Origin of the sequence: Agreia sp. Leaf335 (assembly GCF_001423605.1) — a bacterium.
Classification (GTDB): Bacteria; Actinomycetota; Actinomycetes; order Actinomycetales; family Microbacteriaceae; genus Agreia.
In genome coordinates this window covers 55,575-113,245 of record NZ_LMOQ01000004.1, presented here as the reverse complement: position 1 = coordinate 113,245, position 57,671 = coordinate 55,575, and the positions used below count along the sequence as shown (strand labels likewise).

The 57,671-nt window shown below is 64.5% G+C and carries 50 protein-coding genes, 2 tRNA genes and 1 pseudogene (2 of these 53 cut by a window edge); 25 read left to right on the top strand and 28 right to left on the bottom strand.

The window, feature by feature from the left end:
• The 6 genes from ASF79_RS15025 to ASF79_RS15000 all read right to left on the bottom strand — a co-directional run.
• A protein-coding gene (locus tag ASF79_RS15025; RefSeq protein ID WP_055856410.1) for an Ig-like domain-containing protein crosses the window boundary here: on the bottom strand, positions 1–531 show its 5' portion. Its footprint begins 5,532 nt before the window's first position; only the first 531 of its 6,063 coding nucleotides appear in the window; it begins with the start codon at positions 529–531; the stop codon falls past the left edge of the window.
• 176 nt (positions 532–707) lie between these two features.
• Entirely contained in the window at positions 708–6,749 is a 6,042-nt protein-coding gene (locus tag ASF79_RS15020; protein WP_055856406.1) for an Ig-like domain-containing protein, read from the bottom strand.
• A 135-nt stretch (positions 6,750–6,884) separates the two neighbouring features.
• A complete protein-coding gene (locus tag ASF79_RS15015; protein ID WP_055856403.1) occupies positions 6,885–7,877 on the bottom strand; it encodes a PDR/VanB family oxidoreductase in 993 nt (330 codons plus the stop codon).
• A complete protein-coding gene (locus tag ASF79_RS15010) occupies positions 7,874–8,671 on the bottom strand; it encodes an MOSC domain-containing protein (RefSeq protein ID WP_055856399.1) in 798 nt (265 codons plus the stop codon). The genes ASF79_RS15015 and ASF79_RS15010 overlap by 4 nt, the downstream gene beginning before the upstream one ends.
• Before the next feature lie 24 nt (positions 8,672–8,695).
• Complete coding sequence (locus tag ASF79_RS15005; RefSeq protein ID WP_055856395.1) at positions 8,696–10,270, bottom strand: hypothetical protein; 1,575 nt, start codon at positions 10,268–10,270, stop codon at positions 8,696–8,698.
• The gene (locus ASF79_RS15000) at positions 10,252–11,142 is read right to left on the bottom strand and encodes an ABC transporter ATP-binding protein (RefSeq protein WP_235500784.1); all 891 of its coding nucleotides are present in this window, start codon (positions 11,140–11,142) and stop codon (positions 10,252–10,254) included. The genes ASF79_RS15005 and ASF79_RS15000 overlap by 19 nt, the downstream gene beginning before the upstream one ends.
• Before the next feature lie 354 nt (positions 11,143–11,496).
• On the opposite strand from ASF79_RS15000, the gene ASF79_RS14995 reads away from it, so the two are divergent.
• The gene (locus tag ASF79_RS14995; RefSeq protein WP_082495957.1) at positions 11,497–12,834 is read left to right on the top strand and encodes an HNH endonuclease signature motif containing protein; all 1,338 of its coding nucleotides are present in this window, start codon (positions 11,497–11,499) and stop codon (positions 12,832–12,834) included.
• Between the two features lie 115 nt (positions 12,835–12,949).
• On the opposite strand, the gene ASF79_RS14990 is transcribed toward ASF79_RS14995, so the two are convergent.
• Genes ASF79_RS14990 through ASF79_RS14975 form a run of 4 tightly spaced genes read right to left on the bottom strand, consistent with a single transcriptional unit; the run spans position 12,950 to position 15,997 of the window.
• Positions 12,950–13,303, bottom strand: coding sequence for a DUF202 domain-containing protein (locus ASF79_RS14990; protein WP_082495956.1), 354 nt, complete (start codon positions 13,301–13,303; stop codon positions 12,950–12,952).
• The gene (locus ASF79_RS14985) at positions 13,300–13,695 is read right to left on the bottom strand and encodes a YidH family protein (protein WP_055856386.1); all 396 of its coding nucleotides are present in this window, start codon (positions 13,693–13,695) and stop codon (positions 13,300–13,302) included. Before ASF79_RS14985 ends, ASF79_RS14990 begins: the two co-directional genes overlap by 4 nt.
• A complete protein-coding gene (locus ASF79_RS14980; protein WP_055856381.1) occupies positions 13,685–14,902 on the bottom strand; it encodes a low temperature requirement protein A in 1,218 nt (405 codons plus the stop codon). The genes ASF79_RS14985 and ASF79_RS14980 overlap by 11 nt, the downstream gene beginning before the upstream one ends.
• Before the next feature lie 42 nt (positions 14,903–14,944).
• On the bottom strand, positions 14,945–15,997 hold the full coding sequence (locus ASF79_RS14975; RefSeq protein WP_055856377.1) for a medium chain dehydrogenase/reductase family protein: 1,053 nt from the start codon (positions 15,995–15,997) through the stop codon (positions 14,945–14,947).
• Between the two features lie 149 nt (positions 15,998–16,146).
• Here ASF79_RS14975 and ASF79_RS14970 point away from each other — a divergent pair, with 149 nt between their 5' ends.
• Complete coding sequence (locus ASF79_RS14970; RefSeq protein WP_162239094.1) at positions 16,147–16,821, top strand: TetR/AcrR family transcriptional regulator; 675 nt, start codon at positions 16,147–16,149, stop codon at positions 16,819–16,821.
• 67 nt (positions 16,822–16,888) lie between these two features.
• Positions 16,889–18,538 (top strand): FAD-dependent oxidoreductase, encoded by a 1,650-nt coding sequence (locus tag ASF79_RS14965; protein ID WP_055856371.1) that lies wholly within the window; start codon positions 16,889–16,891, stop codon positions 18,536–18,538.
• 19 nt (positions 18,539–18,557) lie between these two features.
• On the opposite strand, the gene ASF79_RS14960 is transcribed toward ASF79_RS14965, so the two are convergent.
• Positions 18,558–18,821: a hypothetical protein gene (locus ASF79_RS14960; protein ID WP_055857227.1), complete on the bottom strand. Its 264-nt coding sequence runs from the start codon at positions 18,819–18,821 to the stop codon at positions 18,558–18,560.
• A gap of 174 nt (positions 18,822–18,995) precedes the next feature.
• Between ASF79_RS14960 and ASF79_RS14955 the strand changes: the two genes are divergently transcribed.
• Both ASF79_RS14955 and ASF79_RS14950 read left to right on the top strand, forming a co-directional pair.
• Entirely contained in the window at positions 18,996–19,865 is an 870-nt protein-coding gene (locus tag ASF79_RS14955; RefSeq protein WP_055856369.1) for an aldo/keto reductase, read from the top strand.
• A gap of 9 nt (positions 19,866–19,874) precedes the next feature.
• Positions 19,875–20,753 carry a hypothetical protein gene (locus ASF79_RS14950; RefSeq protein ID WP_055856367.1) on the top strand — a complete coding sequence of 293 codons (879 nt, stop codon included), beginning with the start codon at positions 19,875–19,877 and terminating at the stop codon, positions 20,751–20,753.
• Between the two features lie 13 nt (positions 20,754–20,766).
• On the opposite strand, the gene dnaB is transcribed toward ASF79_RS14950, so the two are convergent.
• From dnaB to ASF79_RS14915, 7 genes and pseudogenes are all read right to left on the bottom strand, one after another.
• Entirely contained in the window at positions 20,767–22,179 is a 1,413-nt protein-coding gene (gene dnaB, locus ASF79_RS14945; protein ID WP_055782875.1) for a replicative DNA helicase, read from the bottom strand.
• Between the two features lie 413 nt (positions 22,180–22,592).
• Positions 22,593–23,045, bottom strand: a complete 453-nt coding sequence (gene rplI, locus ASF79_RS14940; protein WP_055782878.1) for a 50S ribosomal protein L9 — start codon at positions 23,043–23,045, stop codon at positions 22,593–22,595.
• Positions 23,046–23,054: 9 nt separating this feature from the next.
• Positions 23,055–23,318, bottom strand: a complete 264-nt coding sequence (gene rpsR, locus ASF79_RS14935; RefSeq protein ID WP_022895757.1) for a 30S ribosomal protein S18 — start codon at positions 23,316–23,318, stop codon at positions 23,055–23,057.
• Between the two features lie 41 nt (positions 23,319–23,359).
• Complete coding sequence (locus ASF79_RS14930) at positions 23,360–23,875, bottom strand: single-stranded DNA-binding protein (protein WP_044440970.1); 516 nt, start codon at positions 23,873–23,875, stop codon at positions 23,360–23,362.
• Between the two features lie 144 nt (positions 23,876–24,019).
• Positions 24,020–24,370, bottom strand: a pseudogene (gene rpsF, locus ASF79_RS14925) (30S ribosomal protein S6); the annotation flags it as partial.
• Positions 24,371–24,523: 153 nt separating this feature from the next.
• Positions 24,524–25,357 (bottom strand): siderophore-interacting protein, encoded by an 834-nt coding sequence (locus ASF79_RS14920; RefSeq protein WP_055856365.1) that lies wholly within the window; start codon positions 25,355–25,357, stop codon positions 24,524–24,526.
• 51 nt (positions 25,358–25,408) lie between these two features.
• A complete protein-coding gene (locus tag ASF79_RS14915; RefSeq protein WP_055856362.1) occupies positions 25,409–26,845 on the bottom strand; it encodes a CCA tRNA nucleotidyltransferase in 1,437 nt (478 codons plus the stop codon).
• A 120-nt stretch (positions 26,846–26,965) separates the two neighbouring features.
• Here ASF79_RS14915 and ASF79_RS14910 point away from each other — a divergent pair, with 120 nt between their 5' ends.
• The 6 genes from ASF79_RS14910 to ASF79_RS14885 all read left to right on the top strand — a co-directional run bounded on the left by ASF79_RS14910 (position 26,966) and on the right by ASF79_RS14885 (position 34,670).
• On the top strand, positions 26,966–29,134 hold the full coding sequence (locus tag ASF79_RS14910; protein WP_156366286.1) for a DUF6049 family protein: 2,169 nt from the start codon (positions 26,966–26,968) through the stop codon (positions 29,132–29,134).
• Entirely contained in the window at positions 29,127–30,773 is a 1,647-nt protein-coding gene (murJ, locus tag ASF79_RS14905; RefSeq protein WP_235500783.1) for a murein biosynthesis integral membrane protein MurJ, read from the top strand. Before ASF79_RS14910 ends, murJ begins: the two co-directional genes overlap by 8 nt.
• A gap of 123 nt (positions 30,774–30,896) precedes the next feature.
• A complete protein-coding gene (gene trxB / locus ASF79_RS14900) occupies positions 30,897–31,874 on the top strand; it encodes a thioredoxin-disulfide reductase (RefSeq protein WP_055856353.1) in 978 nt (325 codons plus the stop codon).
• A gap of 28 nt (positions 31,875–31,902) precedes the next feature.
• Positions 31,903–32,229 carry a thioredoxin gene (trxA, locus tag ASF79_RS14895; RefSeq protein WP_055782899.1) on the top strand — a complete coding sequence of 109 codons (327 nt, stop codon included), beginning with the start codon at positions 31,903–31,905 and terminating at the stop codon, positions 32,227–32,229.
• Between the two features lie 156 nt (positions 32,230–32,385).
• A complete protein-coding gene (locus ASF79_RS14890; RefSeq protein WP_055857224.1) occupies positions 32,386–33,705 on the top strand; it encodes an aminotransferase-like domain-containing protein in 1,320 nt (439 codons plus the stop codon).
• 2 nt (positions 33,706–33,707) lie between these two features.
• The gene (locus ASF79_RS14885; protein ID WP_055856348.1) at positions 33,708–34,670 is read left to right on the top strand and encodes a D-alanine--D-alanine ligase family protein; all 963 of its coding nucleotides are present in this window, start codon (positions 33,708–33,710) and stop codon (positions 34,668–34,670) included.
• Between the two features lie 118 nt (positions 34,671–34,788).
• Here ASF79_RS14885 and ASF79_RS14880 read toward each other — a convergent pair whose 3' ends face one another.
• From ASF79_RS14880 to rpmH, 8 genes are all read right to left on the bottom strand, one after another.
• A complete protein-coding gene (locus tag ASF79_RS14880; protein WP_055782904.1) occupies positions 34,789–35,769 on the bottom strand; it encodes a ParB/RepB/Spo0J family partition protein in 981 nt (326 codons plus the stop codon).
• On the bottom strand, positions 35,759–36,685 hold the full coding sequence (locus ASF79_RS14875; RefSeq protein WP_055856345.1) for a ParA family protein: 927 nt from the start codon (positions 36,683–36,685) through the stop codon (positions 35,759–35,761). The genes ASF79_RS14880 and ASF79_RS14875 overlap by 11 nt, the downstream gene beginning before the upstream one ends.
• 2,836 nt (positions 36,686–39,521) lie before the next feature.
• Positions 39,522–40,151, bottom strand: coding sequence for a 16S rRNA (guanine(527)-N(7))-methyltransferase RsmG (rsmG, locus tag ASF79_RS14860; protein ID WP_200933590.1), 630 nt, complete (start codon positions 40,149–40,151; stop codon positions 39,522–39,524).
• A 44-nt stretch (positions 40,152–40,195) separates the two neighbouring features.
• Positions 40,196–40,693 carry a Jag family protein gene (locus tag ASF79_RS14855; protein WP_055783223.1) on the bottom strand — a complete coding sequence of 166 codons (498 nt, stop codon included), beginning with the start codon at positions 40,691–40,693 and terminating at the stop codon, positions 40,196–40,198.
• An 86-nt stretch (positions 40,694–40,779) separates the two neighbouring features.
• Entirely contained in the window at positions 40,780–41,739 is a 960-nt protein-coding gene (gene yidC, locus ASF79_RS14850; RefSeq protein WP_055856331.1) for a membrane protein insertase YidC, read from the bottom strand.
• Between the two features lie 5 nt (positions 41,740–41,744).
• The gene (gene yidD, locus ASF79_RS17205; protein WP_082466439.1) at positions 41,745–42,086 is read right to left on the bottom strand and encodes a membrane protein insertion efficiency factor YidD; all 342 of its coding nucleotides are present in this window, start codon (positions 42,084–42,086) and stop codon (positions 41,745–41,747) included.
• Positions 42,083–42,436 carry a ribonuclease P protein component gene (gene rnpA / locus ASF79_RS14845; RefSeq protein ID WP_082495952.1) on the bottom strand — a complete coding sequence of 118 codons (354 nt, stop codon included), beginning with the start codon at positions 42,434–42,436 and terminating at the stop codon, positions 42,083–42,085. Before rnpA ends, yidD begins: the two co-directional genes overlap by 4 nt.
• Before the next feature lie 19 nt (positions 42,437–42,455).
• Positions 42,456–42,593 (bottom strand): 50S ribosomal protein L34, encoded by a 138-nt coding sequence (rpmH, locus tag ASF79_RS17200; protein WP_010204566.1) that lies wholly within the window; start codon positions 42,591–42,593, stop codon positions 42,456–42,458.
• A 339-nt stretch (positions 42,594–42,932) separates the two neighbouring features.
• On the opposite strand from rpmH, the gene dnaA reads away from it, so the two are divergent.
• The 11 genes from dnaA to ASF79_RS14790 all read left to right on the top strand — a co-directional run bounded on the left by dnaA (position 42,933) and on the right by ASF79_RS14790 (position 54,854).
• Positions 42,933–44,366 (top strand): chromosomal replication initiator protein DnaA, encoded by a 1,434-nt coding sequence (dnaA, locus tag ASF79_RS14840; protein WP_055783226.1) that lies wholly within the window; start codon positions 42,933–42,935, stop codon positions 44,364–44,366.
• A 392-nt stretch (positions 44,367–44,758) separates the two neighbouring features.
• Positions 44,759–45,904 carry a DNA polymerase III subunit beta gene (gene dnaN, locus ASF79_RS14835; RefSeq protein ID WP_055782917.1) on the top strand — a complete coding sequence of 382 codons (1,146 nt, stop codon included), beginning with the start codon at positions 44,759–44,761 and terminating at the stop codon, positions 45,902–45,904.
• A gap of 68 nt (positions 45,905–45,972) precedes the next feature.
• A complete protein-coding gene (gene gnd / locus ASF79_RS14830) occupies positions 45,973–46,863 on the top strand; it encodes a phosphogluconate dehydrogenase (NAD(+)-dependent, decarboxylating) (RefSeq protein ID WP_055782920.1) in 891 nt (296 codons plus the stop codon).
• Between the two features lie 131 nt (positions 46,864–46,994).
• Entirely contained in the window at positions 46,995–48,242 is a 1,248-nt protein-coding gene (gene recF / locus ASF79_RS14825; RefSeq protein ID WP_055856325.1) for a DNA replication/repair protein RecF, read from the top strand.
• Positions 48,239–48,775, top strand: a complete 537-nt coding sequence (locus tag ASF79_RS14820) for a DUF721 domain-containing protein (RefSeq protein WP_055856321.1) — start codon at positions 48,239–48,241, stop codon at positions 48,773–48,775. The genes recF and ASF79_RS14820 overlap by 4 nt, the downstream gene beginning before the upstream one ends.
• A 136-nt stretch (positions 48,776–48,911) precedes the next feature.
• Entirely contained in the window at positions 48,912–50,885 is a 1,974-nt protein-coding gene (gene gyrB, locus ASF79_RS14815; protein WP_055782926.1) for a DNA topoisomerase (ATP-hydrolyzing) subunit B, read from the top strand.
• Between the two features lie 39 nt (positions 50,886–50,924).
• Entirely contained in the window at positions 50,925–53,513 is a 2,589-nt protein-coding gene (gene gyrA, locus ASF79_RS14810; RefSeq protein ID WP_055856319.1) for a DNA gyrase subunit A, read from the top strand.
• Positions 53,506–53,913, top strand: a complete 408-nt coding sequence (locus tag ASF79_RS14805; RefSeq protein WP_055782932.1) for a DUF3566 domain-containing protein — start codon at positions 53,506–53,508, stop codon at positions 53,911–53,913. Before gyrA ends, ASF79_RS14805 begins: the two co-directional genes overlap by 8 nt.
• Positions 53,914–53,989: 76 nt before the next feature.
• Positions 53,990–54,063: transfer RNA gene (locus ASF79_RS14800), tRNA-Ile, on the top strand.
• Between the two features lie 30 nt (positions 54,064–54,093).
• A tRNA-Ala gene (locus ASF79_RS14795) sits at positions 54,094–54,166 on the top strand.
• A 229-nt stretch (positions 54,167–54,395) separates the two neighbouring features.
• Positions 54,396–54,854 carry a hypothetical protein gene (locus ASF79_RS14790; RefSeq protein ID WP_156366285.1) on the top strand — a complete coding sequence of 153 codons (459 nt, stop codon included), beginning with the start codon at positions 54,396–54,398 and terminating at the stop codon, positions 54,852–54,854.
• 104 nt (positions 54,855–54,958) lie between these two features.
• Here the strand turns inward: ASF79_RS14790 and ASF79_RS14785 are convergent, their stop codons facing one another.
• The gene (locus ASF79_RS14785; protein WP_055782939.1) at positions 54,959–55,468 is read right to left on the bottom strand and encodes a hypothetical protein; all 510 of its coding nucleotides are present in this window, start codon (positions 55,466–55,468) and stop codon (positions 54,959–54,961) included.
• A gap of 144 nt (positions 55,469–55,612) precedes the next feature.
• On the opposite strand from ASF79_RS14785, the gene ASF79_RS14780 reads away from it, so the two are divergent.
• Positions 55,613–56,152 carry a peptidylprolyl isomerase gene (locus ASF79_RS14780; RefSeq protein WP_055782942.1) on the top strand — a complete coding sequence of 180 codons (540 nt, stop codon included), beginning with the start codon at positions 55,613–55,615 and terminating at the stop codon, positions 56,150–56,152.
• A gap of 156 nt (positions 56,153–56,308) precedes the next feature.
• A complete protein-coding gene (locus ASF79_RS14775) occupies positions 56,309–57,028 on the top strand; it encodes a rhomboid family intramembrane serine protease (RefSeq protein ID WP_326942880.1) in 720 nt (239 codons plus the stop codon).
• Positions 57,029–57,139: 111 nt separating this feature from the next.
• Here ASF79_RS14775 and ASF79_RS14770 read toward each other — a convergent pair whose 3' ends face one another.
• Positions 57,140–57,397, bottom strand: a complete 258-nt coding sequence (locus ASF79_RS14770; protein WP_044440925.1) for a cell division protein CrgA — start codon at positions 57,395–57,397, stop codon at positions 57,140–57,142.
• 81 nt (positions 57,398–57,478) lie between these two features.
• Here ASF79_RS14770 and ASF79_RS14765 point away from each other — a divergent pair, with 81 nt between their 5' ends.
• Positions 57,479–57,671, top strand: the start of a protein-coding gene (locus ASF79_RS14765; protein WP_082495951.1) for a class E sortase. Its footprint extends 854 nt past the window's final position; 193 of the gene's 1,047 nt are visible here — the first part of the coding sequence; the start codon lies at positions 57,479–57,481; the stop codon falls past the right edge of the window.

Below are 57,671 nucleotides of genomic sequence, written 5' to 3'. Positions count from 1 at the left end.
CGACAAGGCGTGGACCCCGCCATCGACATCCACCGTGGCCTCCGCGCCCGAGCCGAGGGTCAGCAGCGGCTTGTCGGGGTCGGGAAGGAAGTTGGCGACATCGCTGGCGCGAGTGGTGAAGAGGTCGCCGGTCTTGTCGATGACCGCGAGCGTGTTGCCTCCCATGGTCACGGAGGACTCGGCCGGCAGGGCCACGGCATTGCCGAGGGTCACCGACACGGGGTCGATGGGCGCCAGCGATCCGGTGGCGTGGTCGACGGTGATGATCGTCTCGTTGTGCTGCAGGATGTCGAAATCGCTCGACGTCATCTTGAGGCCGCCGTCGAGCAGCTGGGCCTGGTAGTTGAGGTGCCCCACGAGCAGCCCGGAGGGCTTCGTGACCCAGACGCCGCCATCGTTGAGTTCGACGTCGGCCGTGGTGATGCCCTGATAGAGGAACGCCATCGTCGTGACGGCGAGCGAGAACACCGTGACGGTCGCCACCGACGCTGCTGTCGCCTTGCGGCGGCGCAATGCCTCGAACAGCCTCACACGGTCCTCGTCTTCACATTGTCACGACACTCTTCAGACGCCACGTACCTCAGAACCGGTCACCCGGCACCGGGACATTCAAACACGACGACCCCATAGAGAGTAAATGGGGAGAAGTCCCCATGCTGCCCCCCTTCGGAGGGGCGTGACGACCGGATGTCGTCCGGCGGCCCCCTCTAGCGCACCCCGGGTTGGACTCCGTTACAGGTCATGTTGTTCGCCGCCTCCTGGAGGGTGAAGCCGGATCCGGCCGTGTCCTCCGTGTACCAGCCCGGAGTGATGCTGTTGTTGGGCCCGTTCAGCGACTGGGTCAGGGTTCCTTGCGAGGTGCGGGTGACCCACCTGCACGTGATCGTGCCCGGGTAGTCCTCGACAGTGATCTTGATCTTGACGCAGTTGTACACCTCGGTGCACCCGCCGCCATTCGAGATGTAGACGATCTTCTGCGGCTGAGGCTCGGCCCCGCTCGTAGCCGACGCGGAATTGCTGATCTCTTGGCCTTCGCTGTCGACGACGCGCACCGAGATCTTGTGCAGCTCGGAGTAGGCGTTGCCGACCTCGCGGCTCCCCGACGACGTCACGACCTGCTCCTGTTCATTGTCGATCGTGATGTAGGTCGTGATCGGGCGGCCGTTCGTCGCAGGGACGCCCCAACTCAACGTCACGCTCTTCGCGTTGCTCTGCGCACTGGCACCGGGCTGGTTCGGCTTGCCGAAGGGGATCGCCTCGTTCGAGCCCGTCTCGGCACCCGGCTGCACCCCCGTCACCGTCGACGTCGCCCACACGTTCACTGTGTACGTCGTGCCGTTCGCCAGGCCCCCGATGCTGCCTCCACTCGCGATCACTCCGGTCGCCCCGGTCTGGTTGACCCGATAGTGGTACTGAAGTTCGTCGTCCCTGGATCCGTTGCCCGCCGCCGCTCCGAAAGTGATCGATACTGCCTGGTCGGCCGGAACGATGTTCACGCCCGCGGGAGCGCCGGGCGCGATGGCCCCGCGACGCGGCGCTGACGGAACGCTCGGCGCCGAGCTTCCCGCCTTGTTCAGCGCCGACACGCGGAACGTGTAGTCGGTCGTATCGACCGCGACCGTGACGTTCGCGCTCGTCCCCCTGACGCCCGGCAACGTGTTCACCACGCTGCCACTCTTGAGCGTCTCGAGGGTGTAGCTGGCAACCGGGTCGCCGTTCTCGAAGGGCGCGTTCCACGACACCGCGATCTGGGCCTGGCCACCCACGGCCGTCGACGGGGTCGTCGAGGGCGCGCCCGGCGCATCCGGAACGCCCGCGGGAACAACCGCAGCCGAGTAGCTCGACCAGTCACTCGGTTCCGGCGCCCGGTTCACCGCCTGAACTCGCACCTGATACGAGACGCCGTTCTCCAGGCCCTCCCAGACCACGGAGTTGCCCGCGACACCGCTCTTCTGAAGTGCACCGCGTGCCGGAGCGGGCGAGATCTCGAGGTTGTACGACGTCACGGCCGATCCGGGGGTGGATGGCGTGACCCAGTTGACCGTGATGCTCTCATCGCCGAAGACCAGCGTGGGCGGCAACGGGCGGTCGGGGCGGGCATCCGGTCGGGCCGGTGCCGATGCAGGCGACGGATCGGACTCGCCGACCCCGTTCGTCGCGGTGACCGTGAAGGTGTACTCGACATCGTTCGTCAGTCCGTCGAGCGTGCACGTGGTCGAGGCGCACTGCTTCGAGTAGCCCTGGGGAGACGAGACCGTATACGTGGTGATCGGCGATCCGTTGTTCACCGGCGGGGTCCACGACAGAACAACGGTGCGGTCCTGGATGCTCGTGACGCTGGGCGTGGCCGGCGCGTCCGGCTTGCCCTGCACAGTCAGCAGGATGCGACCATCGGCCTGACGAGACGAGTCCCCGGTCGAGTCGGCCACGCGATACCGCACCACCATCGTCCCGACGAAGTCGGCGGCCGGCGTCACGTCTACGCCGCTTCCCCCGGCAGCGGCCTGCCCGTCACCGGTCTCGACGACGGTCTCGACAATGGTGAGGGGATTCTCGGGGTACGGGTTGAAGTCGTTGGCGAGCACGTCGACTGAGCGGGTCTCGCCCTGCTTGGCCTGCGGCACCACATCGTCGGTCGCGCTCGGCAACGGCCTCGTCGAGGTCACCACCGTGACCGTGATCGTTCCCGTGCCCGGCTTGCTCTGCCCGTCGGTGACCTCGATCTGAATCGGCGAGTCGCCCTTGGGCGCGTTGCCCGCGGCCTTCACCTTGAGGGTCTGTTTGTCGGGGACGGCCGAGATGCCCTGAGGGAGTTCTCCGACGACCTTGTACGAGAGGTTCTCCAGGTCGCCCTCGTCGGGGTCGCGCGACAGCGTTCGCAGGTTCAGTTCGGCCTCCGCGCCGCCCGGCTCCACGTTGACAGCACCACCGCTCATCGTCGGCGACACATTCGTGGTCGAGACGACGGTGATCGGGATGACGAGGGTGGACTTCTTTCCCTCGGGATCGTCGGGCCCCGTGCCGTCGGTGACCTCGAAACTCAACGCGTCAGGGCCGTAATATGCGTCGGCCGAGGTGTAGCTCAGCGTCGTGGCATCGGAGACGAGGCTGGCTCCGTTGCCGTGCGACACCGCCACCTTGTCGGCCTGTGTGATGCGGGCGACCTCGCCGTTGCCGGTCACGACGTACTCCGACAGGGGCACGCTGATGGTCTCACCGCTCTTCACGACGATGGGCTTGGTGCCCGCCTTGAGCGCGGGGTGCGCGCCCTCCAGACCAGGCACGAAGACGAACGCCGAGGCCTTCTGACCGTCGACGTCGGTCACGGTGTACGTGACGATCTGCGATTCGGGGGTGAGTGGGATGCGCAGCTCGCCCTCGGCGCGAACGCTCGCCGTACCGCTCGTGACCGACACATCGAGGGCATCGATCGTGCCGTCGGGGTCGTCGTCGTTCTTCTTCACATCGATGTCGGTCGTCGTGCGGCCGACGATATCGGCGACCAGGACGATGTCGTCACGCGCTATCGGGGCCTTGAGCGTCGCATCCGGGCTCACCGTCACGAGCAACTGGCCCACGGCGGTCGCCCCGTACTGGTCGACGATCGTGTACTGCACCGGGTAGTCACCCGGGGTGCTGGGCGCAGTGATGGTCGCACGCCCGCGGTCGATCACGCCGGTCACCCGATCAGGCACCTCGAGGCCGTTCTCGCGGATGGCGATGGGATCGCCGTCGGGGTCGGAATCATTCGCGAGAACGTCGACCGCGACGGTGCGACCGGGCCGCACCTGAACAGTGTCCTTCACGGCGTAGGGCCGCTGGTTTGCGCTCGACGAGGGAACGATGCCGACGAGAATGGTGGCCGACGCCTCGGCGCCCTTGCGATCGCGCACGACGTAGGTGAACACGTCGGTTCCCACGGATGTGGGGTAGGCCTCGTACTCGAGCCATGACTGTCCGACCTCGCTGATGCGGCCCTTGGCGGGCGCGTCGTCCTGACCCACGAGCTGCACGGAGTCACCGTCGGGGTCGATGCCGTCGAGCGGGATCGGGATGCGCACCGTCGTACCCTCGAGAGCACGCACCGTGACGTCGCGCGGCCGAGGCGGCGAGTTGGCGCCCTCGTCGTTGCCGACGATCTGAATGGTCACATAGCCCGCGTCGCGCTGGCCCTGGCTGTCGACGACCTCATACGTGGCATAGACCGTCTTGGCCACAGGGCCCGCCTTGAACCGCAGCGTGTTCTGCGCCACGAACATGTCTCCGTCGGCGGGGTCGACCAGGGGAGCGACGAGCTGCGGCGAAAGAATGATGGTGTCGCCGTTGGGGTGGTAGTCGTTGTCGAGAACAGGGATAGTGGCCACGTCGCCGGCGCGAACCGTGATGGCGTCGTCTTTCGCTTCGGGGGGAAGCAACCTGTCTGGGGCGGGAATCGGGATGATGAAGACCTCGCCCTTGGCCGACTTGGTTCCATTCGTCACGGTGTAGCTGATGCTCGTCGGCTCGGAGATACCCGTGTCGGTGATGCGCAGCACCTGATGTTCGAGCACCTCGACGCTCACACCGAGCCCCTCGGGAACCTGCACCGATTGCACGGCGAGAATGCCGCCGGCGGGGTCGAAATCATTCGCCAGCACGTTGGTCAGCGCCGAGCGACCCTTGGTGAGCAGAGCCACATCTCGCACGGCGATGGGGGGATCGTTGGCGGAGGTCTCGCCGACGACCGTGATGCGCACGATTCCGGGGGCGGTCTTCGGGCCGTCGGTCACGAGGTACTGCGCGTAGTAGTCGCCGGGGGCCGCGGCCGTGAAGTCGAACGTTCCGGTGGTGTAGTCGGGCTCGATCGTGCCACCGGGAATCTCGTTCACCTTGGCGAGACGCAGCGGAACCCCGCTGGGGGAGTAGTCGTTCGCCATCGGCGACACGGTGACCTGTTGGCCGGCGCGGGTCACCACGTGGTCTGCATTGGTGACGGGAACGAGGGTGCCCGATTCGCGCACCTCGAAGGCCACCGTACCCTCTGTGTCGGTGACGCCGTCGGAGACGACGATCGTCACGATCTTGCGACCCGGATCCGGGTCGAGGGCGGTGAAGGTGAGTTCTCCATCGGCCCGGAACTGCACCTGATTGGCGCCGCCGGCCGTGGCGGAGCGCACGAACATGTCGTCGCCGTCTGGATCGATCCAGTCGGGCAGCGGGTTGTAGCTGACCGTCGAAGCGACTTCGGAGAGCACCTTCGGCACGCGCTTTTGAATCGGCGCCTCGTTCGTGCCGGGAGCCTTGACGGTGAGCGTCACCGTCGCATCCGCCGTGCCGCCCCGGCCATCGTCGGCCGTGTATGTGAACGTGCCGGTGCCGGATGCGTCGGGGGCGACGATCACCTGCATGGCCACGCCGCCGAGAATGGGCTGAACCTCGCCGATCGACGGCTGCGCACCGTTCAGCGTCGCGGTCAGCACGTCGCCGTCAGGGTCGGAGTCGTTGTCGAGCACCGGGAGGACGACGGTGCGGCCGGCACGAACACCCAGCTGGTCGTCTTCCGCGATCGGCGGATTGTTCTCATCACTGCGCTCGGGAAGGATGACCTGCAACTCCTCCTCGGTGCTCTCGTCCTCCTCTTCCGTCTCGCTCTCGTCCGGCGGAGGAACGATGTCGTCCCAGTTCTCGACCTTCTTCATGTCCTGGTTGACGAGCCAGACGGCACCCGAGGTCAGATCGTTCAGCACCACGACGTTGCGGTTGACACGAAAGACGAGTTCGGCCTGGGCCGTGAGTCCGTCGACGGTGGTCTCGACGTCTTTGCCGTCGCCGGCGCAATCGCGCAGATAGGCGTTCGAGACGGCCCACGCCGCATAGGCACAGCCGGCCAGATACACGGGCGCCGCGGGCTTGCCGGGCTTGCCGGCGGAGGTGACGGAGGCGGCACCGCCATCGAGGGGCTGGCTGATGAGCGAGGTCGCGGTGCCGATGAGAACGGCGTTCGATTCGGGGCCGGTCTCCTGCAGCACGCCTCCGGTCGAATCGTCGATCTCGACTCTCTTGCCGCCTGGCAGGTACGCGATGCCGTTCGCCGAATCGAAGACCACGGCCGCAGCACCCACCGAGGTCACAGTCAGGACGGCATCCTCCTCGGTCTCGGGCAGCCCTTGGGTGACCGGGTCGAGCGCGGCGCCGTTCTCGTCGAGCGCGATGGTGACGATCTCTCCGGATGACGGCGACAGGGCATGAATCCCTCCGTCGACATCCACCGTGGCCGCGGCACCCGATCCGAGGGTGAGTAGCGGCTCCTCGGGATCAGGAAGAAAATTGGCGACGTCACTGGCACGGGTGCTGAAAAGGTCGCCGGTCTTGTCGTCGACGACCGCCAACGTGTCGCCGCCCATGGTCACGGAGGACTCGGCTGGCAGGGCGACCGCGTTACCCAGGGTCACCGACACCGGGTCGATGGGCGCCAGCGATCCGGTGGCCTTGTCGACCGTGATGACGGTGTCGTCGCGCTGCAGAATATCGAAATCGCTCGACGTCATCTTCAGACCGCCGTCGAGCAGTTGAGCCTGGTAGTTCAGATGCCCCACGAGCAACCCGGAGGGCTTGGTGACCCACACACCACCGTCGTTGAGTTCGACGTCGGCCGTGGTGATGCCCTGATATAGGAACGCCATCGTGGTGACAGCGAGCGAGAACACCGTGACGGTCGCCACCGACGCTGCTGTCGCCTTGCGGCGGCGCAATGCCTCGAACAGCCTCACACGGTCCCCGTCTTCACTTTGTCGCGCCGCATCTACGCCTCTCGAAACCCAGCACGCAGCACGCGGCACCAGATTTCAGACACGACGACCCCCACTGAGAGAGTAAGTGGCACGAAGCCCCCATGCTGCCCCCCATCAGAGGGGTGCGACGACGAGACGCCTGTCGACGGCTCTCGACACGCAGGGCATCACGAAGTGTTCACGTTCGCCCGCGGTCAGCACGACATCACGATGATCGGCCTCGCCGTCGATCAACCTCAGCCGGCAGGTACCGCAGGTTCCGCTTCCGCACGAGCTGTCGACGTCGATGCCGGCGTCTTCGAGGGCGCCGAGCATCGTCTTGTCTGCCGGCACGTCGATGGATGTGCCCGACGGCGCCCACTCTAGCTCGAAGGGCACGCTGATCTCACCGAAGGCCGAGACCCCGGCGAAGTCCTCCATGTGCACCCGGCTGGGGCGCCAGTGCATGGTCAGCGCACGCAGCTCGTTCTGCAGCGGTTCAGGGCCGCACACATAGAGGTGCCGCTCGCCGGGAGCTTCGAGAAGGGGCCACCAGTCGAGCGCCCCGTGCAGCGCGCGATGATGCAGGGTGAAAGGCCGCATCGCGCGGTCGCTTCCTGCGACGGCGAGCAACTCGGCCAACTCGTCGAGGTAGGGCGTGTCTTCGCGTGAACGACTGAGATACACCAGCTCGACATCCGTCACACCGCGGCGGCGCAGCTCGATGAGCATCGCGTGGATAGGTGTGATGCCGATACCCGCCGCGACGAGAAGGTAGGCCGGCGCGTCCGCGAGCTCGAATGCGTTGCGCGGACGAGAGATCGTGAGCGAATCGCCCTCCTCCACCTCGTCAACCATGCTGCGCGAGCCGCCTCGACCGCCGTCGTCGCGGCGCACGGCGATCACATAGCGGCTGCGGTCACGAACGTCCGAGGTCAAGGAGTAGCTCCGAGCTTCGCCCGACGGCGTGTGCACCGTGATGTGGGCGCCCGGCTCTGCCTGCTCCAGCAGCCCGCCGTCTCGACGGCGCAACACGAACTCGCAGACCTCGGCTGTGAGCATCCGGCGGCCCGCCACGACGACCGCCAGGTCGGATGCGGCGTCGGCCGTAGCGTCGGTCGCGGTCATGCCGCCGTCTCCGGCTCTGAGACGGCGCCACCGCGTTCGAGGGTTCCAGCGGAGAGCACCTCGGCGAAGACGCCCATGATCTCGTGCCCGTAGTTCTCGTGCAGCAGGCGCACCACCGGAACGTCGCGTCGCGCCGTCGTGGGATCGACCTCGGTCGCCGCGCAGCGCTCCGTCTCTTCGAGCACGCGCACGGTGACGCCGCTCGGGCCTCCGAGCTGCAGCTGCCGACCGATCCAGTCTCGTTCGACCCACGGCTCGAGGCCATCGATGTAGACGTTCGCCCGAAAGCGCAGCGGGTCGAGTTCGCGGCCGATCCGCGCCTCGAACTCGCGAATGGATGCGCGATTGATGAGCGAGATCGTGTTCATCATGCGAAGCGAGTCCTTCGCGTTGTCGGTGAAGTTGTAGCCGGGTTGCTCGGCGAGCACGGGCAGCTCACCGTCGGGCAGATCGGCCACGCGGGCGTACAGCTCGACCAATTCGGCCCGGCCCTCGGCCGTGCCGAGGTCGGCCACCAGTACCGGATGCCCCTGCACGGCCACGCGCATCACGCGCGTCTCAGGATCGAATCTGGCATCGAGCCCAGCCAGACGATCGGTGTTCAGGAGCACGTAGTACTCGCGCTTCGACAGCGGAACGAAGTTGTCGGGGTCGTACGCACCTGAGGGCTTCGCCAGCGCGAAGAGACGGTCTGCGGGAAATGCCAGCCCCGTCTCGAGCTCGACCCTGTCGAGGGGCTCAGGAGTAAGCCCTTTGACGGGGTAGCGGTAGAGCGACTCGATGGTGCCGGGCATATCTCGACAGTACTTGCCGCGTGCTTACTTGCTGGCCTGGAGCTCGGCGAGCAGATCCGGTCCGCGCTTGTCGAGAATCGATCCTCCCCAGCGCAGGGCGATCACGAGCATGCCTCCGCCGAGTACGATCCCGAGGGCCAGCGAGATCCAGCCGAAGATCGCATTGCCCGTGACGAATCCGATGATGGCCAGAACGATCTCGGGCAGCACGAGCACGGTCAGCCCGCCCCACGTCGCGAAGGTCGCCAGGGTGAGCATGAATCCGCCCCCGGGCTTCGCCTTGAAGGGGCTCTCGCCGGGCGCGGGAACGGGGAACACGAATCGACCCGAGATGACCGAAGACAGCGCGAAGCCCGAGAACAGCAGTCCGAACACCATGCCGAGCAAGCCCGGCAGTACCTGCCACGAGTTCGTGAACCACACGGATGCGATCGTCAGCAGCACCGATACCGGAACCGCGAAGACGGCGAGGGCCACCACGCGGCCGAGCCGGTCGTCGCGCCCCGATACTCCCGTCGACAGGTGCAGCGCGAACGCCGTGTTGTCGTACGAGACGTCGGTGTAGATCGACAGGGCCAGCAGCAGCGCCACGATGGGCCCGAGGGCGTTCAGAACGCCCATGCTGCCCATATTTCCCGAGTAGACGAACAGCAGAACGGGAATCAGCGGAATCACGATGAGCGACTGGGCGTAGCGCGGGTCTCGCAGCCAATACGTGAGCGCACGAGCGGCGACTGCACCCCAGGGGGTGGCCGGGAACACACCGAGGAGGCCCAGCTTGCGGGTTCCCTTCATGGCGGGCGACGATGCGCGGGCAGGGTTTTCGAGTGCGTGACGCAGGCTCGAGCGCCAGACGAGCAGCAGGATGGCGAGGGTCGCGAGACCGATGGCGAATCCGGCCGCCGCCCGGCCGAGATCGCCGGTGACGATGTAGCCGGGAACCGACCAGATAGCACCGAGCGGCGTCCACGCGACGATGTCTGCGATGCCGGGAAGGGCATCCGCAGAGCTGCGCAGCAGCGCCGTGAGGCCGATCATGATCGGGCCGAGCAGGATCAGAGGGATGAAGATCAGGATGCCCTTGGCCTCGCGGAAGCGGCGGCCTGATCCGAGCCCCGAGCTCAATGCGGTGATCGCCCGCGAGCCGGCCACGCACGTGAGAACGCCGATCACGGCGCAGACGATCGCCGTGATGGCACCGAGCGGGTGCTGCCACCACGTGGCCGCTGTGGCCAGTGCGGCGATCGAGGTGACGATTCCGGGAACGCCGAGGACACCGCTGACGAGGAGGCCCAGCACCAGCTGGTTGAGGGGAATGGGAAAGATGGCCAGTCGAGAGGGCTCGACGGTCTGATCCGTTCCGGGGCCGATGAGCGGCAGCACGATCCAACCGAGGATCGTGGCCGCGCCGCCCAGCACCGTGACGGTGCGAGCCAGTTCGGTCGGCGCGAAGCTCAGCGCGATGAGCCCCGCGACCACGCCGAAGAGAACGCCGAGCCCGTAGAGCCCGCCGATCACCACGGCGACGATCTGCCAGGGCTTTCCCTTCAGGCTGTTCGCCAGAATGAGAAAGCGCAGTCTTACGAGAGTCGCAACCATTCCGGCCCCTCTCCTGTGCGGCGACCTCCGACGAGTTCGACGAAACGGTCTTCGAGCGTAGAGCCCTGGCGTACTTCTTCGGTCGTGCCCGAGGCGAGCACACGCCCCTGAGCGATCACGGCGACGTGGTCGCACATGCGCTGAACGAGGTCCATGGCGTGGCTCGACACGATGACCGTGCCGCCCGATTTGACGAAGCCATCGAGGATGTCGCGGATGTTCGCGGCCGACACAGGGTCGACCGACTCGAACGGCTCGTCGAGCACCAGCAGACTCGGCGCGTGCACAAGGGCGCAGGCCAGCGCGATCTTCTTGGTCATACCCGCCGAGTAGTCCACCACGAGCGTGCCGCCGGCCGACTCGAGGTCGAGCAGGTTGAGCAGATCGTGCGTGCGTTCGGCGACCGTCTCGCGGCTCATGCCGCTGAGCAGTCCGGCGTAGGTGACGAGCTGCGTGCCCGTGAGGCGATCGAAGAGTCGAACGCCGTCGGAGAGCACCCCGACGAGGCGCTTGGCCTTGAGCAGGTCGTGCCAGACGTTGACGCCGTGGATGCTGATGTCGCCGGCATCCGGGCGCATCAGGCCCGTCGCCATCGACAGTGTCGTGGTCTTTCCGGCGCCGTTGGGGCCGACGAGCCCGTAGAACGAGCCGGAGGGAACGGTGAGGGCGAGGTTGTCGACGGCGACCTTGTCGCCGAATCGCTTCGTGAGGCCCCGGATCTCGAGTGCCGGACCATGGGCATCCGCGACCGGGGGGAGTATCTGAGCTGCGTCGGGGCTGGTCGGGTTTGTGTGGGTCTGGTTTATGTGGGTCTGGTCTGTGCGGGTCTGGTCTGTGCGGGTTATGGGGGTCTGCGCTGGGTCTGTCTGCACTGGGTCTTCCAAGGACATAGCCGCCTGCTTTCCGTCTTGCCGTTTCTGTCTTGCGATTTCCGTCTTGCGATGGACATTCAGGCCGTTTTCGTCGTGCGATCTCGCGATGCGCGTGCTCGAACCCGGCGCGTGTCACCCACCATAGGGGGAGCGGCAGACAGCATGCATCCCCCGCGCGGGGGACATCAAGCACGCTCCTCGGTGTCGCCCGCGGCCGTATCGAGACGGACGTCTGCTTCGCGAGTATTCCTCCACAGGGCGCATTTCCCTGAAGTTATCCACAGCTATATCACCTGATCAAGCCGTGTTTCTTTGTTTCGAGACGGTGTCGGTGGCTGCTGTTTGACTTCTCGTATGTCACCTATCACCCCGCTCCTGGAGCCCGACCCGTACGTGGTCGCGCTCGAGGAGGTCGCCGCCCTCGACAGGCAGATAGCAGCGCTGTCTGCGGTCAGGGCCGAACGCGTCACCGACGCGAGAAACCACCTACATAGGCAAGCACCGTCTGATCGCTCTACGGGTGGTCCGGTGTGGTCGACGGCCCGGGTCGAGAGGGTCGAGCTCGTCACTGAACTCGCCCAGTTGACTCGTCGCACCGAGTACCGGACCGCCACGCTCGTCGACACCAGCGTCGCGTTGGTCGACTTGCTGCCCGCAACACTGGCTGCCGTCGCTGCGGGCGCGTTGTCGTGGGAGCACGCCGAGGTCATAGCAAAGCATTCCGACGGCCTCGAAGGAGATGCGTTGACCGCCTACGACGCCCGGCTCGCGGCACTGGCGGCGGAGGTGAACCCGAAGCAACTCGACCGCAAAGCGAGAGCCCAGGTCGAGCTCTCCCAACCGTCCACCGCGGTCGAACGCGCCGAGAAAGCAGCGGCCACCCGGCGTATCTATGTCGATCCGGGGGCGGATGGCATGGCCTATCTGACGCTGTTCGCGCCCGCACCAGAGATCCACGCGATCGCCGATCGGGCCGCACGACTCGCTGCCGGGCTCAGGGCAGACGGTGACCCGCGCAGCATGGGACACCTGAAGCTCGATGTCCTGTGCGACCTCATGCTCAACGGTGAAACGTCGATTCCGGGGGCGACCCGGGGTGTTCGGGGGCGCGTTCACGTGATGGTTCCGGCGATGACGCTGCTCGGTGTCGGGGAAGAGGCCGCGATCCTCCGCGGCTACGGTCCGATCGACCCGGCGACCGCGGCGCAGTTGACTGCAGAGGCGACGTCGTGGCGCCGGATCCTGACCGATCCGATCACGGGACGCATTCTCACGGCCGACCCGAGGGATTACCGGCCGACGGCACGGATGATCGACCATGCCCGGTTGGTGCATCCCACGTGCGTGTTTCCGGGGTGCACCGTTCCGTCGGAGCGGTCAGATATCGATCACACCGAAGACCACGCCTTTGGCGGGCATACGACCCCGGAGAACCTGGCGCCGCTGAGTCAGGGGCATCACAAGGTGAAGCACCACACGAGATGGCAGATCGTGCAGAACGGAGACGACACCCTCACCGCCACCTCACCAGCCGGCTACGAGTACGCGGTCCGCCCCGAGGGAAGGATGCAACCCGCACCACGAGCACTCATCGACGCCGCAGCAAGCAACGCGTCCGAAGCAATAGACCCCACCTCGGGAACTGCCCAAACATCGGAACCGAAGGACGACCTCGCCGACTGCCCCTTCTAAGACACCCGGAACCGCCCGCGTAAGAAGCCCCTACCCGCACGCGAGTTCGGCTCGTTCTTGGCGTTTGCGCTCAGCTCGTTCAGCTCGTTCAGCTCAGTCAGCGCAGTCAGCGCAGTCAGCGCAGCATCGCGCCCGCCACCGCGAGCGCGCATCCGAGAACAGAGACGGCACAGACACACACCACGAGCATCGCGAGAGCAGACCAGGGCTGCGGTCGACGGTCCGTTCCCGACATGCGCGATCGAAACGGAGGAAGCATTGAAAAGACCACGATTCCGACGGCGACGGCGCCTGCGATGATCGCCACCGCCACGAAGCCCGATCGCACTGCCGTGAGACCGCAGACCACCGCGACCCCGGCCGTGGCTATCGCGGTGCGCCTCCAGGCCAGAGCGGTGCGTTCCGGTTGCAGCCCCGGGTCGCGCTCCGGCCCATCGGAGGCTCCGCCAGCGCCGCCACGACCGCTCACCGCGCCAGGGCCTCGAACACCGCATACCCGGAGAAGACCAGCGCGAGTACGAGTATCCCCACTCCGACCCCGATGAGAATGCGGGGCGCCGGCAACGGCAGGGCCAACCGCATGGCACGCTCCACGCGGCGCCAGCCGACGAGCGCAGACACCGCGACGAGACCGCCGCCCAGGCAGGCGAGCGCTGCCATGATGTCGACGAAGATCGGCAGGTCCGCGACACCCGCCAGAGTCGTCAGCGCGACACCCCCGGCGACCAGGGCCAGACCTGTGCGCATCCACGCCAGCGCCGTGCGTTCGTTGGCCAACGAGAATCGCGCATCCGGTTCGTCGCCGACGCCGTAGACCGAACGGGGTCTGCGGTCGTCCTCGTCGCTTGTGTCAGGCGCCATGACGCACTCCCTCATCGATGGTGGCCAGAGCGCGTGATCGCTGCTGCAGAACGGTCACCGCGATGATCGCCGCCACGACGAGCGTGATGAGCAGCACGGTGATACCGAACGAGACCGCCGGGGCGAGCAGAGGAATGAGCATCACGGCCCCGGCACCCACGAGACTGCTGGCGGGACGGATGGCGGTGTCCGACCCGAGCAGCGGCCGATAGAGCACCTGCATCGCGACCAAGAACACGGCCACGGGAATGGCGATCGAGTACGCCACGGTCGTGCTGTCGACATGGGCCTCGTGGCTCAGCGACCGCACCCCCACCTCGAGTCCGGCCCCGAGGGCCGCGAGCGCGGCGAAAACGAAGTAGTGCCCGAATCCCCAGATGAAGCTTCGCCGACGGCGCTTCTCGAGACCGTCGCCCGCCGGTTCGAGGTAGTAGACCCACCAGATGCCGAAGAGCAGCGCGAGACCCGACGAGGCCAGCAGCACGAACTCGCCCGAGGCATCCCCGGCGGTGACGATGGCCTGCACGCCGACCGTGGCCGCGAGAACCGACTCGCCCAACAGGATGATCGTGAAGAGTCCGTATCGCTCGGCGATGTGGTGCGGGTGCCAGCGGATGTATCCGCGACGCTCCGCCCACAACGGCACGGCGAGCTCGCACGCGGCGAGAACGGCGAAGGTCGCGATCTGCGCGGCGACGGGCAACTCGGCCGCGATGAACAGGCGCCCGATCCACAGCGCCTGCACGACGCTGATTCCCGCCGCGTAGCGCAGTGCGGTCGCCCTGCCTTCCGGGTCTTGGACAGCGGCGCGCAGCCACTGCGCGACGAGCGCGAGTCGCATGATGAAGTAGCCCACGGTGATGAGCAAGAAGTCGCCGTCGTTGAACGCCGCTGGGACTCCGGCCGCCAAGACGAGCACTCCGCCCATCTGCAGCATGGTCAGGAGGCGATACGGAACGTCGTCGGTGTCATAGGCGGAGGCGAACCAGGTGAAGGTGAGCCAGGCCCACCAGATCGCGAAGAACACCATGAAGAAGTTGGGCAGTTCCTCTGCGGCGTGACCGCCCTCGATGCCGTGCGCCAATTGGGTGACCACGGCCTGCACGGCAGCGACGAAGGTCAGGTCGAAAAGCAACTCGAGCGGGGTGGATGCGCGATGCTTCTCGTCGATGTCACGGTGCCGCATGCGAATCACAGGCAGGGTCATGATCCACAGCCTAGGGGCGGTCATTCTCCAAACGACTACCTCTCAGGGGAGCAGGATGACTTTTCCATTGAGTGTGCGCGATTCAGCGAGCCGCAGGGCCGCGACGGTCTCGCTGAGCGGAAATCGAGCGGCGATGTTAGCCGTGATCGTTCCGTCTCGAAGCAGGGCGAGAACGCGGCCGAGATCCTCTTCGAGGCGCCGACGAAAACGTGCGGGCCGAGCCGTGTGGCCGGCCCACAGATCATAGAACGTGGCGCTCCTGCCGTTGGGCAGCGCGGTCCAGAGGAGTGCCTGAGCGATGGCCTTGATGAAGGGCAGCATCAGGGGACCACCGCCGCTCACGGCCGTGATGATCGAATAGGTCACGAGCTTTCCACCCCGAGCAAGCAGAGAGAACGCGGTTTTCGTCATCTCGCCGCCCACGTTGTCGAAGACTGCGTCGACGCCGTCAGGGGCGAGTTCGCGAACACGCGCGGCCAGCTCTGGATCCGCGTAGTCGATCGGCACGACGCCCGCCTCACGCAGGGCGTCGTGGTGTCGAGGCGACGCAGCCCCGATGATGCGCACGCCGTGCAACCGCGCGAGCTGAATCAGGATGCCGCCGACACCGCCGTTCGCGCCGAACACCAGGATCGTCTGGCCCGGCTTCACCCGCGCGGTGCGGTGCAGCATCTGCCAGGCCGTCACACCGTTGACGACCACCGTCTCGGCCTCCTCCGAACTCACCCCGTCGGGAACCAGCACACTGTCGCGCGCCTCGACGGCCACGTACTCGGACCATGCTCCGGTCTTCGTCATGGTGGCCACACGCTGACCGAGCAGCCCGCTATCGCCCTCGGGACCGACCTCGATGACCCGGCCGACCAGGTCGTAGCCGGGCGTGAACGGGAATGCCGGCTGCCCGAAGTACCGGCCGCGGCGCATCGACTGCTCTGCGAACGAGATTCCCGTGGCCTCGACGGCGACGAGCAGCTGCCCGCGCCGCAGCGCGACCACGGGTTCGGTCACGAACTCGAGCCCCTCTGGTTCCACGAGTCCAGGTAGGACGACGCGTGTCGTCGTCGTGGGCCGAGCCGGTGCAGCGGTGTCGTTCATAGCGTTCTTCTCTCTGACTTGTAAGGGGTATTTGTTTAGTTAATACCCTTCACATTATGTAGCTACTGTTACGGTGTCAAGAGACCTCACAGATTGGATGCACGATGGGCGATCAGACGCAGAGACCCACTCGGCGGCAGGAGCGGCGCGTGCAGACCGTCGACGAGATCAAGACGCTGGCGATGCAGCAGATCCGCGATGGTGGGCCGGATGCGGTGACCCTCAGCGGCATCGTGCGCGAGATGGCGATGTCTCCGGCCGCCCTCTACCGCTACTTCGCCAGCCGTGACGCGCTGCTCGCAGACCTGGTCGTCGACGCCTACAACGACTTCGCCGACTCGGTGCTCGCCTCGGCGGCCGACCGGGCAGATCCGCACCAGCACCTCAGGGACGTGTTGAACGGTGCCCGAAGCTGGGCGCTGGCCAACCCCAACGCCTACCGCCTGATCTTCGAGACGAGCATCGGATCGGGTCAGGAACTCGCGCCAGAGAGAACGATCCCCGCCGCATCCCGAAGCATGACGACGATCGTGGAGGCCATCGCGGCCGTCGCGGGCCCAGAGGACGGCGCCGAGGACAGCACCATCGGCGCGACCACGGATCCTGCGCTCGACGTTGCCCTCGATGCGTGGGCAGAACGGTCGGAACTCTCGCAGTACCCACGGAGGGTTCTTCTCCTGGGCCTGGCAGCCTGGACCCGTCTCCACGGAATCATGAGCCTCGAGCTCGGAGGGCATCTTCCTGCGACGGGTATCGATGCTGGCCTCTTGTATGCCAATGAGATCGAGGCGATCAGGGCTGAGGCGTCGGCGCGACCCGTCTGACACCGTCGACCGATGTCTTCGACGAATCGATGACCACCGGCGGCCGGCGCCGCATTACGGTGGGCGTGTGACGACCGAGCCCAGCGCATCCAACCCTGTACTCACCGAGGCCCAGCTCATCCGGCTCCGCTCCTACGGCGAGCCCGTCGAGGTCGTGGCGGGTGACACGCTGTTCCGAGCCGGAGACCGCAGCTACGACCTCGTGCTGATCGACAGCGGCACGATCGATATCGTTCGCGAGGCCACGCGAGATGCCCCAGAGCTGATCGTCGCCCAGCACGGGCCTGGCCGATTCGTGGGAGAGCTCAATCTGCTCACCGGGCAGACCGTCTTTCTGACAGCACGGGTCACCTCGCCGGGAGTCATGCATCGCATCTCGCCCGAGAACTTCCGCCGCATCATGTCGGAAGACCCGGAGTTGTCGAGCATCCTCCTCCAGTCTTTCCAGGCGCGCAGAGCCATGCTGCGCGGAACGGCATCCCGCAGTATCGAGATCATCGGCAGCACCCTCTCGTCGGCCTCGCTCGCCCTGCGCACCTACGCGGCCCGTCTCGAGCTGGCGCACCACTGGTTCGATGCAGACGGCGCCGCCGGAATCGCACTCATGAAGTCTGCCGACGTGGAGGCATCCGATCTGCCCGTCGTCCTCCTCGGCTCCGAGGTGCTCACCCGGGCCACTCCCGGTCACCTCGCCGAACGGATCGGCCTGTCGTACGCGCGGCCGTCGGGCCAGCAGGTCGATCTCACGGTGATCGGCGCCGGGCCGGCCGGGCTCGCCGCGGCCGTGTACGGCGCATCCGAGGGCCTCGATACGGTGCTTCTGGATGCGACGGGCCCCGGTGGGCAGGCCGCCGCCAGTTCCCGAATCGAGAATTACCTGGGCTTTCCCAACGGCCTGAGCGGCTCGGAGCTCACGGGACTCGCCTCGGTGCAGGCGCTGAAGTTCGGAGCGCGCATCTACAGTCCCTGCACGGTCACCGCCCTCGACCCGACCTCCGAGCGGCTCCGTGTTGTTCTCGAAGATGGCACCGAGATCAATTCCCGCGCCGTCGTCATTGCCACGGGGGCTCACTACAAGGCCCTGCCGCTGCCCCGATGGTCGCACTTCGAGGGTGCCGGCATCTACTACGCCGCAACAGAACTCGAGGCACGCGAGGTCGCCGGCAAGCCCGTCACCGTGGTCGGGGGAGCGAACTCCGCCGGACAGGCCACCCTGTTCCTCGCCGGCCGTGGGAGCACGGTATGTCTGGTCATCCGAGGCACGGACATTCGCAAAGAGATGTCGAGCTACCTCGTCGACCGCCTTCTCGCCGACCCTCGCGTCACCGTGCACACATCGACCGAGGTGACAGCCCTCGACGGTCACGACGCGCTCGAGGCGATCACCCTGACCAATCGCGAGACGGGTGCGACCTCCGAGCAGCCGAGCTCGGGCCTCTTCTGCTTCATCGGAGCGACACCCGCCACCGAGTGGCTCTCGGGTGTCGCCTCAGACGAGAACGGTTTTCTGCTCACCGACTCGCAGCTCGACCCGACCGCTCTCGGCGAGACATTCTCGGCTCTCGGGCGCGTGCCCCTGCCCTTCGAGACCAGCGTGCCCGCACTCTTCGCGGCCGGAGACGTGCGGCACGGGTCGATGAAGAGGGTGGCCGCCGCGGTGGGCGAGGGCGCGAGCGCCGTCGCATCCGTTCACCGTGCGATCGGCGTGCACCCCTAGCCCTGCGTCGAAGGTGTGGTCAGCGCCCGTGCGTCGCCATGATCTGGTCGACGTCGATGCGCTCGAGCAGCGCGTCCCAGTCGAGCTCCCTCGCCGCGGCGGCTACCTCCGGCTCCGCATAGGCCTTGCCATTGCGATGCACCACCACGCCCTTCGGGACGATGCGGTTCAATTCCGCGAGCACGGCGTCGTCGATCGCCTCGCTGTCAAAATCTGCGCCGACCTTCGCGAAGTAGTCGGCCGACACGGTGTACGAGACTGTTGCCACTTCTACTGCGGTCATGGTGACCTCCTTGAACGGTCCAGTGAGTCCAGGCATACGAAAGTGCTTCCAGTCTGTGCCCTCCCGGCCCGCAACGCGTCCTTTTTTCGTCGCGACAGCGTCGATTTCCGCGCGACGCGAACACGGGCTGGCCGGGGCTACCTCGCCATTTGACACGGGCGTAGCGTTGGCTCAATGACATCGACAACGCTTCCCGCCCAGGCATCCGGAACCTTCGACCTCGGCGGAGACCTTCCCGTCACCCGACTCGGGTACGGCACCATGCAGTTGACCGGCGAAGGAGTATGGGGCTGGCCCTCCGATCCCGATGAGGCCGTGCGCGTTCTGCGCCGCGCAGTCGAACTGGGCGTGAACTTCATCGACACGGCCGACTCCTACGGACCCGCCGTCGCCGAACCACTGATCGCCCAGGCACTTCGGCCGTACGCAGACGACCTCGTCATCGCGACGAAGGCAGGTCTCACGCGCTCGGGACCTGGTGACTGGCGCCCCGTCGGCCGCCCGGAGTACCTGCGTCAGCAGGCGGAGATGAGTCTGCGGATCCTCGGCGTCGACCGCATCGACCTCTTTCAGCTGCACCGTATCGACGCGAAGGTTCCGCTGGCCGACCAGATCGGCGAGCTCGCGCTGCTTCAGCAAGAGGGCAAGATCCGTCACATCGGCCTGAGCGAGATCTCCGTCGAAGAGCTGAAATCCGCAACCGAGTTTGCGACCATCGCCTCGGTGCAGAACCTGTACAACCTCGCCAACCGCCAGTCGGAGGAGCTGCTCGACTACGCGACAGAGCAGAACATCGCATTCATCCCGTGGTTCCCGCTGGCGACCGGCGAGCTGGCCAAGGCAGGTGGCGTACTCGACGACATCGCCGCGAAGCACGACGCGACGCCCTCGCAGCTCGCGCTCGCCTGGCTGCTCAAGCGTTCACCCGTGCTGCTGCCGATTCCCGGCACCTCGTCGGTCGATCACCTCGAGCAGAACATCGCCGGCGCCGAAGTTGAGCTCAGCGACGCCGAGTTCGACGAACTCTCCGCCCTGGCAGGCTAATCTCCACGCATGACACTTCCCACCGCTGACACGATCGTCACCTACCCGGCGGGAGACCTCACGTCGACCGGCACCGTGCTTCACACAGAAGCGCTGGATGCCGGTCGACGCGTGGTTGTGCTGGATGTCTCTGCCTGTCACCCCGTCGACTCCGCGTGGCCCGACCAGCCGGCCGACCGCGCCGTACTGACGGTGAACGGTGTCGACCTCGACGTTCTCGACTGCGTCGTGGGCGCTACCGACGGCGACGCGCTCTACCTCGGCGGCGACGTTCCCGTGCGCAAGGGCACCGAGGGGTGGGCCTTCGTGACGGCGCACATCGTCGACGACGCCCTCGCGGCAGAGGCAGGTCTCGTCGAGGGCCCCGAAGCATCCATCACGGTCGATGCCGACTACCGGCACGCCCTCTCGGTCGGACACACGGCCTGCCACCTGGCGTCACTCGCGCTCAACGCGGAGCTCGCCGGGTCGTGGAGCAAGGACGCATCGCTCGACGCTCTCGAGCACCCGAACTTCGACGCCCTGGCCATCGAGACGTCACGCATCCACGAGCGCGGCTCTGTCGACGCCTATCGCGTGGGCAAATCGTTGCGAAAGAAGGGGTTCGCGCCCGCCCGCCTGGCTGACGACCTCGGCGAGGTCGAGAGAGGCGTGGATGCGCGCCTCTCCGCGTGGGTCGCCTCGGGCGCTGCGGCCGCCATCCACCGAGACGGCGATCGTCTCACCGACCGTCGCTTCTGGACGACGACGCTCGACGGCCACCCGGTGAGCATCCCTTGCGGAGGGACCCACGTCGCGAGCCTCGCCGAGCTGAGCGACCCGCAGGTGACGCTGCACGCCCAACAGGGCGATGCCGCGCTGGAACTTCGGATGACGACCCGCGCCTGACCGGCGCCAGCAGCTACGCCTGCGGCATGTCCGCGAAACGGGAGAAGTGACCGAGGAAGCTCGCCGTGATGGTGGCCGTGGGGCCATTTCGGTGCTTGGCCACGATGAAGTCGGCCTCGCCCGCACGCGGGTTGTCTTTCTCGTAGGCACCCTCACGGTGCAGCAGGATGACCATGTCGGCGTCTTGCTCGAGCGATCCCGATTCGCGGAGGTCGCTGATGGCGGGCTTCTTGTCGGCTCGCTGCTCGGGGCCACGGTTGAGCTGTGACAGCGCGATGACGGGAACCTGGAGCTCTTTCGCCATGAGCTTCAGGGCTCGCGAGAACTCGGAGACCTCTTGCTGGCGGCTCTCGACCTTCTTGCCGCTGGTCATGAGCTGCAGGTAGTCGATGACCACGAGCTTGAGGCCGACCTTCTGCTTGAGCCGACGGCACTTTGCACGGATCTCGACCAGCGTCATGTTGGGGCTGTCGTCGATGTAGAACGGCGCGTCGTTGATGGTCGAGCGGGTCGACGCGATCTTGGTCCAGTCCTGGCCGTTGACCTGGCCTTTACGCATGATCTGCAGGGGCACGGACGCCTCTGCCGACAGCAGACGCATGGCGATCTCGGCGCGACCCATTTCAAGAGAGAAGAAGATGGCCGGCATGTCGTGCTTGATGGAGGCGGCCCGGCAGAAGTCGAGCGCGAGCGTCGACTTACCGAGCGCAGGACGTGCCGCGACGATGATGAGCTGACCCGGGTGGAAGCCGTTGGTGAGGTTGTCGAGGTCTGTGAAGCCCGAGGGAACGCCCGTCATCTGGCCGTCTTTGCCAGCCGCGGCCTCGATCTCATCGGTGGCCGCTGTGAGGGCGATCGTGAGCGGCACGTAGTCTTCGGTCTCGACGTTGCCGTTCACGGCGTAGATCTCGGCCTGAGCGTTGTTCACGAGGTCCATGACCTCGCCCTCGCTGGCGTAGCCCATCTGCACGATGCGCGTGCCGGCCTCGACGAGGCGGCGCAGCACGGCCTTCTCGGAGACGATGTTGGCGTAGTAGCCTGCGTTCGCCGCGGTGGGGACCAGTCCGGTGAGCGTGTGGAGGTACTCCGCACCGCCGGCGCGGCTCAGTTCGCCGATCTTCGTGAGTTCGTCGGTGACCGCGATCACGTCGGTTGGCTCGCCGTGCGAATAGAGCGTGAGCACGGCGTCGAAGATGATCTCGTGCTTCGGAATGTAGAAGTCGGCTCCGCGGACGACCTCGACGACGTCTGCGACAGCGTCTTTGCTCAGCAGCATGCCACCGAGGGCGCTCTGCTCCGCGAGCAGATCATGGGGAGGGGTGCGATCGCCGCGCGAGTCTGCCCGCCATTCGCCCGCACCACCGGCGGCGTTGCCGCCGCGCTGGCCGTCGCTGGGGCCGGACAGTCCGAGATGGGCTATCGACACGGGTCCTCCTTCGTCTGCGCTCACGCGCAGGATCGTTCTGTGACAGTTGTACCCGCCCCATCTGACATCCCCAACAGGGCCTGTGGATAACCATGTGGACAGTTGGGGAGAAACGCCGGAAGGTCTGGGGGCAAACTGTGGAAACTATTGTGGAAAGTGATGTGAGTTTGTTCTCGTAAATAGTGTCTGAACAGGCTCTATGCCGTTTCCACAAGCGTGGATAAATACATCCTTCGAGCAGAGCTTGAGAGTTTCGATTTGACATTCGGCCTGTGTATAAAGTCGGGCCATTCTTACCCCCGAAGTGGGTCTGGCCCCGGCCTCTCACACGGGTGGTGAAACGACGAATGGCGGTGGAATCATCCACCGCCATTCGTTGTGCGCTCGAGAGAGCGCGGTGTTGCTGAAGGGTGTTACTTCGCTGCGACCACGTTCAACGTGATCGTCGCGACCAGGTCGTCGCGCAGCTTGACCGTGGCCTCGTGGGTTCCGGTGAGCTTGATCGCCTGGTTGATCTCGATCTTCTTCTTGTCGAGCGAGCCGAGTCCCTGAGCCGACACCGCGTCAGCGATGTCAGAGGTCTTGACCGAGCCGAACAGGCGTCCGCCTTCACCGGCCTTGACGGTCAGCTTGACGGTCGCGGCCTCGAGAACCTGCTTGAGGTGCTGAGCCTCTTCGATCGTGGCGTGCTCGCGTGAGACGCGGGCTGCCTTGATCTGCTCGACCTGCTTCTCGCCACCACGGCTCCACGTGACCGCGAAACCCTGGGGGATCAGGTAGTTGCGAGCGAAGCCGTTCTTGACCTCGACCACGTCACCCGCTGAACCGAGGCCGGAGACCTCGTGCGTGAGAATGAGTTTTGACATGTCGGTTCCTTACCTGCCCGAGCCGGCGTAAGGCAGAAGAGCCATTTCGCGGGCGTTCTTGACGGCACGGGCGATGAGGCGCTGCTCCTGGACGGAGACTCCCGTGATGCGACGAGCGCGGATCTTTCCACGCTCCGAGATGAACTTGCGGAGAGTTGCGACATCTTTGTAGTCGATGACGCCGACGCGAATGGACTTCGCGGGAGCTGCGTTCTTGGCGCCCTTGGCACCACGCAGCGGCTTGCGGCGGTCGCCGCTTGACTTTCCAGCCATTTTTATCTGCTTTCAGATGAGTTCTATGAAGAACGAAGTTGTTAGAAGGGGGTGTCGTCGCTGAAGTTGCCCGGCGTGTTCCACACGTCAGCTCCAGCTCCGGCAGCCGGCTGCGCGGGCGCCGAAGCGGCCCACGGCTCGTCGTTTCCACCGCTCGGTCCACCGACCTGGCCGCCGCCCTGGCGTGCGCCCCCGGCTGCCCGGGTGACACTCGCAGTGGCATAGCGCAGGCTGGGGCCGATCTCGTCGATCTCGAGCTCGATCGAGGTGCGCTTTTCGCCCTCTTTCGTCTCGTAGGAACGCTGGCGCAGGCGGCCGGTCGCGACGACGCGGCTTCCCTTGGTCAGCGATCCGGCGACGTGCTCGGCGAATTCACGCCACACGCTCGCGCGCAGGAACAGAGCCTCGCCATCTTTCCAGTCGTTCGCGGCACGATCGAACGTGCGCGGCGTGGATGCGATGGTGAAGTTGGCAACCGCCAGCCCGCCCTGCGTGTAACGCAGTTCAGGATCGCTGGTGAGGTTGCCCACCACGGTGATTACGGTTTCGCCAGCCATGATCGACTACTTGGCGGACTCGTCGTCGGCGGCCGGAGCGGCAGCCTTGGGAGCGGCGGGAGCCTTCGCGGCAGCAGCGACCTTCGACGCGGCGCTCGGTGCGGCCTTGGCGGCAGCAGGAGCAGCGGCGGAAGCCTCGGCGGGAGCAGCAGCGGCCTTCGGGTTGGCAGCCTTGCGGGCGGCCTTCTCGGCGGCGAGCTTGTCGGCGGTGGCGACCATAGCGATGGCCTCCTCGGCACGCAGCACCTTGGTGCGCATGACGGCCTCCGACAGCTTCAGCTGGCGGTCCAGCTCCTTGGTCGAGTCTGCGCTGGCGGTCAGGTTGACCACCGCGTAGATGCCTTCGGTCTTCTTGTTGATCTCGTAGGCCAGGCGACGGCGTCCCCAGATGTCGACACTGTCGACGGTGCCGCCATCCTTACGGATGACGTTGAGGAATTTGTCGAGACTGGGGGCCACGGTGCGCTCATCGATTTCAGGATCGAGGATCACCATGAGTTCGTACTGATGCGTCACAAACCCACCTCCTTCGGACTAGTTCGGTCACAGACGGTCTGTGACAGGAGGGTGTATCTGCATCGGCCCGCCACCGCGTAGGAGATTCCCACTGGTAACGGACAACCTTGGAAGCTTAGCAGAACCGCCTGATCAGTGGTGGGTGGCCTTCCAGTACCCGCAGAACATGATGTTGTCCTTCGGCACCCCGGTGGCGATCCAGTGTCGGCGGGCGCCCGCGACGAGCGCCGATTCGCCCACGGTCCAGGCGAAGCACCGCTCGCCGAGCGGCGGCAGGGCCTCGGCCGCCGCCAGAACGGCACGGCCCGGTGTCGCCTGCGCATCCGGCCGCACGACGAACCGCACGTCGACCTTGGGCGGGCCCACCAGATCTTGGATGTCGTCGGCCGTCGGCACCTCGATCAGTGCGATGCCGACGGTGCCGGCCGGCAGAGACGCCAGAACGCCGGCGACCGCGGGCAGCCCCGTCTCGTCGGCGACGAGCAGCACGCTGTCGGTCTCGGCGGGCTGCACGAAGCCGATGCCCTCGTCGAGGATCGCGACCGCGTCGCCCGGCTCGCAGCGGGCTGCCCAGCTCGCCGCGGGTCCGGCCGTTCCCGCTGCCGCGTCGCCGTGCAGCACGAAATCGACGTCGAGCTCGGGGCCGTCGGCGCCCACCTCTCTATATGCGCGCACCGTGTAGTTGCGCAGCACGGGGCGACGCGTCTTCGAGATCGTCAGGTATCTGGCGTACGAGAGGGTGTTGAGCTTCTTGGGCAGTCGCGACAGCGTCTCTTCGTCGGCGATCGGAATAAAGAGGCGGAACCACTGATCGAACCCCATCGGTACGAACTTCGCGATGTCGCCCGCCCCGAGTGTGACCCTGGCCATGCTCGGCGTGATCACCTGACGGCGGATGACATGCAGCGTCAGCAGTTCGGAGTCCTGAGGTTTGATCCGGCGGGCTGTCTCGGTGCTCTTCGCCATGCTCGCGGTACTCGTCTCTACTCGGGGGAGGGGTAGAGAAGAAAGGGTACCCTAACTTGTTTGCCGAGCCGCCCACCACTCGAGCAGGCGCCGGGTGGCCTCCTCTTCGCCGAGGGGTCCGTCATCGAGACGCATCTCGAGCAGAAAACGGTACGCCTCGCCCACGTCGCGCCCCGGTCTGATGCCGAGGATGCCCATGATCTGCTCGCCGTCGAGATCGGGCCGCACGGCCTGCATCTCCTCTTGTTCGGCGAGCTCGGCGATGCGCGTCTCGAGGTCGTCGTACGCGAACGACAGCATGTGCGACTTGCGGGTGTTGCGCGTGGTCACATCGGCGCGGGTGAGGATGTGCAGGCGCTCGAGCATGGGACCCGCGTCCCGCACGTAGCGACGCACGGCGGAGTCGGTCCAGGCGCCTTCGGTGTAGCCGAAGAAGCGCAGATGCAGCTCGATGAGACGAGCCACATGAGAGATGGTGTCGTTGTCGAACCGCAGCTCACGCAGTCGCTTCTTCGCGATCTTCGATCCCACGACATCATGGTGATAGAAGGTCACCACGCCACCCGGCTCCAGGCGCCGCGTGGCCGGCTTGCCGATGTCGTGCATCAGAGCAGCCAGGCGGAGCACCAGATCGGGTCCCTCGAACGAGTCGCGCGACTCCTCGAGCTCGATCGCCTGATCGAGCACGGTGAGGCTGTGCTGATAGACGTCTTTGTGGTGGTGGTGCTCATCGCGCTCGAGTCGCAGCGCCGGGATCTCCGGCATCACGAGCTCGGCCAGCCCGGTCTCGACGAGCAGCTCGACACCCCGACGCGGGGTCGGCGTCAGCAGCAGCTTCGAGAACTCGTCGCGGATGCGCTCCGCCGAGATGATCGAGAGCGATCCGCCCATGGTGCCCAGGGCATCCAGCGTCTCGGCATCGAGATCGAAACCGAGTTGGGCAGAGAAGCGGATGGCGCGCAGCATGCGCAGAGGGTCGTCGCCGAACGAGATGGCCGGTGTCGACGGCGTGCGCAGGATGCCGGCGAGCAGGTCTTCGACGCCGCCCGACGGATCGACCAGAACGAGTTCGGGCAGGCGGAGCGCGAGCGCGTTGACCGTGAAATCACGGCGAGAGAGATCGACCTCGAGGCTGTCGCCGAACGCCACGATGGGCTTGCGGGTCTGCTGGTCGTAGCTGTCGGAGCGGTAGGTCGTGATCTCGACCTGCTCGCCATCGATGACGGCGCCGATCGTTCCGAAGTCGCGGCCGATGTCCCACGTGCTCTTCGTGAGAGTCGACACGACGGCGAGGATCTCGTCGGGTGTGGCATTCGTCGTGAAGTCGAGGTCTTTTGCCTCTCGGCCGAGGAACGCATCTCTGACGGGACCGCCGACGAGGGCCAATTCGAAGCCCGCCTTGCTGAAGGCCGCTGCGAGGGGCGCTACGGGCGACGACTCGCTGAGAGCGCGCAGCCGAACCATGGATTCTTGAACCGTTCGCTGCATGCCGACAGTTTACCGAGGCGCGCGTTGGGGCTGCTGGCAGAGCGGCCTCCCATGCTTTCAGGCTGCGCAACCTAGAATCTACGCGAGGCCGCATCTCATGCGTCTTCGACGAGAGCACCTATGAAACAGCCTTCCTCCCGACGCCTGCGCGCCCTCCCCGCCCTCCTGGGCCTTGGAGTGGTGGCATCGTCGACGCTCGGAATCGCGCCCGTCGTCGCGCCGGCCAGTGCAGCCGGCGAGCCGGTGCACCTGGTTCTCGCGCCGGCCAACGGGGGAGTGGCGCAGCCCGGCGCCGACATCACCGTCACCGCAGAGGTCACCAATACGGGCTCCTCCATCATCGATGCGTCGACACTGCAGATCGCCCTCGACCGCGAGGTCATCTCCACTCGCGCCGGGCTGGCCGAATGGCTCACCCCTCCCACCGCCGAGTCGACCGTCGACTCCGATGCGATCATCACCACCGTCGCCGTTCCCGCGCTGCAGCCAGGCGACGAGCACATCGTGCAGGCGGTGATCCCCGCTGCCGACGTCACGCTCCGCGACTGGGGCGTTCGCGGCCTCACCGGCACCGTCGAGCGACCGGACGGCACCGAGTCGGTCGCCCATTCGTCGATCGTCTACAACGGCCGAGGCTCGCCCGACCGCACCCCGGTGGCCGTCGCTATCCCCATCACCACGCAACCCGGTCAGACGGGATTGATTCCCGAGGCCACGCTCGCCACCATCACGGCCGACAACGGCTTGCTGACCCGCGAACTCGACTCGGTGATCGGCCGACCCGTCGGCATCCTGATCGACCCCCGCATCATCGTGTCGATCCGAGCCCTCGGCTCGAGCGCTCCGGCGAGCGCCACCGCATGGCTGGATCGTCTGAAGGACGCGTCGAACCCTATATACCCGCTCAGCTATGCAGACGCGGATCTGGCTGCGATGAGCCAGGCGGGCGCGCCGCAGGTCCTCGCCCCCACCTCGTTCGACTACGCCCTCGATCCGGCGAACTTCACGGGAGCCACTCCTCCGGAGGCGAGCCCCACGCCGGTCGCCGGCACGGCCGCGGTCGACCCGGGCAACGACACGACGGAAACACCGACACCCAGCCCGAGCCCCACACCGAATGCCGTGCCCGACACGAGCGCTCTGCTCGCCTGGAATTACACCGGCACGTCGATCGCGTGGCCCCGCGACAACACGGTCGCCCCCAACGACGTGCCCTACTTCGCCAGCAACGGACTCACGACCTCGATTCTCTCGTCGACGAACGTCGCACTGGCGTCGGGGGAGCCCTCCGCCGGAGTCGTTCGCTCGGGTGACAGCACCGTTCTGGTCTCGGACGACACGGTCTCGCGGGCCCTGCGCGACGCTGCGGGCGCCCTCACGCCCACAGACAGGCAGCGCTCGCTGTCCGACCTCGCCTCGAGCCTCGCCGTCGTCAGCAGCGAAGACGAGGACGCGCCGCAGCCCATCCTGGCCACGCTCGATCGCGCGGCGCCCGCCGACGGAACTGCGCTGGCCGACGCACTGGCCTCACTCGACTCGCTGACCTGGTCGTCATCGACGTCGTTCGATGGTTTCGCCGCCCAGGCGCCCACGGCAGAGGCCACCGTCGTCGATCAGCCCGAGCCCGCAGAACGGATCGGCCCCGTCGCCGACATGCTCGCATCCGAGAATCAGGTGGCCGCGTTCTCGAGCATCATCGCCGACCCCCGAGACCTGCTCGGCGAGAACCGCGCCAACATCCTGTCGCTGCTGGCCAACTCGTGGGCCGCGAACTCGGGTGGCTGGAACGTGGCCGTGCAGTCCCAGGCCGCCACCGCGGCATCCACTCTCGCCTCGGTGAAGATCGTGCCGGGGTCGCCCATCGGTCTGTATGGAAACACCGGGCCTCTGCCCGTGCTCGTCGAGAACACCCTCCCGTATCCGGTCACCGTCACCCTCCGGCTCGCTCCCAGCAACTTCCGACTCGTCGTACAGAACGAGATCACGATCACCGTCGAGGCGGCCTCGAGCAAGCAGGCCAAGGTGCCCATGACGCGGGTCACCAATGGCGATACGAGCGTTCGGATCGACCTGGTCACCCCGACAGGTGTCCCCATCTCCAGCGCGCCCACCATCGTTCCGGTGAATGTGGCGGCCGACTTCGAGGTCGCGGGTTCGTGGCTCGTGGGCGGCGTCGTGGCGCTGCTCCTGGTCTTCGCCGCCATCCGACTGTTCTTGAAGCGCCGACACGGTCGGCGGACGTCCGCAGAGGGCGATGCCGCCGAGATCATCGAGGAGCCACGTGGCTGACACTCCCACCAAGCCCGGACCGAATCTGGGCCGAGCGAGCGCGATCCTGGCCTCGGGAACGACCGTGTCCCGCGTCCTCGGGTTCGTGAAGGCGTTCGTCCTCATTCAGACCATCGGCACGATCGGTCTCGGCACAGATGCGTTCACCATCGCGAATCAGCTGCCCAACACGATCTTCGTGATCGTGGCGGGCGGCATGCTCAACGCGATCCTCGTGCCGCAGATCGTGAGAGCCGCCCGTCACGCCGACGGGGGAGCGGGCTATATCAACAAGCTCGTCACGGTGGCCTTCGTCGTGCTCGGCGTCGCAACCCTGATCGCCACGCTGCTCGCGCCCGTGCTCATCACGATCGTGGCGAACCCCTCCTCGAGCGGCCAGTTCGCGCTGGCCACCGCCTTCGCCTACTGGTGCCTGCCTCAGATCTTCTTCTACGGCGTCTACTCGGTGCTGAGCGAGGTGCTCAACGCACGCAACTCGTTCGGACCGTTCACCTGGACCCCGGTACTCAACAACATCGTGGCGATCCTCGGACTGGTCGCATTCAACGTGGCATTCGCACCCAACGCGATGAACGTCGGCGACCTCGACTGGTGGACGCCGGATAAGGTCGCCGTTCTCGCCGGAACCGCGACCATCGGCGTGGCCGTACAGGCCCTCGTTCTCTTCTTCTTCTGGCGCCGCGTGGGGCTGCGCTATCGACCCGACTTCCGGTGGCGCGGCGTCGGTCTCGGCACGGCGGGAAAGCTCGCCGGCTGGACCTTCGGCATGCTCATGGTCACCCAGCTCGCCGGCATCGTCGAGACGCGTGTCGTGGTCACGGCCTCGGGAGACGACGCGTCGACCACCGTCCTCTCGACCGCCTGGCTCATCTTCATGCTGCCGCACTCGATCGTCGCTGTATCCATCGCGACCGCCTATTTCACTCGCATGAGCGAACACGCAGCGGAGGGCGACCTCGTACGGGTGCGCCGCGACCTGTCCGCGTCCATTCGCGTGATCTCGGTGCTCATGGTGCTGGCGACCATGGTTCTCATCGTGGCCGCCTACCCCTTCAGCGCCCTCTTCAGCAAAGGTTTCAACTTCTCAGCGACCGTCGCCATGGGCAACGTGCTCATCGCGTTCCTCGTGGGACTTCCCGCGTTCAGCATCCTGTTCGTCGTGCTCCGCGCGTTTTACGCGCTCGGTGACACGAGAACCCCCTTCTTCATCACCCTGTTCCAGGCCGTGATCTTCTCTCTGGGTGCCCTGGGCGTTCTCCTCCTCGTTCCGAAGGAGTTCATCGGCGTCGGCGTGGCACTCGCCCTCTCCGGGGCCGGCATCCTTCAGGCGATTCTGGCGGCCGTCCTCATCCGGCGTCGACTCGGCGGGCTCGGTGGAGCCACTGTGGGTAAGAGCCTCGCTCGCGACGTCGCTGCGCTGCTCCCCGCCACCGTCGCCGGGGTCGTTCTCGCCATCGTCTTCGGCTTCGCGAACGACGGCGGCTACGGAGTGAGCGGCTACGTCGGCGTGCTCACCTCGATGATCGTGATCGGCCTCGTCATGTCGCTGCTCTACATCGGCGCCCTGCGACTTCTGAAGTCGCCCGAACTCAGCGACGCGCTCACGCCGTTGCTCGCGCGTCTTCGCCGTTCCTCCTAGTTTGCGGTCAGCATTCCGCCGTCCCCTGACGGCGGAATATCCGCGGAATAGGATGTGTTGTACCCGTTCGTGAGGGCCTTTCCGGGCCGTCTCGCGACACCCTTCCAAGGAGCTGACACGCACGTGCGCGACATCATCATCATCGGATCCGGTCCTGCCGGATACACCGCGGCCATCTACGCTGCCCGGGCGGGGCTCAACCCGCTTCTGATCGCCTCGAGTGTCGAGGCCGGCGGCGAGTTGATGAAGACCACCGACGTCGAGAACTTTCCCGGATTCCCCGAGGGCATCCAGGGCCCCGAGCTCATGGGCAAGCTCCAGGAGCAGGCAGAGAAGTTCGGCACCGAGGTGCTGCTCGACGACGTCACGAGCGTCGACCTGACGGGCGACATCAAGAAGGTCAGCACCGGATACAGCGGCGACCAGGAGGCCCTCGCGGTCATCTTCGCCACAGGCTCGGCCTACCGCAAGCTCGGTATCGCCGACGAAGAGCGCCTGAGCGGTCGCGGCGTCTCGTGGTGTGCCACCTGCGACGGCTTCTTCTTCAAGACCAAGACCATCGCCGTCATCGGCGGCGGCGACTCGGCCATGGAGGAGGCGACCTTCCTCACCCGCTTCGCCGACAAGGTCTATCTCGTGCACCGCAAAGACACGTTCCGCGCATCGAAGATCATGCAGCAGCGTGCGTTCGACAACGAGAAGATCGAGGTCGTCTGGAACTCCGAGGTCGTCGGCATCTCCGGTGAGAACGCGGTCGAGGCTCTGACCCTGCGCGACACGGTCTCGGGAGAGCAGCGCGAACTCGAGGTTCAGGGCCTGTTCGTCGCCATCGGCAACGACCCGCGCGTGCACCTCGTTCACGGCCAGCTCGAGCTCACGGCATCCGGAACCATCGCCGTCGACGGCCGCAGCTCGAAGACCAACCTCACCGGCGTCTTCGCTGCCGGCGACGTCGTCGACGACACCTATCGCCAGGCCGTCACGGCCGCCGCATCCGGTACCGTCGCCGCTCTGGATGCGGAGCATTACCTCGCGGGTTTAGCCCAAGCGGCTCACGTCACTCCTGACGTGGCCGCAGAAGAACTCATCCCCGTCAACTAGTTTTCCCCTCTCAAAGAAAGAAGCAATCATGTCCAACGCCAAGGCAGTCACCGACGCCAGCTTCGAAGCCGACGTGCTCCAGTCCGACAAGCCGATCCTCGTCGACTTCTGGGCCGAGTGGTGTGGCCCCTGTCGCGCCGTCGGGCCGATCCTCGACCAGATCGCCGATGAGCACGGCGACAAGATCGAGGTCGTGAAGCTCAATGTCGACGACAACCCGCAGACCGCGGCGAAGTACATGATCACCTCGATTCCTGCGCTCAAGGTCTACAAGGGCGGCGAGGTCGTCAAGACCATCATCGGCGCCAAGCCGAAGGCGGCACTCGAGAAGGACCTCGCAGACTTCATCGCGTAACCCCCGTGCAACTCGTCGGGCCCCCTGCATAGCGCAGGGGGCCCGACGTCGTTAAAGGCCACCTGGATGCCCGTGGCTTGGGATGCGCCCGGCCCGGCGCCCGACACGCCCGGGGCTGGTTAGTATGGAATTTCGGTCTCGATCCAGGAAGTGCGCGTGAACGACAACACTCGAAGTGGCACAGGAAACAACCTCGACCCGTGGTACGGCAACTACGCCGCCCGCGCGGCAGGCCTGGCGGCATCCGAGGTGCGTGCACTGTTCGCCGTGGCATCCAGGCCCGAGGTCGTCTCGCTCGCGGGTGGCATGCCCTTCGTCTCGGGTCTTCCCCAAGACCTCGTGGTCGACGCGATGAATCGGGTCATGACAGACAGGGGCGCAGCCGCGCTGCAGTACGGCTCCGGCCAGGGCGTTCCGGCGTTGCGCGAGCAGATCCTCGATGTCATGGCGCTCGAGGGAATCAAGGCCGGTGTCGACGACGTCGTCGTGACGACCGGGTCGCAGCACGCCCTCGAGCTCGTCAGCAAGCTGTTCCTCGACCCGGGAGACGTCGTGCTCTCCGAGGGCCCCAGCTACGTCACGGCTGTCGTCATCTTCAAGTCGTACCAGGCAGAGATCGAACACGTGCCGATGGACGAGCACGGGCTGATCCCCGATGCGCTGCGTGAGCACATCGCGGGGCTCAAGCGGGCCGGCAAGCGCATCAAGTTCCTCTACACGATCCCCACTTTCCACAATCCTGCCGGCGTCACGCTCAGCTGGGAGCGTCGAGTCGAGATCCTCGAAATCTGCCGGTCAGAGGGCATTCTCGTTCTCGAGGACAACCCCTACGGCCTGCTGTACTTCGAAGAGAGGCCACCTGCCGCCATCCGGTCACTCGAATCAGACGGTGTCATCTACCTGGGCACGTTCTCGAAGACCCTGGCCCCCGGCTTCCGCGTGGGCTGGGCACTCGCTCCGCACGCCATTCGCGAGAAACTGATCCTCGCCAACGAGGCCGCCGTACTCAGCCCCAGTTCCTTCAGCCAGATGATCATCAGCCAGTACCTCGACACCGCCGATTGGAAAGGCCAGATCGATCGGTTCCGCGGCATCTACAAAGAGCGCAAAGAGACCATGCTCTCGGCGCTCACCGAGTACCTGCCCGATCTGACCTGGACGAACCCCAACGGTGGTTTCTACGTCTGGCTCACCCTGCCCGACTACCTCGACTCCAAGCAGATGCTGCCCCGGGCCGTGACCGAGTTGGTCGCTTACACCCCCGGCACGGCGTTCTTTGCAGACGGACAGGGTCGCAACAACATCCGTCTCTCGTTCTGCTATCCCACCCCGGAGCAGATCAAGCTCGGCATCCGTCGCCTCACCTCTGTGATCAATGCAGAGCGTGATCTGCTCGAGTCGTTCTCCGCTACAGGCCCGCTCACCGCGATTCGACGCGACGACAACTACACAGCACCGCCGCCCAACACCAACTAGGGATGAATACCGTGACCTCTCGTACCGTCGTTGTTCTGGCCGGAGGCATCTCGCACGAGCGCGACGTCTCTCTTCGCTCGGGCCGTCGCGTGGCCGACGGCCTGCTCGATCGCGGACACACCGTGATTCTGCGCGAGCCGGATGCCACACTACTGTCCTATCTCGAATCCAACCAACCCGACGTGGTCTGGCCCGCCCTGCACGGCGCCAGCGGAGAAGACGGCGCCCTGCGAGCTCTTCTCGACGCCCTCGACATCACCTACGTGGGATCCCAGCCGGGCTCCAGCAGGCTCGCATGGCACAAGCCCACGGCCAAGGTCATCGTCTCGCGCGCCGGATTCTCCACGCCCGAGTCCATCACCCTTCCGCGTGACACCTTCCGTGAGCTCGGCTCCGCGCAGGTGCTCGACCGCGTCGCCAGCCAGTTCGGAACCGACCTCGTGGTGAAGCCCGCTCAGGGTGGCTCAGCTCAGGGCGTCTCGATGGTCGCCGACACCGACGACCTGCGTCGCGGTGTCGTGGAGGCGTACACCTATGGAGACGTCGCCCTCATCGAACGACGCGTTTCGGGTACCGAGATCTCGATCGGCATCATCGACACCGGCGACGGTCCCTTCGCGTTGCCCGCCGTCGAGATTGAACCGCGGCTGGGTGTCTATGGCTACGACGCACGCTACAACGCGGGGGAGACGCGCTTCTTCACCCCTGCGCGGCTGTCACCTGAGATCACCGAGTTGGCGCAGTCGACGGCACTCGAGATCCACAACATCCTCGCGCTCCGGCACATCTCGCGCGTCGACCTCATCATCGACGATGACGGTGTCGTCTGGTTCCTCGAGGCCAATGTCTTGCCGGGCCTGACCGAGACTTCGCTAGTTCCCCAGGCTATCCAAGCTGCGGGACTCAACCTCGGAGAGGTGTACGAGGCGTTGGGCGAGAAGGCGATCTCAGACGCGTCTGCGTAGCAAGCAACCCGCATGTTTCACGTGAAACATGCTCCTCAGCCCTAACGACGCAACCCCGATGTTTCACGTGAAACATCGGGGTTTTGCGTATGTGGCGCTACGAGAGCCGCGATCTATGTCAGGGTCGGCCGAAGCCCTTGTCACCCAGTTCGGCGAGGATTCGGTTCAGATCGCCGATCGTCGCGAAGTCGATGACGATCTGGCCCTTGGAACGGCCGAGACTGACTTTGACGCGAGTGTCGAGGCGGTCTCCCAACCGGTCAGCGATCTCATCGAGGTGGCCGCGCTTGGTGCCGGCGACGGTCTTTGCCTTGGCCGGCTTGGGGGCGGCACTCGCCGCTGCCTCCGCCGCGCGCACCGACAGATCTTCGTTCACGATCTTGTCGGCGAGGCGGGTCATCGCCTCTGCATCGCCGGCAGAAAGCACGGCCCGGGCGTGACCAGCGCTCAGAACGCCTGCCGCCACGCGCTTCTGCACAGCAGCGGGCAGACGCAGCAGACGGATGGTGTTGGTGATCTGCGGGCGCGAACGACCGATACGAGTGGCGAGTTCGTCTTGCGTGATGCCGAAATCACTCAGAAGCTGCTGGTACGCGGATGCCTCTTCGAGAGGATTGAGCTCCGATCGGTGCAGGTTCTCGAGCAGAGCATCGCGCAGCATGTTCTCGTCAGCCGTGTCTTTGACGATGGCCGGAATACTCTCGAGGCCGACCTGCCGCGTCGCGCGAAGTCGTCGCTCGCCCATAACGAGCTCGTACGTCGGCCTCTCGCCTGCCACGACAGGGAGTGGACGCACAACAACAGGCTGGAGCACGCCGATCTCGCGGATCGACACGACCAGTTCGGCCAGGTCGTCTTCTTTGAAGACCGCTCGAGGCTGCTTCGCGTTGGGCACGATGTCGGCGGGGTTCAGGTGCGCGAGTCGCGCCCCTGGAACCTCGACGAGATCCGCCTGCGGGGGAGCGGCTGCCTCGCCACGATCGGCGAAGAACACGTCTACCGGACGGACCCCGGGGCGCCCTTCGGAGTCGACGGCGTCGTTCGTCGGGATGAGCGCGCCGATTCCGCGCCCCAGGCCCGTTCTCTTCTTAGTTGCCATCGGTGGGCGCTCCTCTGTCTGCGATCTCGGCTGCGGCCTCGAAATACGAGAGAGCGCCGGGTGAATTGGGGTCGAAGCTGATCACGGTCTGACCATAGCTGGGGGCCTCCGACACCCGCACGGAGCGCGGAATGACGGCGGCAAGAGTCTGATCGGGAAAGTGGCTACGGACGTCTTCCGCCACCTGGAAGGCGAGGCGGGTACGACCGTCGTACATGGTGAGCAGAATCGTCGATACAGCGAGACTGGGATTCAGGTGACGTTCGATCAGCTGGATGTTCTTCAGAAGCTGGCTCAGACCCTCGAGCGCGTAGTACTCGCACTGGATAGGAATGAGTACTTCGTGAGCCGCGACGAACGCGTTGATGGTAAGCAGGCCGAGAGACGGCGGGCAGTCGATGAAAACGTAGTGATATGCGAGCCCTGAGTCGAACGATTCCTGAAGGTAGGTGTCGACGCTCGTGCGGAGACGCTGCTCACGAGCGACCATGGGTACGAGTTCGATCTCGGCACCCGCCAGGTCGATCGTCGCCGGCACGCAGAACAGGGTGTCGAACTCGGGGCTTTTCTGGACGAGATCCGCCATCGGCTCGTCTCGGACAAGTGCGTCATAGACGCTCGGAGTCTCGGCCCGGTGATCGACTCCCAATGCCGTCGACGCATTCCCCTGCGGATCAAGGTCGATGACGAGGACGCGAGCTCCGCTGCGGGCCAGGGCCGCTGCAAGGTTGACGGTCGTCGTGGTCTTGCCCACGCCGCCCTTCTGATTCGCGACGGTGAAGACTCGAGTCGTTTCTGGCAGGGGAACGACTCGCTTCGCGAAGTTGCGCCGTCGATTCGTTAGATCGGCAAGTTCACGAGCCAGGGGTGTCGATGCGTCGAACGACGCGTTCCCACCAATTGGTTCCGTTGACATCCACAAATCCTGACTTGCTGAGTTCCGTTGCGACCCGAAGAAACCCGAGGCCGGGGGAGGGGGTGGAAGACACCGACCCATCACTGACGTGATCGGATGTCGAAACGAAATCGTCCCTAGACCAAAGTACCCGGCGTCGCTGGAAACTCTAAGTTGAGACCGAAATCGGTCCATTTTGGTCGCATTTTCGGCCGATCTGCGTCGATCGAAAATCGCTTAGGATCCGTTTGAACGAACGAAAAGTCGGGACGCGCTCTTGACGAACATGTCGCCGATGCATTAGACGGCTGGTGGTCTGCTCGGCGCATCGAAATCATGCGGCCGCTCGATTGTTTCACGTGAAAAATCATGGTCGAAGAAGCCGACGATCGCTGAGGTGGGTGAGGCGGGCAGGGGGAGAGGAGAGAGGGGACACGTCGTTGAGATGGGTCTTGCTGAGTCGAACAGAACCGCACCGAACAAGAGATCGGTCGGGGTCGGGCTGAACCGACCAATGCCGATCCCGCGAAGAGACTCATTGCGTCGGCTCCTCCACAACCCGACCAGAGTACGAGCATGAGCCCCCACCCTGGAACGACAACAGCAGCCCTGGCCCAACCGCACCCTGTGGCCCAACCTACACTCGGGGCTCGAGCACGCCGACACGCACTCATCCATCGCCGGTCCAGACCGAGGTCCTCTACTGCCGAGCACTCGCGCGACGTTCGCCGCGCGTCGTCGCCCATAACTACGGTGGAGGTCTTCAGACGCGCGTGCCCAGCGTTCGCCACGGTGCCTCCGTGTCTGCACAACGCGGCTCACATATGCTCGTCCAAATCCGAATGAATCACCGACATCCACAACGCGCGCGTCGGTCGACCCGAGAACGGCACGTGAAGCTCCACACGACACGTGACCGCGTTGCCGGCTGTTGCAAGCCGACACTCCTCAGTCAAATCCGCCCTTATCGAGGACCACCATCGATGTGAATCCACGCGCCATGCCCTCGCTTAGGACAAGACCTCGAGCACCTCGAGACACATGACCTCCACTGATACCCCGGCTTCATCCGAGATATCGAGCGATCGGGCTCATGCGAATCCCTGCATCGAGCCGACCTGGACCCGCAATCAGCATGCCCGTGAACGCCCTCAAGTACAAGCGCCGGCCACCTGCGCCTGCTTCTGCCGTCGAAAGAAGAGGGACTGAACTCGAAACGTTTGATCAACCAGACAGGTGCGCTATGCACGCCCTAGTTCTCGTACCATGTGTCCCAATTCGCTCACCCGAAGGCCCGACGCCCGCTGCGCTTCTCTCTCCTCCAGGCCTATCCACCACAACCCACCCACCAACCTCGACACAACAACGACAACGATCCGCGCGCGGTGCGGGCTCACCTGACTCACCTCCTGACGCCGCGTTGCTCACAAGGTGGCTGCGGCGTAGCCTCATCTCGCCCCGTCACCGAGCCCCTCAACACGCGTCACGTGGTCAGCGAAGTGCTTTCAGTTGTGCCCGAGGTGCCCGACCGCCGGACTCGGCATAGTCCGCAGCTCGCACGAAACGCGACGCGGCCTGGAGAAGAAATCAGGTCGAAAGTCGCGGCAGACCAGCGGGCGACGGGATTTCAAAGGTCTATATCGTGGCTTCTCCCGATTCCATCCCGACTATGTCCGCTACATCTCCACAGGCTCCCCTCGTCCCTCTTCCGCTATTCCATACAGACACCCGCTGGCACGAAAAGGTCGAAGAGACCGGCCGCACCGCACTGCCGCTCTCGTCGTGTGTCTTCCACAGCATTTCACGCCGACACCACTTCTTTGTGTGCTGTGGTGTGGTCCGTGAGACGGGGTCGCCAGAACTGGCAACATCGCTGCTGCCCCCGGATATCCGGGAGTCTCGGGGGTTTTTTGGCATCGAGAACGACGATGGGTCGCAGTTCTCACGACGACAGCGCTCCCGGCCGCCGAGTTCACATCCTGTCTGGCGCTGCCGGCGACCGAGTCGCCATCCTGTCTGGCTCTCGCGACCGGAGTGACGCAGCGACGATAACCGCGAACCCGACTTCTGCACGGAACGAGCGCGCAGATCATAAGAACGATGCCTGTCTCAAGGCGATCACCAGCCTGTCGCACCTCGTCGATGATGGCACCCGTGGCACCACAGAGGCGTTCTACACAGCCAGCGTCCATCAATCGGTCGAGGGCCTACTGTGACGCCTGACGCCCGCCCGCCTCAATGAGAAGGTTGCGCTCTAGACGCCGACGTTACCAGCCAAGAAAACTCCTGTTCTCGGCGAACCCGGGCCAGGTGCCGTAGAGAGTCGCCTCAGGCCCGGCCCCGGTTGTAGATCGGCGATGACCCAAGAGCAGCCTCATATTCCGTAACGGTGCCAACGTCTCAGGCTGCGCCAACACCTGCACCGGGCGCCCACACGCCGAGACATCTCACGGTTCCCGTTGCCACAACCTTAGATGGGCTCGACATCCCATACGCTTTTGTCGCGCACGCCCGGCATGTGCCGCAGGTTCGTCTTCCCGGGCACGGGTGTCGTCTCGTCAACAGCCGCCGAAGCAGGCACCGACGCTGACACTGACACAGACACAGACACGGACACGGACACGGACACGGACACGGACACGGACACCGGCATAGCCTCGGAGAGCCGCAGAAGCACGTCCCCACTCGGTGACACCATCCGGCGTTCGTAGCGCGGCGGAGTGGACGCGGCGGTGACAGATCCCCAGCGTGCCCCGGGTCTTCGGATACACAGGAGAGGGAGTTGTGCGCCTCCGGGTGCGGGTCAGCACCAGTTGCATGCGCAACTCGAATGTTTCACGTGAAACATTGCCGAGGGCTACGAAACAGTGGCCCTGATCACACGGGTCGTTTCGGGCAGTACACCCTGGCCCAATTCGACGACTTCGACATCACGCAGTTTGAATCGGCGGATCTGCTTCTCAGCAGCATCGATCTCCTTTGCCGCGTTGATGCCCTTCATCAAGATGAACTCGCCACCAGGAACAACGAGAGGTGCGCACATCGGGATGAGCTTGGAGAAGGCACTCACCGCACGGGCAGTGAGCTGATCGAACCCCTCGGGCAGTCTCACATCTTCGGCTCTGTCACGAAGAACATCGACGTTGTCGAGCTTGAGAGAGCGCACCTGGTCGTTGAGCCACTTGACTCGACGCTCCATCGGCTCGATGAGCGTGAAGTGCACGTCTGGTCGGGCGATCGCCAAGACGAGGCCTGGAAGCCCCGCGCCACTGCCGATGTCTCCGACGGTGCCCTCACGAAGCAGGGGAGCCACAAGAGCGCAGTTGAGTACGTGCCGGGTCCACAGTCGGGGGAGTTCCAAGGGGCCGATGAGCCCATACTCCTCGCCGTGGGTGGCCAGCGCGTTCGTGAACTCTCGCGCGAGTGGGATGCGTTCGCCGAACAGATCGACGGCAACCTCAGGCTCGACCTCGGTGTTCTCAGGAATACTCATAGCACTGACCAGGCCCAGGCGTACGGGGGAGTAGTCGTTCAGCCGCGGCTGATGACGGTGTGCCGATCGCGGCCATCACCCTCAGAAGCCGACACCAGTCCGCGCTCGGCGACGATGTCGTGAACGAGTTTGCGTTCGTACGACGACATGGCTGGCAGTGCTGCAGATTCTTCACCGGCGTCGAGACGAGCAACGGCGGAATCGACGAGACGACCGAGTTCGGCCTGGCGCGCCTCGCGACTGCCACCTACATCGAGAATCAACCGGCTGAAGGCACCGGTCTTCGTCTGAACGGCGAGACGGGTGAGCTCCTGAAGCGCGTTCACCGTGTCGGGCTTGGACAGAACACGGATGTTGCTGTCGCCAGACGCATTGACCGAGATGTAGGCGCGGCCACCACGGGTGTCGATGTCGATATCTCCATCGAGATCGCAGATGTCGAGCAGTTCCTCGATGTAATCGGCCGCGATGTCACCCTCGTCGTCGAGGTTGGCCTCGGGCGTCGAGTCGCTCGTCTCAGCGGGGTCGGTACCCACGGCGGACTTGTCGACGGTGATTGCGTTGTCGAATGCCTCGACGTTGTCGTCGGTCGACACACCCGCGGTCTCGGTTGTCACGTCACTCACTTGGATCCACCCTGCTTCTTGGCTCGGTTCTTGCCGACGGGCTGCTGACGCTGCGTCGTCTTCGGTACTTCGTCTGCGACGGGCTCGTCACTCAGAGGACCGTCCTTGATGACCAGTTTTCCTCGCTTGGCGAGACGGGCTTCGCGCGCGGCGGCCGCCTCACTGCCCGGTGTGGGCATGTTGCGAATGACGAGGAACTGCTGTCCCATCGTCCAGAAGTTCGAGGTCAACCAGTAGAACATCACACCGAGGGGGAAGGCGACACCGGAGAAGATGAACACGACCGGGAGGATGTAGAGCAGGATGCGCTGCTGCTTGAACATCGGGCTGTTCTTGGCCTCGGGCGACTGGTTCTTAGACATGATCTGCAGCTGCGTGATGAACTGCGATGCGGTCATCAGCGCGATCATGGTCACGGCGAAGACGATGACGAGGAAGCTGCCCTCGTTGTTGGCGAGAGTCGCCTTCAGGGGAGCACCGAAGAGATCGGACTCACCGAACGACTTGGCCAGCGCCTCGTTGAGTAGACCGACTCCTCCGCCTGCCTTCTCGTGCTGCGCATCATTCAGAACGGAGAACAGTGAGAAGAAGATGGGCATCTGCAGAAGCAGAGGAAGACACGAACTCAGCGGATTCGTTCCGGTGCGCTTGTATAGTTCCATCGTCTCGCGAGACATGGCCTCACGAGAGAACTGGTCTTTCTTGCCCTTGTACTTGTCTTGGATCTTCTTGAGCTGCGGGGCGACTTCGAGCATCTTGCGCTGGCTCTTGATCTGCTTGACGAAGATCGGAATAAGAGCGGCGCGGATCACCAGCACGAGTCCCACGATCGACAACACCCAGGTGAGGCCATCGTCGGGGTTGAGTCCCACCCACGTCCAGACGTAGTGGAATGCGACCAGAATGAGTTCGACGACCCATTTGATCGGCCAAAGTATGGTGCCGAGGAGATCCAAAGCGACTAGCCCTTTCCGTGGCTACGTGGAACAACGAATCCGAACGGCGTCAGCGCGTATCGGGGGTTTTTGGCCGGCTTCACGTCGTCGATACCGCCGGCTGCCCACGGGTGACAGCGTGCGATGCGCAGGATGCCCAGGCCGACTCCCACAGACAGCCCGCGGTGCTGGATTGCCTGGAGGGTGTACGACGAACACGACGGGTAGTACCGGCACACGTCACCATAAAGAGGCGAGATGACCGCACGGTAACCGCGGAGTAGAAGTACCGCAGCATTGCGTGGGACCAGGAATACGCTGATCAGAACGTATTTCCAAGATATAGAGGAGACAGGAACCGTCGTCATACGAGTGCGGATCCCTTCCGAAGCGATGCGGCCAACTCTTCGCAGAGTACGCCGTAAGGCTGGGATGCGGCTCCCGGTAGAGCACGCACCACCACATCGGTTCCCGGTTTCACCCGATCGAGCATCGTGTAGCTCGCCGCTTTGAGGCGTCGACGCACTCGATTTCTGACCACTGCGACGCCGACTGACTTGGCGACGATGAATCCGAATCGGGGGGCGGCGGGCGCGGTCGGCTCGTTTTTGGGTGCGCGAAGGTACGTCACGGCGTTAGAGGACACAAAACGCGTCCCCCGCCGGACCACGCCGCGATAATCATCGGCGGTCGTGATCCGGTTGGCGTGAGCCAACACAGCGAAACGAGCTCGGCTGCTACGCGGAGAGCTCGGTGCGACCCTTACGGCGACGTGCGCCGAGGATGGCACGGCCTGCGCGGGTACGCATGCGCAAACGGAAGCCGTGCACCTTGGCGCGGCGACGGTTGTTCGGCTGGAAAGTTCTCTTGCTCATGGTGTGTTCTCCGTGGCCCGGACCTCATCGCGTGTGCACGACAGGGAACCGGGAAAGTAAATGCGGGCCGATTGGCCACAAGTCAACTGATTAAACCTACGACCTCGGATGCCAATGGTCAAACTTCCTGGGCACAGAGACAGCTATTATCCACAGACTGTGGAAACTGCCTGTGCATGACACGCGTAGAGTCAATACAGTGAGCTTGCCCCGCTGCATGCCAGCAACTAGCTTAGTTATCCAGTTCGCGGACGCTCGGGCACACTCAACACTTCGGCTCGATTCGCCTAGTTTTCCACAGGCAGAATCGATTTTTTTCATATGTTCGACGGGAGTTCCATGGCGGAGGATGACACCTCGACGGAGGGCCAATGGCGCTCCGTCCTTCAGGCACTGTCCCGTGACGAGCGAATCACTCCGCAACTCCGAGGCTTCTTGGGCCTGGTGGTGCCGAAGGGCATCATGGCCGGTTCGTTCTACCTCGAGGTACCCAACGACTTCACCCGGGACATGCTCGAGCTGAGGGTGCGTCCGTCACTCCTCGCGGCAATAGGCCAGCTCGACTCCGGACTGTCCGTCACGAACTTCTCCGTGGTCGTCAACCCGGAGATCAGCGGGAGCGAGATGGCCGGCCAGGCCGAGGCATCCGAACCGGTCTACATCGAAACGCCGACTGTTCACACGGCCCCGACCCCAGCCCAGGAGACCGTCGGCCCCCCACGCAACAACGACACACGCCTGAACCCAAAATACAGCTTCGACAATTTCGTCATCGGCGGATCGAACCGTTTCGCCCACGCGGCCGCGGTGGCCGTGGCCGAGGCGCCGGCCAAGGCCTACAACCCGCTCTTCATCTACGGAGACTCCGGACTCGGCAAGACCCACCTCCTGCACGCCATCGGTCACTATGCGATGAGCCTGTACCCGGGCGTTCGGGTTCGCTATGTGTCGAGCGAAGAATTCACGAACGACTTCATCAACTCCATCGCCAACAACAGGGGCGCGGCCTTCCATTCGCGGTACCGCGACATCGATCTGCTTCTGATCGACGACATCCAGTTCCTGCAGGGCAAGGCAGAGACGCAGGAAGCGTTCTTCCACACGTTCAATACACTGCACGACCACAACAAGCAGGTCGTCATCACATCCGACCTGCCGCCCAAGGCCCTGACAGGCTTCGAAGACCGGATGCGTACCCGGTTCGAGTGGGGGCTCATCACCGATGTGCAGACTCCCGACCTCGAGACGCGCATCGCGATCCTCAGAAAAAAGGCCCAGAGCGAGAAGCTGCGCGTGCCCGACGACATCCTCGAGTACATGGCCACCAAGGTGTCGTCGAATGTGCGCGAGCTCGAAGGAACACTGATCAGGGTCACGGCCTTCGCGAGCCTCAACAGGACGCCGGTCGACATGCAGCTCGTGCAGACCGTGCTCAAAGACCTCATCACGCTCGATGAAGACAACATCATCGCGCCCGTCGACATCATCAATCACACTGCCGACTACTTCAAGCTCTCGGTCGACGACCTCTACGGCTCCTCTCGTTCCCAGGCGATCGCAACAGCCCGACAGATCGCCATGTACCTGTGCCGAGAGATGACGAGCCTGTCTCTGCCCAAGATCGGTCAACTCTTCGGCGGGCGCGACCACACGACGGTCATGTATGCGAACAACAAGATCGGCAAGCTCATGACCGAGAAGCGGTCGATCTACAACCAGGTCACCGAGATCAGCAACCGCATCAAGCACAATCAGCGTTACAAGGACGTCTGACCCGCCTCGACAGAGTCCATCCCCACAGGACTTTCCACAGCTTGTGCAGAAGCTGTGGATAAGAGGCTTAAAGATGTGAGTCGATCGGCTCGAGCTGTGGACTCGTTCATATCGCGTTCTTCAGCCGGTCGAGTTGTGGATGCACTCCGCACACGATTTCTACATGTCACACCGTTGTAGTTCCCTACGGAAAACTGCAATCCACAGAAGTTATCCACATATCCACAGCGGTTAAGACCATTAACGTTAATTTCACTTAATTAAGCCCCCGACAACCTTTTCGATCGGGCGGCCCCTGAATGACAAGAACGTCTCGACGTTCCCACCACCCGCTAGCATTGAGGCCAATCAGCAACCCATCTCAACTGGCCGATCTCGTATGGAGTGCCTTCGTGAAGTTCCAAGCCAACAGAGACGTCTTCAGCGAAGCCGTCTCCTTCGCCGTCAAGCTGTTGCCTCAGCGAACCACTCTCCCGATCCTCTCCGGAATCCTCATCAAAGCCGATGAAGACGGCCTGACTCTGTCGTCCTTCGACTACGAGGTCTCGGCCCAGACGCAGATCGCCGCAGATGTCGAAGAACCGGGCACGGTACTCGTATCGGGTCGCCTGCTGTCAGATATCGCGAACAAGCTGCCGAATGCACCGGTGCGATTCGCCTCAGAAGATTCCCGCATCACCGTCTCGAGCGGATCGGCCAAGTTCACGCTGCTGAGCATGCCCGTCGAGGAATATCCGAGCCTCCCTCAGATCGGCGAGGAATCAGGCATCCTGCCCGCCGACAAATTCGCTGCTGCCGTGGCTCAGGTGGCTGTCGCCGCATCCCGAGATGATGTGACTCCCGTGATCACCGGTGTGCAACTCGAGGTGTCCGAGAACACGCTGTCGCTGGTGGCGACCGACCGCTACCGCGTCGCTGTGCGCAACATCGATTGGGATTCGGGAGACTCCGGTCTCTCCACGGCGAGTGCACTCGTGCCGGCGAAGACTCTGCAAGAGGTCGGAAAGACCTTCGGCAACGCCGGCACCATCTCGGTCTCGATCACGAACACCGACGATCGAGAGCTCATCGCCTTCCGAGCCGACAAGAAGACCGTCACATCGCTGCTGATCAAGGGCAACTTCCCTCCAGTCAAGCGACTCTTCCCCGAGACCGTCGACAACTACGCGGTCATCAACACCGCAGAGCTGATCGAGTCGACTCGTCGAGTCAGCCTCGTTCTCGAGCGCGAGGCCGCGCTCCGCTTCACCTTCACCATCGACGGTGTCACCCTCGAAGCCATCGGCTCCGAGCAGGCCCAGGCATCCGAATCGATCGACGCGCTTCTCACCGGCTCCGACACCGTCGTCTCGCTGAAACCACAGTTCCTGCTTGATGGTCTGAGTGCCGTGCACTCGGAATACGTTCGGATCTCGTTCACCAAGACCGACAATCCCAACAAGCCGGGCCCCGTGCTCATCACGAGCCAGTCGTCTAAAGACCAGCCCGGCACAGACGACTACAAATACCTGCTGCAGCCGAACCTGTTGCTGCGGTAATTCACCGGATGCCGGCGGCCGGGATCCCGGACGCCCTCACCCACGTCTTTCGTCAAGGAGATTCTGTAATGCACATTGGACTCGTCGGTCTCGGCAAGATGGGCAACAACATGCGTGCGCGCCTGCGCAACGCGGGTCACGAGGTGACGGGGTACGACAACAACCCCGCCGTATCCGACGTGGCCGACCTCGCGGCTCTCGCTGCGGCGCTCCCGAGCCCCCGCGTCGTCTGGGTCATGGTTCCCGCCGGAAAGATCACCGACTCGGTCATCACCGAGCTCGGAACGGTCCTCTCTGACGGCGACCTGGTCATCGACGGAGGAAACTCCCGCTTCACCGAGGACTTCAAGCACGCCGCAGAGCTCGAGCCCAAGGGCATCGGCTATGTCGACGCTGGCGTTTCGGGTGGTATCTGGGGCCTGGAGAACGGCTACGGACTGATGGTCGGTGGCACCAAGGCCAACATCGAGATGCTGATGCCGATCTTCGACGCCCTTCGTCCCGAAGGACCTCGCGAAGAGGGCTTCGTCCACGTCGGCGAGGTCGGCGCGGGTCACTACGCCAAGATGGTGCACAACGGCATCGAGTACGCCCTGATGCAGGCGTATGCCGAGGGCTACGAGCTCCTCGACACCCGCAAGGACATCATCAAAGACGTCACGGGAACCTTCAAGGCATGGCAGCGCGGAACGGTCGTGCGCTCCTGGCTTCTCGAGCTCCTCGTTCAGGCGCTGGAGCAGGACCCCGAATTCGAGAACATCGAGGGCTACGTCGAGGACTCCGGAGAGGGTCGCTGGACCATCGAAGAAGCCATCTCCAACGCGGTGCCCGTTCCCACGATCTCGGCGTCGATCTTCGCGCGCTTCGTGTCGCGTCAAGAGGACTCGCCTTCGATGAAGGCCGTCGCGGCGCTGCGCAACCAGTTCGGTGGCCACGCGGTCAAGAAGGCCGAAGACTAGAACGGCACCGCGCTGGTCGAGTAGCGAGGAACGAGCGTATCGAGGCCACGGCACCGTGGTCTCGATACGCCGGCTCCGTTGTCGCGCGACTACTCGACCAGCGCAACCAATAAGTAAGACAGGAGAGAACCGTGCTCGTTCGGCATCTCTCGCTCGTCGACTTTCGTAATTACGCCACAGCAGAAGTCGACCTCGAGCCCGGCCCGAACCTCTTCGTCGGAAGCAACGGGCAGGGCAAAACGAATCTCGTCGAGTCCCTCGGATATCTGAGCAGCTTGGGCTCGCACCGCGTCTCCGTCGATCACGCGATGATCCGTGCGGGCCAGAACGCAGCTATCGTGCGGGCTCGACTCGAACACGAGGCACGCGAGCTGCTGGTCGAGGTGCAGATCAACCGGTCGAGTGCGAACCGCGCCCAGGTCAATCGCTCTGTTATCAAGCCCCGCGAATTGCCGCGGTACTTCTCCTCGGTTCTGTTCGCGCCCGAAGATCTGGCGTTGATCCGCGGCGAGCCGTCGGGTCGGCGCCGATTTCTCGACCAGCTGCTCGTCGCGCGCACTCCTCGTCTCGCCGGCGTGCAGTCCGACTACGAGCGAGTTCTCAAGCAACGCAACACGCTGCTGAAGTCGGCCCGGGCACAGGGACTCCGGGGCGCGAATCTGTCGACGCTCGACATCTGGGACGAGCGACTCGTCGCACTCGGCAGCGAGTTGATCGCCGAGCGCGTAGCCCTCGTCGGCCGTCTGCACCCCCTCGTGGTGGACGCCTACCGCTCGATCGCCGGGGCCGACCATCGCCCGGCGCTCGGCAATCGACTCAGCGTGCTCGCCGCGCATCCGGATGCCGACGACCAGGCTGACGACGGATTCGCCGTACCCGAGGGGACTACGAAGGAGAACCTCACGCGAGAGAGCATCGCCGAGCTCTTCAGGGAGGGCCTCGTTCGTGTTCGCAGGCAGGAGCTCGATCGGGGCCTGACTCTGATCGGCCCCCATCGTGATGATCTGGTCTTCGAGCTCAATGGGCTTCCGGCCAAGGGATACGCCAGCCACGGGGAATCTTGGTCATACGCCTTGTCGCTGAAACTCTCGGCGGCTGCTCTGCTGCGCATCGAGTCGCCCACGGGAGATCCCGTCGTGATCCTCGACGATGTCTTCGCGGAGCTCGATGAGGCCCGTCGCAAGCGTCTGGCGATAGCGGTCGCCGACTATGAGCAGGTGCTCATCACGGCGGCTGTCTACGATGATGTGCCCGAGTCATTGACCCCGCACACGGTGCGCATCAGCGCGGGCACGATCGTCGACCCGAGTGTGCCGTTCCCCGAACCCGATGCGTCCCCCGACTCCTCTCCTGAGCCTGTCGACGAGGACAGGCCGTGAGCGACGAGGTCCCTTCGGCGAGCACGGTCGACGAAGGCGCCGCACCGGCTACCTCGCTCTCGTCATCTGTATACCTGCGCTTCAAAGAAGTATTCGGTGATGCGACGAGTCGACGCTACGGACCGCGCAAGCGTCGCACACGCGAGCCGGTCGTCGAGAGCGAGGCCTACGGTCGCGGTCGAGATCCGAAGGGCATCGCCGACGTGATGACGGCGATGACCAGCGAGTTGGGGTGGGCGACCCCTCTGGCCAAGTCGGATCTGCTTCTGGCGTGGAAGGAGATCGCCGGCGCCGACACCGCCGAGCACAGTTTTCCCCTCGATGTGACAGACGCGGTCCTCACGGTGCAGTGCGACTCCACGGCCTGGGCCACGCAGCTGCGACACATGCGCACGATGATCATGACCCGCATCGCACAGTCCTACCCAGACGCAGGCATCGAGAGTGTGCGCTTTCAGGCACCCCACGCACCGTCCTGGAAAAAGGGCTCCAGATCAATTCCAGGGCGTGGTCCTCGCGATACCTACGGTTGACGTGGCAAATACGGTCACCCCACCAAAATAAACCGCTCAGATCGCCATGTAGCCGTTTAACACACGCGGTCTTTGCTAGAATTAAGGGTCGCCTTCATGACTCACATAGAGGCGGCACTGAGGAGCCCATTTCTATATGTCTGAGTCAGACAAAGTGAACCCCGACAGCGAGTACGGCGCCGACCAGATTCAGGTTCTCGAAGGCCTTGAAGCGGTGCGCAAGCGTCCGGGTATGTACATCGGATCGACCGGACCCCGCGGACTGCACCACCTGGTCTACGAGATCGTCGACAACTCGGTCGACGAGTCGCTGGCAGGTTACGCCGACACGATCGCGGTCGTCATGCGGCGCGACGGCGGCATCCAGGTCACCGACAACGGTCGCGGCATCCCCGTCGACATGCACCCCGTCGAGAAGAAATCCACCGTCGAGGTCGTACTCACGATCTTGCACGCCGGTGGAAAGTTCGGCGGCGGCGGCTACGCGGTCTCCGGCGGTCTCCATGGTGTCGGCAGCTCGGTGGTCAACGCCCTCTCCAGCGAACTCGACGTCGAGGTGCGCCGACAGGGCAACGTCTATCGCCAGAGCTACCGCAACGGTGTGCCCGAGGCGCCTCTGTCGAAAGACGAGACCACCACCGAGACCGGAACGCGCATCACGTTCTGGCCGAGCGCCGAGACGTTCGAGTCGATCGAGTTCGACTACGAGACTCTGCGCGCCCGCTTCCAGCAGATGGCCTTCCTCAACAAGGGCCTCAGCATCAGCCTCACCGACGAGCGGGCGACCGCGGGCGACGACGGCGAGCCGGTAGCGGTGACCTATCTCTACGAGAAGGGTCTCCAAGATTACGTGGAGTACCTGAACCGGGCGAAGAAGAACGACCTCGTGAACGAGGAGATCATCTCGTTCGAGCAGGAGGACACCGTGCGCAAGATCGCGCTCGAGGTCGCCATGCAGTGGACTACGGGCTACACCGAGAGTGTTCACACCTACGCCAACACCATCAACACGCATGAGGGTGGCACGCACGAAGAGGGTTTCAGAGCCGCCCTCACCACACTCGTCAACAAGTACGCCCGTGAGAAGGGCATCATCAAAGAGAAAGATGACAACCTCTCCGGCGACGACGTGCGCGAGGGTCTGACGGCCGTCATCTCGATCAAGCTCGCCGAACCGCAGTTCGAGGGCCAGACCAAGACCAAGCTGGGCAACACCGAGGCCAAGGCCTTCGTTCAGCGCGTCGTCGGCGTCGAGCTCACCGACTGGTTCGATCGCAACCCCGCGCAGGCCCGCGACATCATCCGCAAGGCGATCCAGGCATCCCAGGCTCGTCTCGCGGCACGCAAGGCGCGAGAGCAGACCCGACGCAAGGGCCTGCTCGAGGGCGGCGGCATGCCTGGAAAGCTGAAGGACTGCTCGAGTCGCGACCCTGAGAAGAGCGAGATCTTCATCGTCGAGGGAGACTCCGCCGGTGGCTCCGCCATCCAGGGTCGCAACCCCGAGACCCAGGCCATCCTTCCCCTGCGCGGCAAGATCCTGAACGTCGAGAAGGCGCGTCTCGACCGGGCACTCGGCAACAACGAGGTGCAGGCCATGATCACCGCATTCGGTGCGGGAATCGGCGAGGACTTCAACCCCGACAAGGCCAGATATCACAAGATCGTTCTGATGGCCGACGCCGACGTCGACGGCCAGCACATCACTACGCTGCTGCTCACCCTCGTGTTCCGGTACATGCGTCCGCTCATCGAACTCGGATACGTCTACCTCGCCATGCCGCCGCTCTACCGCCTCAAGTGGACGAACTCGGCACACGAGTACGTCTACTCCGACGCGGAGCGCGACGCGCTGCTGGTCAATGGCCAGGCCGCTGGAAAGCGCATCCCGAAAGAGAACGGCATCCAGCGCTACAAGGGTCTGGGCGAGATGGACTACCGCGAGCTGTGGGACACCACCATGGACCCGGACACCCGCACCCTGCGCCAGATCACGCTCGACGACGCTGCTGCTGCCGACGAGATCTTCTCGACCCTGATGGGCGAAGACGTCGAATCCCGACGCAACTTCATCCAGAAGAACGCCAAAGACGTTCGCTTCCTCGATATTTGATGCGCTCTGCTCGGCGACGGGCTCTACCGCTAGGACACCATGACTGACGACACCACGGGCGACATCCCCCAGGCCCCCGATTCCTCGGGCGCCATGACCGACCGCATCGAGCAGGTCGACCTGCAGCTCGAGATGCAGCGCTCCTACCTCGACTACGCGATGAGCGTGATCGTGGGTCGGGCGCTTCCCGACGTGCGCGACGGACTCAAGCCCGTGCACCGACGCGTCATCTACGCGATGTACGACGGCGGCTACCGCCCCGACCGAGCCTTCTCCAAGTCGGCCCGCGTCGTCGGCGAGGTGATGGGGCAGTTCCACCCGCACGGTGACACCTCGATCTACGACGCGCTGGTGCGCCTCATCCAGCCGTGGAGCCTGCGCTACCCACTGGCGCTCGGTCAGGGTAACTTCGGTTCCGCCGGAAACGACGGCGCGGCGGCCCCTCGATACACCGAGACCAAGATGGCTCCGCTCGCGCTCGAGATGGTGCGCGACATCCACGAGGAGACCGTCGACTTCCAGGACAACTACGACGGGCGCACGCTCGAGCCGGTCGTCCTTCCTTCCCGATTCCCCAACCTGCTTGTCAACGGGTCGGTGGGTATCGCGGTCGGAATGGCCACCAACATCCCGCCGCACAACCTGCGCGAGGTCGCAGCGGGTGCCGTCTGGGCCCTCGAGAACCCGGATGCGACGCGCGAAGAACTGCAGGATGCGCTGATCGAGCGCATCAAGGGTCCGGATTTCCCCACGGGAGCGCAGATCCTGGGAACGAAGGGCATCCAGGATGCCTACCGCACGGGTCGCGGATCGATCACGATGCGCGCCGTCGTCAACGTCGAGGAGCTGCAGGGTCGAACCTGCCTCGTCGTCACCGAGCTGCCGTACCAGGTCAACCCCGACAACCTCGCGATCAAGATCGCCGACCTCGTGAAAGACGGCAAGGTCGGCGGCATCGCCGACATCCGCGATGAGACCTCGGGCCGCACCGGTCAGCGCCTCGTCATCGTGCTCAAGCGTGATGCTGTTGCGAAGGTCGTTCTTAACAACCTCTACAAGCACACGTCGCTGCAAGAGAACTTCGGCGCGAACATGCTCGCGATCGTCGACGGCATTCCGCGCACGCTCTCGATCGACGGATTCATCAGCGAGTGGGTCACGCACCAGATCGACGTCATCGTGCGACGCACGATGTTCCGACTGCGCGAGGCGCAGGAGCGCATGCACATCCTGCAGGGTTACCTCAAGGCGCTCGACGCGCTCGACGAGGTCATCGCGCTGATCCGCCGTTCCAACACGGTCGAGGATGCTCGTGATGGTCTGATGCAGCTCCTCGACATCGATGAGCTGCAGTCGCGCGCCATCCTCGAGATGCAGCTGCGCAGACTGGCCGCCCTCGAGCGCCAGAAGATCATGGATGAGGCCGACGCTCTTCAGCTGAAGATCGACGAATACAACTTCATCCTGTCGTCGCAGGCGCGTCAGCGCGAGATCGTCGTCGAAGAGCTCAGCGAGATCGTCGACAAGTACGGAGACGACCGCCGCACGGAGATCGTATTCGGGTTCGACGGCGACATGAACATGGAAGACCTCATCCCCGAAGAGGAGATGGTGGTGACGGTCACGCGCGGCGGCTACATCAAGCGCACGCGCAGCGACAACTACCGCAGCCAGCACCGCGGAGGCAAGGGAGTCAAGGGCGCGCAGCTGCGCGCAGACGACGTGGTGGAGCACTTCTTCGTCACGACCACCCACCACTGGCTGCTCTTCTTCACCAACCGGGGTCGGGTCTACCGCGCCAAGGCATACGAGCTGCAGGAGGCCGGCCGCGATGCGAAGGGTCAGCACGTCGCCAACCTGCTCGCCATGGCACCGGACGAGCAGATCGCACAGGTCCTCGACATCCGTGACTACGAGGCTGCCAAGTACCTCGTGCTCGCGACGCGAGGCGGTCTTCTCAAGAAGACGGCACTCGACGAGTACGACACCAACCGCTCGGGCGGAATCATCGCGATCAACCTGCGCGAGGGCGACGAGCTCGTCTCGGCTCTACTCGTCGAAGAAGATTCCGATGTGCTGCTCGTGTCGAAGAAGGGCATGTCGATCCGCTTCACCGCGTCGAACGACTCCCTTCGCCCGATGGGACGCAGCACCGCGGGTGTCATCGGCATGAAGTTCCGGAGCGACGATTATCTGCTCGCCGCGTCGGTGGTCTCTGAAGAGGGCTACGTCTTCGTGGTGACCGAGGGCGGGTTCGCCAAGCGCACCCACGTGGAGCAGTATCGCGTCCAGGGTCGCGGAGGTCTCGGCATCAAGGTGGCGAAACTCCAGGAAGCTCGGGGCGATCTGGCGGGTTCGCTGATCGTCGAAGAGGACGACGAGGTGCTTGTGGTTCTTGCCAGTGGCAAGGTGGTACGCTCTGCCGTGGCCGAAGTACCCGCCAAGGGTCGTGACACCATGGGTGTCGTGTTCGCCCGTTTCGCAGACGAAGACAGAATCATCGCTCTCGCAAAGAACACTGAACGAAACCTCGACGCCGAAGCGGCGTCGGATAGTGTGCCAGAGAGCGCCGCCGCCGCACAGGGCGAATCAGAGCCCGACGGAAAGGAAGAATCGACGAATGAGTAATGTCGCCGAGAAACTCGCGAAGAAGTCGTCGCGCCCCGCAGCCACCAAGCAGGTGCGGCTCAAGCTGGTCTACGTCGACTTCTGGTCGATCCTCAAGCTGTCGTTCCTCTTCGCGGTGATTCTCGGAATCATCACGATCGTCGTGTCCTTCCTGGTGTGGTCGCTGCTCAACCAGACCGGCGTCTTCGACCAGATCAACGGCCTCCTCAAAGACATCGCGGGTCAAGACAACTTCGATCTCTTCGACTTCGCTTCGCTGTCGCAGGTCATGGGCTTCGCTGTCATCGTGGCGATCCTGAACGTGATCGTCGTCACGGCTCTCGGCGCGATCAGTGCGGTTCTGTACAACCTCGCAACGAAGATCACGGGCGGAATTCTGCTCGGTTTCACCAACAAGTAAGACGGATTCTCCCCATCCGGGTTCGCTCGGTTTGGGGAAACGGGTGCAGGTGGGATAACCTACTATCTGCCCATCCGGGGGTATAGCTCAGGCGGTTAGAGCGCTTCGCTGATAACGAAGAGGTCCGTGGTTCAAGTCCACGTACCCCCACGAGATGCTTTGAAAGAAGCTTTCTCAACCGGGGCCTTAGCTCAATTGGCAGAGCACCTGCTTTGCAAGCAGGGGGTTAGGAGTTCGATTCTCCTAGGCTCCACCGCAGTGAAGATCACTCAGTGACTTTCACTCGCAGTGAACAAAACAGCAGTCCATAAAACTGGTGGATCGAAATGGCCTTGAGGCGAAAGTCCGATCGGAAGCGAAAGCGCCCGTCGGCTTCGTCCGAGGCCATTTCCGTTTCAGAAGAGGCCGTTCAACGGGCCGTCGATGAAGGTCTCCTCATCGCCCGCTTCGCCGTCGTCATGGATGTGAAGAATCACATCATCGTGAGTGCACTCCGCCACGACGAGCCCTTCGATGCCGACGCCACCGCGCGCGAGGTGAAGCAGTCGCTGGTGCGTCTCGCGGCCGAGCAGTCCGACTATGCGGACCGCGTCACCGACGTGCTGCGAGAGCGTGCGGCACGGGCGCGAGGCAGCGTGCGGCACGAGCACGACTACCATCCCGAAGACCTGGGCAGCCTCGACCTGCGTCACGCCGTGTACTCGCGCGTAGCGGCCCGACTGAGAGTTCTGGCAGACAAGGCCGACTACGTCGCAGAGATCGTCGAGACGGCCAGACAGGCCGCCTGGGGTGACCTGGGCGGGGCCGTCGAGATGCGCCTCGACACGCTTCCGACGTCGCCGGTCAAGGACGCCGACTACACGCGCAACCGAGCCCGTCGCATCCGCACGCTGATCGACGTCGATTTCGCGGCTCTCAAGAAGCAGATGGACGACATCTAGGCGACGACCAGTTTCGGCGATCGACTCGATCGATATCAGCACGAACGACAAGAGCGGCACCCCGCGTGGGGATGCCGCTCTTGTCGTTCGTGCTGGTGTGCTTGCTAGCCGGCGGGCGTCTCGGAGACGGCCTCGTCATCAGCGATCCAGAGCTCGTCGTCTGCACGGAGCGTCTGCCACAGTGCGTATCCGACGCCAGCCGCGGCGACCACGCCGAAGACGATCGCGACGATGCCGCCGACGGGAGCCTTCTTGGGCTGGGTCTTGGCGATCGCTCGCTTGACGGTCGGGTTGTTGGCCACGTGAAGCACCGTGGCTGCCGATCCGAGTGCTGTTCCGACCGAGGGCAGGACATCGTGAGCGAAACGGCTGCGCACTTCCTGCGCCGCGAGCTTCGCGCCCGCGACATTGCGGCCGATGACCGGTCCGATCGAGTCGACCGCTCCGCGGACGCGGGGTACGACTTCTTCTCGGGTCAGATCGGACGCGTGACCGGCGGCGACGCGGGCGATCTGGTTTGCGCGATCAAGGATCTCTTGCTGGTCGAGCCAAAGCTCTTCAGCACTGCCCTTCAACTTCTTGAGCGCCTTGCGACGCTTGCGAGTAAGACTCATTGAAAACCTCCATCAGCGGAACGAGCGCGGTTCCCCCCAATCTTGCCACGCACATCGCTCGCCGCGCACGGCTTGCCCTGGCGATCACCCGCACATACCCTGTGCCTCGTCTGGATGTCTGAGGGTGTATGGGAGAATCAATTCATGCCTGCACACACCCACGTAGCTACGTTCACCACCAACCACGGCGCAATCAAGGTCAATCTCTTCGGCAACCACGCACCGAAGACCGTCGCCAACTTCGTCGGCCTCGCCACGGGCGAAATCGAGTGGACCCATCCTCAGACCGGCAAGGTCTCCAAAGACAAGCTCTACGACGGCACCATCTTCCACCGCATCATCCCCGGATTCATGATCCAGGGCGGCGACCCCATCGGACAGGGCACCGGCGGCCCGGGCTACGCGTTCGACGATGAGATCAGCCCCGAGCTCAACTTCACGCAGCCTTACGTTCTGGCCATGGCCAACGCCGGTCAGCGCGGGGGCCACGGCACCAACGGCTCGCAGTTCTTCATCACCACGGGTCCGACCACCTGGCTGCAGGCCAAGCACTCGATCTTCGGCGAGGTCGCCGACGACGAGTCGAAGCGCATCGTCGAAAAGATCGGTGCAGTCGCCACCGACGCCGGCGACCGCCCCCTCGACAGCGTCGTCGTCGAGAGCGTCACCGTAGAAGCCGTCTGAGCTTCTTTCACGAGATAGAGGCGAACGCGGGTGTCACAGGCTCCGGTGGATGCCGATAACTTCTGTTATCGGCATCCCGGCCGACAGAGTTTCATTCTCTGTCAGCGATGCGGCAAGACCGTGTGCCCTGAATGCCAGGTTCAGGCGGCAGTCGGGGTGCACTGCGTCGACTGCGCGCGGCAGAATCGGCCCGCCCGCCCGAAGCCCCGCTTCGTCACGGCTTTCCGCAGCACGTCGACGCAGCCTGTCGTCACCTACTCGCTGATCGGCGTCACCGCGTTCTTCTTCATTCTGCAGAGCGTGCCGGGCATCGGTCAGTCGGTCACACAGGCTCTGCAGTACGCGGGTGCCTACACGCAGCCGGGCCTTGGCGCTCCACTCGAGCCCTGGCGCATGATCACCTCGATCTTCATGCACGGCGGTGTCCTGCATCTGCTCTTCAACATGTACGCGTTGTTCATCTTCGGGCAGATGCTCGAGCACACCCTGGGTCGCGCGCGTTACCTCACGCTCTATCTTCTGGCCGGTCTGGGTGGCTCGGTCGCGGTCGACCTGATCGCCTCACCGTTCCAGGGCGTCGTCGGCGCGTCAGGCGCGATCTTCGGACTCATGGGCGCGTTCTTCGTCATCCAGCGCCACTTCGGCGGCAACAACGTTCAGCTGCTCGTGCTGGTCGGAATCAACCTGGTGATCGGCTTCATTCCCGGCTTCGGCATCGCCTGGCAGGCGCACCTCGGGGGCCTCGCAGTGGGTGCGCTGGTGGGATTGATCTTCACCAAGACCCGAAACGTGCGTCAGAAGAACACGCAGATACTTCTGCTGGTCGCGACCGGCGTGGGGCTCGTCGCCCTCACCGTCGCGAAGGCCTTGGTCTAACCGACTCTCCACAGAAGTGCAGATTAGTTATTAACAGGGTTATCCACAGCTGGGGATAATTACACGGGTGTAATTCGTAGTTATCCACAGGTTGTGTGGCGTACTAGGTGGTCAGCGCCACCGTGTCGTCATCAGGAAGCCGATGAAGGCGATTCCGAATCCGATGAGGATGTTGCCGCCGCCGAGATCGGCGATCGGGAACTTGGCCTGGCTCACGTAGAACGTGATGATCCAGGCGAGACCGACGAGCATGAAGCCGAACATGACCGGCTTGAACCACACGGGGTTCGGCTTCGTCGACTCATCACCGCTTCGGGTAGCAGTCTTTGCGACTTCGGAACGGGGTGAACGGGTCTTCTCGCGGGCCATAGGCACGATTCTAGCCCGGAATGCTTGGGAACGGCTTGGCTCTCAGGGCAAAGGGCCGCATCGACGGCTTACAATGCAACAATGACCGAATACCAGCCGGGGGATATTCAGCCAGGTTCTGATGCCACGCCGTTGTCACGTCGTGAGGCGCGCAAGGCCGAGGCAGAAGCACTGAAGAGCTCGACATCGTCGACAGAGCAGCCCGACACGACGCCGCAGCCCGACACGGCTGCCACTCGTTCAGATCTGGATGCCCTCTCGGTGTCCGAGCCGC

Bases quoted from the DNA above. Each gene is read 5' to 3' on its own strand.
- ASF79_RS15015 (WP_055856403.1), bottom strand. From the start codon at position 7,877: ATGACCGCGACCGACGCTACGGCCGACGCCGCATCCGACCTGGCGGTC.
- ASF79_RS15010 (WP_055856399.1), bottom strand. From the start codon at position 8,671: ATGCCCGGCACCATCGAGTCGCTCTACCGCTACCCCGTCAAAGGGCTT.
- ASF79_RS15005 (WP_055856395.1), bottom strand. From the start codon at position 10,270: ATGGTTGCGACTCTCGTAAGACTGCGCTTTCTCATTCTGGCGAACAGC.
- ASF79_RS14995 (WP_082495957.1), top strand. From the start codon at position 11,497: ATGTCACCTATCACCCCGCTCCTGGAGCCCGACCCGTACGTGGTCGCG.
- ASF79_RS14985 (WP_055856386.1), bottom strand. From the start codon at position 13,695: ATGGCGCCTGACACAAGCGACGAGGACGACCGCAGACCCCGTTCGGTC.
- ASF79_RS14980 (WP_055856381.1), bottom strand. From the start codon at position 14,902: ATGACCCTGCCTGTGATTCGCATGCGGCACCGTGACATCGACGAGAAG.
- ASF79_RS14975 (WP_055856377.1), bottom strand. From the start codon at position 15,997: ATGAACGACACCGCTGCACCGGCTCGGCCCACGACGACGACACGCGTC.
- ASF79_RS14960 (WP_055857227.1), bottom strand. From the start codon at position 18,821: ATGACCGCAGTAGAAGTGGCAACAGTCTCGTACACCGTGTCGGCCGAC.
- ASF79_RS14955 (WP_055856369.1), top strand. From the start codon at position 18,996: ATGACATCGACAACGCTTCCCGCCCAGGCATCCGGAACCTTCGACCTC.
- ASF79_RS14950 (WP_055856367.1), top strand. From the start codon at position 19,875: ATGACACTTCCCACCGCTGACACGATCGTCACCTACCCGGCGGGAGAC.
- rplI (WP_055782878.1), bottom strand. From the start codon at position 23,045: ATGTCAAAACTCATTCTCACGCACGAGGTCTCCGGCCTCGGTTCAGCG.
- rpsR (WP_022895757.1), bottom strand. From the start codon at position 23,318: ATGGCTGGAAAGTCAAGCGGCGACCGCCGCAAGCCGCTGCGTGGTGCC.
- ASF79_RS14930 (WP_044440970.1), bottom strand. From the start codon at position 23,875: ATGGCTGGCGAAACCGTAATCACCGTGGTGGGCAACCTCACCAGCGAT.
- ASF79_RS14920 (WP_055856365.1), bottom strand. From the start codon at position 25,357: ATGGCGAAGAGCACCGAGACAGCCCGCCGGATCAAACCTCAGGACTCC.
- ASF79_RS14915 (WP_055856362.1), bottom strand. From the start codon at position 26,845: ATGCAGCGAACGGTTCAAGAATCCATGGTTCGGCTGCGCGCTCTCAGC.
- ASF79_RS14910 (WP_156366286.1), top strand. From the start codon at position 26,966: ATGAAACAGCCTTCCTCCCGACGCCTGCGCGCCCTCCCCGCCCTCCTG.
- trxA (WP_055782899.1), top strand. From the start codon at position 31,903: ATGTCCAACGCCAAGGCAGTCACCGACGCCAGCTTCGAAGCCGACGTG.
- ASF79_RS14885 (WP_055856348.1), top strand. From the start codon at position 33,708: ATGAATACCGTGACCTCTCGTACCGTCGTTGTTCTGGCCGGAGGCATC.
- ASF79_RS14880 (WP_055782904.1), bottom strand. From the start codon at position 35,769: ATGGCAACTAAGAAGAGAACGGGCCTGGGGCGCGGAATCGGCGCGCTC.
- ASF79_RS14875 (WP_055856345.1), bottom strand. From the start codon at position 36,685: ATGTCAACGGAACCAATTGGTGGGAACGCGTCGTTCGACGCATCGACA.
- yidD (WP_082466439.1), bottom strand. From the start codon at position 42,086: ATGACGACGGTTCCTGTCTCCTCTATATCTTGGAAATACGTTCTGATC.
- rpmH (WP_010204566.1), bottom strand. From the start codon at position 42,593: ATGAGCAAGAGAACTTTCCAGCCGAACAACCGTCGCCGCGCCAAGGTG.
- dnaA (WP_055783226.1), top strand. From the start codon at position 42,933: ATGGCGGAGGATGACACCTCGACGGAGGGCCAATGGCGCTCCGTCCTT.
- gnd (WP_055782920.1), top strand. From the start codon at position 45,973: ATGCACATTGGACTCGTCGGTCTCGGCAAGATGGGCAACAACATGCGT.
- gyrB (WP_055782926.1), top strand. From the start codon at position 48,912: ATGTCTGAGTCAGACAAAGTGAACCCCGACAGCGAGTACGGCGCCGAC.
- gyrA (WP_055856319.1), top strand. From the start codon at position 50,925: ATGACTGACGACACCACGGGCGACATCCCCCAGGCCCCCGATTCCTCG.
- ASF79_RS14805 (WP_055782932.1), top strand. From the start codon at position 53,506: ATGAGTAATGTCGCCGAGAAACTCGCGAAGAAGTCGTCGCGCCCCGCA.
- ASF79_RS14785 (WP_055782939.1), bottom strand. From the start codon at position 55,468: ATGAGTCTTACTCGCAAGCGTCGCAAGGCGCTCAAGAAGTTGAAGGGC.
- ASF79_RS14780 (WP_055782942.1), top strand. From the start codon at position 55,613: ATGCCTGCACACACCCACGTAGCTACGTTCACCACCAACCACGGCGCA.
- ASF79_RS14770 (WP_044440925.1), bottom strand. From the start codon at position 57,397: ATGGCCCGCGAGAAGACCCGTTCACCCCGTTCCGAAGTCGCAAAGACT.